Genomic DNA, 57671 nt, shown 5'->3' on the forward strand with positions numbered 1-57671 from the left:
GGCAACCCCCGAAGGGGGCACATGTGAACCCCCAGACGGGTTTGCAGAACACACAGGTTGAGATCAGTGTTGTGCCAGAAACAACACAACCCCCGAATCTCCCTCTGGTGAGCATCACCAGAAACTACTTCTTCCAGATTGGCTGTGGCGCCGGGTTGACCAAAACCCGGGCGACGCAGCAACCCGTCAAAGCCTGATGACCATAGCGAGTCGGTCCCACCCCTTCCCATCCCGAACAGGACCGTGAAACGACTCCACGCCGATGATAGTGCGGATTACCCGTGTGAAAGTAGGTCATCGTCAGGCTCCCCCTGCAGTATCAGAAACCCCACCCCCAAAAGGTGGGGTTTCTGCGTTTACATACCCAAAAAATACTGCATCACTTCTCCAACTGATGCATTACCTTCAGGGTAACGGGTCCCCAACGCCGACACTGCAGCCATACCGAGACGGGACAAGCGGCGGCAAATAAATCACCGCCTCAAGCCTCCACCAAGGAATTCTAGTTTCCTTGGGCAAGAAATCGCTGCGCCAACTGCACCCAGTACGTCGAGCCGATCGGCAATAAATCGTCGTTAAAGTCATAACTTGCGTTATGCAGCATGCACGGTCCTGCTCCGTGGCCGGCGTCCCGGTGACCACCCTCACCGTTGCCCAGAAATGCGTAACAACCGGGCTTTGCCAGAAGCATGAATGAGAAGTCCTCCGCGCCCATTGTCGGCTCGACCGCATCGTCGACATTTTCTGCGCCGACTAACTCCTTCATGACCTCGACGGCAAACCGCGTCTCTTCACTACTGTTGATCGTCGGCGGATAGTTTCGGTGGAAATGGATATGGACGGAGCAATCGTAGGCGTCGGCGGTGCTCTCGGCGATCTTACGCATGCGTGATTCGATCAGATCGAGCGTTTCGGTGGTAAATGTGCGCACCGTGCCCGCGATCCATGCATCGTTCGGCACGACATTGACCGCGTCGCCGGCGTGAATTTCGGTGATGGACAACACCGCGGTGTCGAGTGGCTTCTTGTTCCGGGTGATGATGCTTTGCAGTCCATTCGCGATCTGCACCGCGGTAAAGACGGGATCGCGGCCGTTATGCGGCATCGCCGCATGCGCGCCTACACCCTTGATTTCAATGCGAAACTCGTTGCTTGATGCCATGATCGGGCCTTCAGTCACGCCGAAGTGACCCGCCGGCATGCCTGGCCAATTGTGAATGCCGAACACCGCATCGACTGGAAACTTCACAAACAGGCCGTCGTCGATCATTGCCTGTGCGCCGGCGCCACCCTCTTCGGCGGGCTGGAAGATGAACACAATCGTGCCGTCAAAGTCGCCATGTTTAACCAAGTGCTGCGCAGCGCCGAGAAGCATCGCGGTATGCCCATCATGGCCACACGCGTGCATTTTGCCGTCGTTTTTCGAACGGTGATCGAAGCTATTCAGCTCCTGAATCGGCAGTGCGTCCATGTCGGCCCGCAGGCCAATGGAGCTTGAACTGTTACCGCGTTTCAGTACACCGACGACCCCCGTTTTGCCCAATCCGCGATGAGTTTCGATGCCCCAGGACTCGAGGGTTCGTGCCACCAGATCTGCCGTTGCAGTCTCTTCGTAACGCAGTTCCGGGTGGGCGTGGATTGTTCGTCGAAGGGCTTGGATTTCGCCGCGAGCGGCCTGGATTTCGGGGATCAGTTTCATGATGGAGTGATGATGCGCTTGTGCTTTGACTTGCGTGGGATCGCTCGGGGCAACATTGGCCCGGGCACGGTTGATAACTGATTCTACGCCGAAGCCCTATTTGGCGGCACCATGAGGCCAACGGGCAACGGGCGTAATAAAATCTCCCATTGCTCACACAGCCAACCGCCGCCCTGGACGGACCGCCGATGAATGCCCCGACTGATTTCGCTCGCGCCGTATGCCCGCACGATTGCCCCGACACTTGCGCGATGCGCGTGACCGTCCAGGCAGGACGGGCGATCAAGGTCGTCGCGGACCCCGAGCATCCTCCAACCCAAGGTGCGCTGTGCACCAAGGTCAGCCGCTATGCAGAACGCGTTCATCACCCACACCGGCTGACAACGCCGATGAAGCGAGTCGGCCGCAAAGGCGCGGGCAGCTTTGAGCCGATCAGTTGGGACGAGGCGTTCCAGCTCGCTGCAAGCCGTCTATCGGAGATTACACTCCGCACGCCGGAAGCGATCGTCCCATACAGCTACGCTGGCACGATGGGTTTGATTCAGGGTGACAGCATCGCGCAGCGATTCTTTCACAAGCTCGGCGCCTCGCAACTGGATCGTACGATCTGCGCGGCAGCCGGCGCGGCCGGATTGAAATACACCTACGGCGCGGGCCTCGGCATGCTTACGGAGTTCTTTGAGGAGAGCGAGCTCATCATTATCTGGGGCTCGAATCCCATCGCGTCTAACCTGCATTTCTGGACCCGTGCCCAGCAGGCCAAGCGAAACGGTGCGCGTCTTATCGCGATCGACCCTTATCGGTCGCTAACCGCGGAGAAATGCCATCAGCACATTGCATTGAAACCCGGCACCGATGGCGCCTTGGCGCTCGGCATGATGAATGTTCTGATCACGGAAAACCTGCTGGATCATACCTACATCGAAGCCCATACACTGGGCTTTGACGAGTTGAAGACTCGTGCGCTCAGTTATCCGCCTTCTCGCGTCGCTGAAATTTGCGGCATTGAAGAACAGGTGATCGTCGATCTCGCGCGGCTTTACGGCAGCACGAAAAAGGCCGCTATCCGGATGAATTACGGTCTGCAACGCGTGCGTGGCGGTGGCAATGCCGTGCGCGCAATTGCCTGCCTGCCATCACTGACCGGCGCGTGGCGCGAGAGAGCCGGAGGCGTACTGCTATCGTCCGGGGGCTGGGCGCCGGTCGACTCGCATGCGTTGCAGCGTCCCGATTTGATGCCCGGATGGCCGTCCAAACCTACTCGCGTCATCAATATGAACGCGATCGGCGACGCGCTTCTGCACAAAGGTGACGCAGTGTTCGGTCCCAAAGTGGAAGCCATCGTCGTGTACAACTCTAATCCGGTCGCCGTCGCACCTGATTCGGAACGAGTCGCGGCAGGTTTCGCGCGTGAAGATCTGTTCACGATCGTATTGGAACATTTCCAGACCGACACCGCGGACTACGCCGATCTACTCCTGCCTGCGACGACCCAGCTCGAACACCTGGACGTACACAAGTCATACGGCCACACGGACGTTATGGTCAACTTGCCGGCCATCGCCCCGGTCGGAGACGCGCGTCCGAACACGGAGATTTTTCGCGGCATCGCACGCCACATGGGGCTCGATGAACCGGCACTATTCGAGAGCGACGAAACCGTCGCGCAGTCCGCGTTCCGCTGGCAAGACAAAGCACTTGAAGGCGTGGACTGGACGACGCTGAAACAGAGGGGTTGGGCCAAGTTGAACATTCCCGAGGCACCGTTCGCCGAAGGTGGTTTCCGAACGCCGTCCGGCAAATGCGAGTTCTACAGCGAGCGCCTCGCGCAACAGGGCCTCGACCCGCTCCCAGACTATCTGCCGCCCTACGAATCCGCCGACGGCGCACCCGAATTAGCTGCCCGTTATCCGCTCGCGATGATCTCGCCCCCCGCCCGCAACTTTCTGAACAGCACGTTCGTGAACGTCGAAAGCCTGCGTTCGACGGAAGGGGAGCCGCATCTGGACATTCATCCGGCTGACGCGCAGCCGCGAAACATCGCCGACGGTGACCAGGTGCGTATCTTCAACGATCGCGGCTCAATGCAGGCGCGCGCCCGGGTGACCGACAAAGCGCGCGAAGGGCTGGTCGTGGGTCTGTCGATCTGGTGGAAAAAGCTGGCGCCCGATGGCAGGAACGCCAATCAGGTCACCAGCCAGGCGCTCACCGACCTTGGGGGATCGGCGACCTTCTATGACTGCCTCGTCGAAGTCGAGCGCGCCTGAAACTGGTAAAAAATCCCGCCGCGCTCCTTCGCGGTAGGTTGGAGGCTGCAGTCTAACCTAGCCGCTTTTCGCGAATTGCACCGGGGTGCCCATGCTACGATGCGTTTTTAGCACGACCATTCGAAAATAAAGGAGGAGACGCTGCATGGACAAAATCTGGCTGAAATCTTATCCGCCCGGCGTTCCCGCAGAGATCGACCCGACGCGCTATTCGTCGGTCGCCGACCTGCTCGACGAAGCCTTTCGCGAGCATCGAACCAAACCGGCGTTCGTCTGCATGGGCAAAGAGATCAGCTACGGCGAGCTCGACGTGCTTTCGCGCAAGCTCGCCGCATGGTTCCAGGCGAAAGGGCTGGCGCGTGGCGCGCGCATCGCGATCATGATGCCAAACGTGCTGCAATATCCGGTGGCGATTGCGGCCATTCTGCGCGCGGGCTATGTGGTCGTGAACGTGAATCCGCTTTATACCCCGCGTGAGCTCGAGCACCAGCTCAAGGACAGCGGCGCGGAAGCTATCATCCTGCTCGAGAATTTCGCGGTCACCTTGCAGGCGATCGTACGCAACACGTCGATCAAGCATGTCATCGTCGCGGCGATGGGTGACCTGATGGGCGTCAAGGGCGCGCTCGTGAACTTCGTCGTGCGCAAGATGAAGAAGATGGTGCCCGCGTGGAGCCTGCCGGGGCACGTCAAATTCAACACGGCGATCGCCGAAGGTGGGCGTTACAGTTTCAAACCGGTCCAGCAAGGTCCCGACGATGTCGCATTTCTCCAGTACACCGGCGGAACGACAGGCGTGGCCAAAGGCGCGACGCTGCTGCATCGGAACCTGATCGCCAACGTGCTGCAGTCGGAAATCTGGCTGAATCCGGTCCGCACGAACCGCGCGGATATCGATCAGTTCGTCACGGTTGTTGCGTTGCCGCTGTATCACGTGTTTGCCCTGACTGTTTGCGGTTTGTTGACGATCCGTACCGGCGGCCTCGGCGTTCTGATTCCGAACCCGCGCGATATTCCTGGCATGATCAAGGCGCTGGAAGGCTATCCGATCACCACGATCCCGGCCGTCAACACGCTGTACAACGCACTGTTGAATAGCCCGGACTTTCACAAACTCGACTTTTCCAAGCTGATTGCTGCAAACGGCGGCGGTATGGCCGTGCAGGAGGCCGTCGCCAAGCGCTGGTACGAGCAAACCCGTACGCCGATTATCGAAGGATATGGGTTGTCGGAGACGTCACCGTGTGTGACCTGTAATCCGGTTACCGTCACCGAATACAGTGGGACGATCGGTTTGCCGCTGCCGTCGACCGAAATCTCGATTCGCGATGACGAAGGCAACGAAGTGCCGCTGGGTCAGCCGGGGGAAATCTGCATCCGTGGTCCGCAGGTGATGGCGGGCTACTGGAAGCGGCCGGATGAAACGGCGAAAGTGATGACCGCGGATGGCTTCTTCAAATCAGGCGATGTCGGTCTGATGAACGAACGCGGTTTCGTCAAGATCGTGGATCGCAAAAAGGACATGATTCTCGTTTCCGGTTTCAACGTTTATCCGAACGAAATCGAAGACGTAGTCGCCAAATTGCCGGGCGTATTCGAAGTCGCCGCGGTCGGCGTGCCGGACCAGCACTCGGGCGAAGCGGTAAAGCTGTTCGTTGTGAAGAAGGACCAGTCCCTCACCGATGCCGACATCTTTGCGTATTGCAAGGAGCAATTGACCGGCTACAAGCGGCCGAAGATCGTGGAATTCCGCACGGAACTGCCTAAGAGCAATGTCGGCAAGATCTTGCGCCGGGAATTGCGCGACGGCCGCGTATAAGAGTGGTTCGGATGATGATCGAGCACGAAGCCGGCACGAAGTAGTGTGTAGCGGAAAATTGCAAAGAGTGTGTAGCGGAAAAATGGCAAAGGCCCGGCGGATGAAAGTCTGCCGGGCCTTTGCCTTTCTTATTGAGCAATCGCAGTTGCTAACGCCAGCCCCGCAGACAGGCGCCGCAGCTTGCCATAAAAAAAGGCGCCCGAAGGCGCCTTTGAGGCAAACTGCTTTTTTACGACTTATTAGAACTTGTGACGGATACCGATGCGAGCCGTGAACTGGTTCTGGTTCGCCGACGGGGTGATGCTGGCGATAGATGCCGTTGCATCAACCACCTTGCCTGCCGCATTCAGCGTCTCGCCCAGAGCGTGTTGGTACACACCCGTCACGTACACGTCGGTACGCTTGGACAGGAAGTAATCCACGCCAACTGCACCTTGGTGGTACTGAGCACGCGACGAGCCGTTGATTTCCGCGCCACGCGTGTAGTCATACGCTGCGCCGACCAGCAACGCCGGGGTCAACTGATACTTGAAGTTCAGTTCCGCGTTATTGAACGTAGCCGATTGGCCTGCGAACGGCGATGCGTACGTAGCACCCAGGTTGCCGAAGCGGATGTTCGAGTACGTAGCACCGATCGTTGCTGCGCCGAACGTGTATGCACCGCCTGCGCCGATGACCTGGTACGTGTTAGCCGAAGCGAAGCCCGTGTACACGCCCGACGTCACAGCTGCATTTGCCGCGCTCGGAGCGGACGGCGTATTGAACAGGCCGCCTGCATTTGCCGGGGTACGCGCGTTCAAGTAGCCAACGCCGAGAACGAGAGGACCGTTGTTGTAGCCAGCGCCCAACGACCAGATCTGGTTCTGCGAGAAGTTGCCGGCTTGGCCGCCGAAGCTGTACGTGCCGCCGAACGTCAGGCCGCCGTAGTTTGCGCTCGTGTACTTGACCGTGTTGTTGGTACGGAACGAGTTGTTGAAGTTGTCGAGGTCGCTCGGGTGAGCAGCGATCGAACCGCCCCATTGATCGCCTGCTTCCAGCGGACCGACGTAGTCAACGACGGAGTCGTACTGACGACCCAGCGTGACCGTGCCGAACTGGCTCGACAGACCGACGTAAGCTTGACGACCGAACATCAGGCCGCCTTGACCCAGCTTGCCGGTGTTCACGTCAAAGCCGTTTTCCAACACGAAGATGGCCTTCAGACCGCCGCCCAGATCTTCCGTGCCACGCAGGCCGAAACGCGAACCTTGCAGAACGCCGCTGGACAGGTTGTACAGGTGCTTGCCACCCGCGTTGGTGTTGATGTTGAAGCCTTCGTCAATGATACCGTACAGGGTCACGCTGCTCTGTGCATGAGCGACACCTGCAAATGCGCCCAGTGCTGCGAGAGCGAGAAGCGACTTTTTCATCGAATGATCTCCAAGGAATACGAATCTTTTGTACAAGGCGAAATTTTTGTCTAGCGTTGAGGCCTTGCTTGTCCAACTTCGCGAGAAGTTGCACGTAATGTAACAAAAGGCATACATGGCACAAAGAAAAAGGAGAGGGCCGGAGCCTCTCCTGTTTCGTTTACGCAACATGGTCTAAAATCAAAAGCTGGTCGCCTATTTCATGCGGATTGGTGGTTCCCGCCAGGCAGGTTTGACGCCACAAATCCTTATAGCGCGGGCCTGCCAGATCGGTGAGGCGGTTGTTGAGTCAGGGAGTGCTTAATGTTTCTGGACGAGTTGATTAGCGAGTTTGATCGGGGTTTACGCTCAATGACCGGGGTGTCGCGGATGAGTCGTCCATTGCCGGTTCCGCAAGAATCGGCGGTGATGGGCGAGGCGCCCGAGCTCTCACCGGCTGAACGTGCACACGCGGCGGGCTTGATGCGCGTGAACCACGTCGGCGAGGTGTGCGCGCAGGCGTTGTATCAGGCCCAGAAACTCGCCACCCGTTCGCCCGCGTTGCAGGCCGTGTTCAACCACGCGGCAATCGAGGAAGAGGATCATCTGGCGTGGACCGCCAAACGTCTCGAGGCCCTCGATTCGCGTCCCAGTCTGCTGAACCCGCTTTGGTATGCCGGCTCACTGGCAATCGGTCTGGCGGCCGGGCGCATGGGGGACCGTGTCAGTCTCGGCTTCATGGCCGAAACCGAGCGCCAGGTGGAGCAGCATCTGGATAGCCATCTCGATCAGTTGCCGGCTGCGGACCGCGAGTCGCGCGCGATCGTCGAGCAGATGCGCGTGGATGAGGCGGAGCACGGCAAATCGGCTATGGACGCAGGTGGCGTCGAGTTGCCATTTCCCGCGCGCGCACTGATGCGCGCGGTGTCGAAAGTCATGACGCGCACGGCCTATTACATCTAAAATTCGAGGCCCTTGTTCAAGCACCGCCCGAAAGTGGGACGGCGCCTCGCGCGCCGTCCAGCCGAAATACCCGGAACGCCAGCAAACCCCTCCCAATCCCGCTTCACGATCTCTTACATTCCACGCGTTTCCCTCGCACTTTTCACGTATCACCTTCACAAGTTGCACTAGCTCATTCATTTATAACGGTTTTCCGTTTTATGTCTGACATGAAAGAGTCGAGCTAAGTCCTTGTTCTAACAAACAAAATTCGCTCAAAAAGCGTGTCTCTCCCTTGACCCCTGTTTAGCGTTCCTCTAAAGTGGGAGACAGTGTGAGAAAGTGTATTTTTGTGTGATCTCACAGGCGGTTTCCGGTAGATTTTCACAAATTGGACAGCCGGCGCAAAAGCGCCGCGGGAGAGAGCGAAGTGTTCCAGGGGGCGTCGGCGCTAACACTCGATGCGAAAGGGCGGATGTCGATCCCCTCTCGCTATCGGGATGCGCTGCAAACACAGGCAGAGGGCCGGGTGACGATCACCAAGCACCCGGACGGCTGCCTGTTGCTTTTTCCGCGCCCGGAATGGGAGATCTTCCGCGACAAGGTCGACAAGCTGCCAATGAACGCAGCCTGGTGGAAGCGCATATTTCTTGGCAATGCAATGGACGTCGATATGGACGGCGCGGGCCGCGTCCTCGTGTCGCCGGAATTGCGCGCGGCCGGCTCGCTGGAAAAGGAAGTGACCTTGCTGGGCATGGGGCGCCACTTCGAGTTGTGGGACGCGCAAATTTACGCCGCGAAGGAACAGGCGGCGATCGCCGAGGGCATGCCCGAAGCATTAAAGAATTTCACGTTCTGATCGCGGCATACATACATATATGGCACCTGCGATGGGAAACGAATTGCAGCATCGCACGGTGCTGCTGGAAGAAGCGGTTCAAGCGCTGGTTACGCGTGCGGACGGCGTGTATGTGGACGGTACGTTCGGGCGGGGCGGGCACAGCCGCCTGGTGTTGGACAAGCTGAGCGAGTCGGGGCGTCTGATCGCGTTCGACAAAGACCCGCTTGCCATTGCCACGGCGCAGCAGATCGCGGATCCGCGGTTTGGCATCGTGCACGAGAGTTTTGCTTCACTGCGCACCGCGATTGCGGAACGCGGGGTTGGGCGGGTGTCGGGCGTTTTACTGGATCTGGGCGTGTCGTCGCCGCAAGTCGACGATCCACAGCGGGGCTTCAGCTTCCGCGCCGATGGCCCGCTCGACATGCGGATGGACCCGACGCGCGGCGAGTCTGCCGCTGACTGGCTGGCGCGGGCCACGGTGCAGGAATTGACGGAGGTGATACGAGATTATGGGGAAGAACGGTTTGCTTTTCAGATTGCAAAGGCGCTTGTTGCTCGCCGGGCAGAGTCCGACCGTCTTGGGCCTCTCGTCAGCACGGGCGAGCTTGCCCAAATCGTGGCTAACGTCGTCAAAACCCGTGAGAAGGGCAAGGATCCGGCAACCCGCACCTTTCAAGCTATACGGATTCACGTCAATCAAGAGCTTGCGGAGCTGCAAGTCGTTTTAGAAGCAGCGTTGTCGCTGTTGGAGCAAGGGGGGCGGCTGGTGGTCATCAGCTTTCATTCGCTCGAGGACCGGATCGTCAAGCGATTCATGCAGGCGCACGCAAGTACGCCCGCGGTCGATCGCCGCCTGCCGATTCGCGCAGTCGATCTGCCGAGCCCTCCGCTCAAAATCATCGGCCGCGTATTCGCGAGCGACGCTGAAGTCGCCGCGAACCCGCGCGCCCGTTCTGCCGTGATGCGCGTGGCGGAGCGGATTGCACCATGAACCGCCTCAATATCTTCCTGCTGATCATCGTGATGGGCTGCGCCTTGTCTGTCGTCAACGCGACCAATCAGCAACGTCAGATATTCATTCAGTTGCAGCGCGCTCAATCGCAGGAGCGTCAGCTGCAGCAAGACTATTCGCAGCTTCAATATCAGCAGAGTGCGCTGTCGAAAACCTCGCGCATCGAACAGATCGCCACGGATTCGCTGAAGATGCAATCGGTCACGACCGGACGCACCCAGTACCTGACGCTCGATGCCGGCGCGGCGAAAGCTGAAGACGCGCCGATTCCGACTTCCGGCCCGGCCTCGGCGCCGGTGGCGACCCGCCGCGGAGGCGTGCGATGAAAAAATCGTCGGCTCGCAAGAGCGTTGCCTTTTCGGCCAACCCGATCCTGTCAGTGCGCCTGCCGATGTGGCGCTCCAAGCTCGTGGTGTTTCTGCTATTCATGGCGTTCGTCGCGCTCGCGGGGCGCGCTTTCTGGATCCAGGGCCCGGGCAACGCGTTCTATCAGAAGCAGGGTGAAATCCGTTATCAGCGCCGGCTCGAATTGCCGGCCACGCGCGGCAAGATTCTCGACCGCAATGGCCTCGTGCTCGCCACGAGCTTGCCGGTGCGCGCGATTTGGGCCATTCCCGAATCGGTGCCGGATGACCTCGGCGCGGACAAGCTGGCTTCGCTCGGCAAGCTGCTAGGCATGACCAATAAGGAACTGCGCGCCAAACTGTCGGAAGACAAGACCTTTGTCTACGTGAAGCGCCAGGTGCCGGTGGATGTCGCCGCCCAAGTCACCGCGCTGGATATCCCCGGCATTTACGTGCGTGACGAGTACAAGCGCTTCTACCCGGAAGGCGAGATCACGGCTCACCTGATCGGCTTTACCAACGTCGAAGACGAAGGCCAGGAAGGCGTCGAACTCGGCGACCAGAAGATGCTCGCCGGCGTGTCGGGCAGCCGCCGCGTGATCAAGGACCGCATGGGCCACATCATCGAGGACGTGGACGAGCAGGTTGTGCCGCACAACGGCCAGGACGTCGATCTCTCGATTGACAGCAAGATTCAGTACATCGCCTATGCGAACCTGAAGGCGGCCGTCGAGAAATTCAAGGCGAAGGCCGGCGCGGCGATGGTGATCGATGTGCGCACCGGTGAAGTGCTGGCGCTAGTTAACTACCCGACGTACAACCCGAATGACCGTTCACACCTGACCGGCGACCAGTTGCGCAACCGCATCCTGACCGACACGTTCGAGCCGGGCTCGATCATGAAGCCGTTCACGGTCTCGCTCGCGCTTGATTTGCACCGCGTCACGCCGACTACACTGGTTGATACGGGCGGTGGCCGCTTCGTGCTCGACGGCGCACCGATCACCGACGACAGCGCATTCGGCGTTTTGACGGTGGGCGGCGTGATCCAGAAGTCGAGCAATATCGGCGCGACGAAGATCGCCATGCAGCTCAAGCCTGAAGAGATGTGGAATATGTATACCAGCATCGGTCTCGGTCAGGCCCCGAAGGTCGGCTTCCCGGGGGCGGCGGCAGGGCGTCTGCGTCCGTGGAAGAGCTGGCGCCGCATCGAGCAGGCGACCATGTCGTACGGCTACGGTCTCTCGGTTTCGCTGTTCCAGTTGGGCCGTGCCTATACCGCGATCGCGCATGACGGCGAGATCATGCCGGTGTCGATTTTCCGCACGCCTGGCGATCAACCGGCCACCGGGCCGCAAATCTTCTCGCCGACCACCGCTCGCGAAGTGCGCGCCATGCTCGAGACCGTGACTGCTCCGGGCGGCACGTCGCCGGATGCGGCCGTGCCCGGTTATCGCGTCGGCGGCAAGAGCGGTACCGCGTACAAGCACGGCGCTCACGGTTACGACCACTCGAAATATCGTGCTTCGTTTGTCGGCATGGCGCCTATGCCGAATCCGCGCATCGTCGTGGCCGTGTCGGTCGACGAGCCGACGGCGGGCAGCCACTTCGGCGGCCAGGTATCGGGTCCGGTGTTCTCGGGCATCGTCGGCGACACGCTGCGCTCGCTAAATGTCCCGCCGGATATGCCGGTCAAGCAAATGGTGGTGTCGGACGATTCGGCGCCGGCCGCGCCGAGTGCGCCCGCCACGCCCACAACGGTCAAGAAACTCTCGACTAGCGCCGGCGCGAAGAAGATGACGATTTCCGCGAACGCAACGAGCCACCCCGGAGTTGTGCGATGAGCGCGCTGCGTAACAAGCATCCCGCGCACCGGCAGATCGCCGACGCCCTGACCTGGCTGCACGCCCACGTGCAGCCAGGCGCGCATCTGCACGCCGACACGCGCTCGCTCGCGGCGGGCGACGCGTTTTTTGCCTATGCGGTGGATGGCGCGGACAACCGGCCGTTTATCGACAGTGCGATCGAACGTGGCGCCGCCGCCGTGCTGGTTCAACCGGAAGGCTTTAACGGTGAGATCGATCCGGCCAGCATGCTGGCCGTGCCGGCGTTGAACGAACTCGCCGGTTCGATTGCGAGCGCCTGGTACGGCGATCCGAGCGACGCCATGCTGGCAGTTGGCATTACCGGTACGAACGGAAAAACTTCGTGCAGCCAGTGGATCTCGGCGGCATTGACGGCGCTCGGCACGCGTTGCGCGATCATCGGCACGCTCGGCACGGGCATGCCGGGCCAGCTTGTGCACACCGGCTTTACGACGCCGGACGCGCCGCAGCTGCAACGCAGTCTCGCGCAGCTGCGCGACGCGGGCGCGCAGGCGGTGGCGATGGAAGTGTCGTCGCATGCGCTGCATCAGGGGCGTGTGAACGGCACTGCGTTCGACATCGCCGTGTTCACGAATCTCACACAGGACCATCTCGACTATCACGGCACCTTCGAAGCGTACGAAGCGGCCAAGGCGCGTCTGTTTGCCTGGCCGGAACTGCGCGCGGCGGTGATCAATCGCGACGATGCCGCCGGCCGCCGTCTGCTTGCCAGCACGCAAGGCCATGCGCGCACGATCGCCTACGGGCTCGACGCGACGATGCAAGGCGCGCCGCAGGCCGACGCGTTGCTGCTCGCCTCGAACGTGCGCGCCACGGCTACGGGCACGGCTTTCCACTTGAGCACCTCGGACTGGGGCGATGCCGAAGTCGAAGTGCAAACGCTCGGCGCGTTCAACGTCAGCAATCTGCTGGGCGTGCTCGGCGCGTTGCTCGCCGCCGACGTGCCGTTTAGCGCCGCGCTCGCCGAATTGGCGAAGCTCGAGCCGGTGAATGGCCGCATGCAGCGTTTGGGCGGCCGCTTGCAAAACGACGAGCCGCTCGTCGTGATCGACTACGCGCACACGCCGGACGCATTGGAAAAGACGCTGGACGCGTTGCGCCCAATGGCGGCCGCGCGCGGCGGCGAACTGATCTGCATGTTCGGCTGCGGCGGCGACCGCGACGCCACCAAGCGCCCGCTAATGGGCGCGATTGCCGAGAAGATCGCCGATTGCGTCGTCGTGACCAGCGACAACCCGCGCAGCGAAGATCCGCAATCGATCATCGAGCAGATCACGGCGGGCATGCAGGACGCGTCGAAGGCGCGCCGTATCGAAGACCGCGCAAGCGCGATCCTGCAAGCGATCCGCAGCGCCGCGCGGGAAGACGTCATCGTGCTGGCCGGCAAGGGGCACGAAGCAACACAGGAAATCATGGGCAAGAAACGCGCTTTCTCCGATCAGGACCACGCACGCCTCGCGCTCGCCGCGCGTGCCACGCAAGTACGCGGAGGTGGCGAATGAGCATGTTCTCGCTGCGTGAAGCTGCTGCGCTGATCCCCGGCGCGACCGTGCTCGGCGACGCTGACGTCGCCTTCGAGCGCGTCTCGACCGACAGCCGCAGCGCCGGCCCCGGTGATCTGTTCATCGCGATCAAGGGCGATCGTTTCGACGCGCACGACTTCCTGCCGGAGGTCGCCAAGCGCAATGTCACGGCCGCGCTCGTTGCACGCGTGCCGGACGGCTGGAATGTGCCGTCCGTCCGCGTGACCGATACGCGCGTCGCGCTCGGCGCGCTCGCGCGCGGCTGGCGCCGCAAGTTCAGCATGCCGCTCGTCGCGGTGACGGGCAGCAACGGCAAGACCACGGTCAAGGAAATGATCGCGTCGATCTTTGCCGCCGCGGTCGGTGTGGACGCGCGTCTCGCGACCGCGGGTAACTTCAACAACGACATCGGCTTGCCGCTCACGCTGTTCCGTCTGCACGCCGCGCATCAGCTGGCGGTGGTCGAGCTTGGTATGAACCACCCGGGCGAAACGTCATTACTCGCGAAAATCGCCGAGCCGACTGTCGCCGTGGTGAACAACGCGCAGCGCGAGCATCAGGAATTCATGGCGACCGTCGAAGCCGTCGCGCTCGAACACGCCAGCGTGATCCACGCGCTCGCGCCGGAAGGCGTCGCCGTTTTCCCCGCCGACGACGCCTACGCAAGCATCTGGCGCGTGGCCGCAACCGGCAATCGGATCGTCGATTTCGCACTGAACTCCGCTGACCGCACGACGCAAGCCGCGGTAACGGGCACGTTCGCAGGCAACCGTCTGAGTATCGACACGCCGCAAGGCCAGATAGACGTGACGCTGCAAGTGCTCGGCAACCACAACGCGCACAACGCACTGGCGGCAACGTCAGCTGCATTGGCCGCAGGTGTTTCGCTCGAGGCGATCAAGCGCGGCCTCGAATCGTTCGGCGCGGTGAAGGGCCGCCTGCAAGTGAAGCAGGCCGCACTCGGCACGCTCGCCGGCGCGACCGTGATCGACGACACCTACAACGCGAACCCCGACTCGATGCGTGCCGCGATCGACGTGCTCGCCTCGCGGGCCGCGCCGCGCGTGCTGGTGATGGGCGACATGGGCGAAGTTGGCGACAACGGTCCGGAGTTTCACCGCGAAATTGGCGCCTACGCCAAAGAACGCGGCATCGACGCGCTATACGCCATGGGCGACGCCTCGCGCGACGCCTGCAGCGCGTATGGCGCGGGCGCGCATCACGTGGCCGACGTCGGCACGCTGGTCGCGCAATTGCAGCAGGCCGGTTTCGGTCCTGCCGCAACGCTTCTCGTGAAAGGTTCGCGCTTCATGCAAATGGAGCGCGTGGTGGACGCCGTTACGAGTCCACAACCCAACGCAGCGGGCAGTGCGCCCGCCGCACATTGAAATAGAAGGACCGAAGCATGCTACTGGCGCTGGCGCAATGGCTGCAGAATGACGCAAGCTTCTTGCGCGTGTTCAGTTATCTGACTTTCCGTGCGGTGATGGCGACCATCACCGCATTGCTGATCGGGCTCGTCTGTGGCCCGGCGGTGATTCGCAAGCTGACCGCGATGAAGGTCGGTCAGGCCGTCCGCAAAGACGGTCCGCAAACTCACCTCGTCAAATCCGGCACGCCGACCATGGGCGGCGTGCTGATTCTGCTCGGCATTGCCGTGGCTACGTTGCTGTGGGCCGATCTGACCAATCGCTTCATCTGGATCGTGATGCTCGTGACGTTCGGTTTCGGCGTGATTGGCTGGGTCGACGACTATCGCAAGGTGGTCTACAAGGACCCGCGCGGCATGTCGTCGCGCGAAAAGTATTTCTGGCAATCGTTGATCGGCCTGTTCGCAGCGGTGTATCTGGCCTTCAGCGTGTCCGAAGCGAGCAATGTGCGCGTGTTCGACCTGTTCATGGCGTGGGTGAGGAGCGGCCTGTCGATGGGCCTGCCGGCGCGCGCCGACCTGATGCTGCCGTTCGTCAAATCGATCAGCTACCCGCTTGGCGTGTGGGGTTTCATCGTGCTGACCTATCTGGTGATCGTGGGCGCGAGCAACGCGGTCAATCTGACCGACGGCCTCGACGGTCTGGTGATCATGCCGGTCGTGCTGGTCGGCGCGTCGCTCGGCGTGTTCGCCTACGTGATGGGCAGCTCGGTCTACTCGAAATACCTGCTGTTTCCGCATATCGCCGGCGCGGGCGAACTGCTGATTTTCTGTTCGGCAATGGGCGGCGCGGGGCTTGCGTTTCTCTGGTTCAACACGCACCCGGCGCAGATGTTCATGGGCGACGTCGGCGCGCTCGCGCTCGGCGGCGCGCTCGGCACGGTGGCGGTGATCGTGCGTCAGGAAATCGTGCTCTTCATCATGGGCGGCATTTTCGTCGCGGAGACGCTTTCCGTGATGCTGCAGGTCACGTGGTTCAAGTTCACCAAGCGCCGATACGGTGAAGGGCGGCGTCTCTTCAAAATGGCACCGCTGCATCATCACTTTGAATTGTCTGGGTGGAAGGAAACGCAGGTGGTGGTGCGCTTCTGGATCATCACGTTGATGTTGTGTCTGTTCGGTTTGTCCACGCTCAAGTTGCGTTAAGCAGGTATTAGGGGAAGCAGGCGATGTTCGGCGAGAAGTTTCGGGATCGGCAAAAGCCGATGGTGCTCGTGCTGGGACTGGGTGAATCCGGTCTCGCGATGGCGCGCTGGTGCGCGCGGCACGGCTGTCGGCTGCGCGTGGCCGATACGCGCGAAGTGCCGCCGAACCTGACCGCGCTGGAAGCGCATCGCGTCGACGCACAGTTCGTCGGCGGCCCGTTTTCGCCGGCGTTGCTCGAAGGCGTCGAACTCGTCGCGATCAGCCCAGGCCTGTCGCCGCTGGCCGCCGATCTGCTGCCGCTGATCTCGGCCGCGCGCGAGCAGGGCATCCCCGTGTGGGGCGAACTCGAACTCTTTGCGCAAGCGCTGAAGACGCTCGGCGAAAGCGGCTACGCGCCGAAGGTGATTGCCATCACCGGCACCAACGGCAAGACTACGACGACGAGCCTGACCGGCCTGCTGTGCGAACGGGCCGGCAGGAAGGTCGCGGTGGCGGGCAATATCAGCCCGTCCTTGCTCGACAAACTCACCGAAGCAATCGACGCCACCGCGTTGCCGGATGTGTGGGTGCTGGAACTGTCGAGCTTTCAGCTCGAAACCTCGCACACGTTCACACCGGACGCAGCGGCTATCCTGAACATCACGCAAGATCACCTGGATTGGCACGGCGGGCTCGACGCATACGCCGCCGCGAAAGGGCGCATTTTCGGTACACAAACCGTGCGCGTGCTGAATCGTGACGACTCGCGCGTCATGGCGCTCGCGCCCTCTGCGGAGAGCGACGCGGAGATGGTCACCTTCGGCGTAACCGAGCCGAAGAACGATGGCGATTACGGTCTGCTGCGCGAGAACGGCATGATCTGGCTCGTCCAGGCGCACGACCGCGACCCAAGCGACGAGCCTGTGCCGAAGCGCCGCCGCAAGAACGAAACGGTCACACCGCCCGACATTGCATTGAAGCGCCTGATGCCCGCCGACGCCTTGCGCATCCGCGGTCTGCACAACGCCGCCAATGCGTTGGCCGCCTACGCGCTCGCACGTGCAGTCGGCTTGCCGGGCGCGCCGCTGCTGCACGGCCTGCGCGAATATCGCGGCGAGCCGCATCGCGTGGAACTGATCGCGTCGATCGACGGCATTGATTACGTGGACGACAGCAAGGGCACCAACGTCGGCGCAACGGTAGCCGCGCTCGACGGGCTGGCGCAGCGCGTGGTGCTGATCGCCGGCGGCGACGGCAAGGGCCAGGATTTCGATCCGCTCAGCGCGCCGGTCATGCGCTGGTGCCGCGCCGTCATGCTGATCGGCCGCGATGCGCCGCAGATCCGCGCCGCGCTGGAAGACACCGGTATCGCGATGACTGACCACGCCACGCTCGAAGAAGCGACGCGCGCCGCCACCGCGCTGGCTGAGCCCGGCGATGCTGTGCTGCTGTCGCCGGCTTGCGCGAGCTTCGACATGTTCAAGGGTTACGCGCATCGTGCCGCGGTGTTCCGCAGCACCGTGGAAGACATCGCGGCCGAACGGGGGACGATGATATGAGCTGGTCGGAACGATTCGGTTCGCGTCAGGCGGCCGCCGGCGAAGCTGGCGGTGCGGGCGGCACGGCTCGCGCCTCCGGCCGCACGGGCGGCAGCGGTCTCGCGAGCGCCGTCAACGGCGTGCGTCCGCTGCGCTCGCGCATGCTCGACTACGATCACTCGCTGTTGTGGGTCGTGGTCGCGCTGCTCGGCCTCGGCGTCGTGATGGTGTATTCGGCGTCGATCGCCATGCCCGATTCGCCGAAGTATGCGTCGTACCGCGACTACGCGTTCCTTGTGCGTCAGATCATCTTCGTAGTCATGGGCTCGGTGATTGGCGTAGCGTCGTTCCGCATTCCGATCGGAACGTGGGAAAAGTACGCGCCGAAGCTCTTTCTGATTTCGCTGGCTGCGCTGGTGATCGTGCTGATTCCGCACGTCGGCAAAGGCGTGAACGGCGCGCGCCGCTGGATTCCGCTCGGCATCACGAACATGCAGCCGTCGGAAATCATGAAGCTCGCGGTGACGATTTACGCGGCGAGCTACACCGTGCGCAAGCAGGAATACATGCACAGCTTTGCCAAGGGCTTTTTGCCGATGGCGGTTGCGGTCGGCTTCGTCGGCGCGTTGCTGCTGCTCGAGCCGGACATGGGTGCGTTCATGGTGATCGCGGCGATCGCAATGGGTGTGCTGTTTCTCGGTGGCGTGAACGGCAAGCTGTTCGGCGGGCTGGTGGCCACCGCGGTCGGCACGTTCACGCTGCTGGTGTGGGCTTCGCCGTGGCGCCGCGAGCGGATTTTCGCGTACCTCGATCCGTGGGACGACCGCTATGCCCAGGGCAAGGCGTATCAATTGACGCACTCGCTGATCGCGTTCGGCCGCGGCGAGTGGTTCGGCGTGGGTCTCGGCGGCAGTGTCGAGAAGCTCAACTATCTGCCGGAAGCGCATACCGACTTCATTCTCGCGGTGATCGGCGAGGAACTGGGTTTTGTCGGCGTGCTGGTCGTCATCCTGATGTTCTACTGGATCGTGCGCCGCTCGTTCGAGATCGGCCGCCAGGCACTCGCGCTCGATCGCACGTTCGCTGGACTCGTCGCGAAGGGTGTCGGTATCTGGTTTGGCGCGCAGACCTTCATCAACATGGGCGTGAACCTCGGCCTGCTGCCGACCAAGGGTCTCACGCTGCCGCTCGTGAGCTACGGCGGTTCGGGCATTTTGCTGAACTGCGTGGCGGTGGCTGTGCTTATGCGCGTGGACTATGAGAACCGGGTGCTGATGCGCGGGGGGAAGGTATGACGGCTCTGCCGCAACGCACGCTGATGGTGATGGCCGGCGGCACCGGGGGACACGTGTTCCCGGGGCTCGCGGTCGCTCATCTGATGCAGGCGTGGGGCTGGAAGGTCGTCTGGCTCGGCAACCCGGCGGGCATGGAAGCGACGCTCGTGCCCAAGCACGGCATCCCGATGGAATATGTGCGCTTTGGCGGGTTGCGCGGCAAGGGCCTGAAAACCAAGCTGATGCTGCCGCTGAATCTGCTGCGCGCCTGCACGCAAAGCCTGAGCGTGCTGCGTCGCGTGAAGCCGGACGTCGTGCTTGGCATGGGCGGCTACATCACGTTTCCGGCCGGCCTGATGACCGCGTTGAGCGGACGGCCGCTGGTATTGCATGAACAGAATTCGATTGCGGGCCTCGCGAACAAAGTGCTCGCGAAAGTCGCCAAACGCGTGCTGGTTGCGTTCCCGGATGCACTGCCGGATAGCGAATGGACCGGAAATCCGATTCGTGCGGAACTTGCGCGCGCCGCGGCACCCAAAGCACGCTACGCGCAACGCAGTGGTCCGCTGAATGTGCTGGTCGTGGGCGGTAGTCTGGGCGCGGCGGCGTTGAATGAAGTGGTGCCGCGCGCGGTGGCTTTGCTCGCGCCGGGCGAACGGCCGCGCATCGTGCATCAGGCAGGCGCCAAACATATCGACGCGCTGCGCGAGAACTACGCGGCAGCGGGTCTGCAAACCGGCGCCGATGTCGAACTCGTGCCGTTCATCGACGACATGACGAGTGCCTACGCGAACGCGGATCTGGTGATTTGCCGCTCGGGAGCGATGACGGTATCGGAGATTTCAGCGGTAGGGGTGGCGGCGTACTTCGTGCCGTTCCCGTATGCCGTAGACGATCATCAAACTACTAATGCAGCGTTTCTCGCCGGCAACGGCGCGGCGCTGGTCGTGCAGCAACGCGACTTGTCGGCGCAAACCCTCGCCGACTGGTTGCGCAGCCAGACGCGGGAGACCCTCGCGGAGATGGCGGAGCGTTCGCGCTCGCTCGCGAAACCCGACGCCACGGAACAGGTCGCACAGATCTGCGCGGCCGTGGCGGGTTCGATTTCGGGCGCGAGCCCAGAAGGAAAGCAATGAAACACATCGTCAAACACATTCACTTTGTCGGCATCGGCGGTGTCGGTATGAGCGGCATCGCCGAGGTGCTGGTCAATCTCGGCTATCAGGTGAGCGGCTCGGATCTGTCGAGCAACGCGATTACCGACCGCCTCGCCGCACTCGGCGCGCGGATCTCGATCGGTCACGCGGCGGAGAACATCGAAGGCGCGAACGCGGTCGTCGTCTCGACAGCAGTGCGCAGCGACAACCCGGAAGTGCTGGCCGCGCGTCATCGCCGCATTCCGATCGTGCCGCGCGCGGTGATGCTCGCGGAATTGATGCGGCTGAAGCAGGGCATTGCGATTGCCGGCACGCACGGCAAGACCACGACCACCTCGCTGGTGGCGAGCGTGCTGGCGGCGGGCGGTCTTGATCCGACTTTCGTGATCGGCGGCCGGCTGATCAGCGCGGGCGCGAATGCGCGCCTGGGCACGGGCGACTTTATCGTCGCCGAGGCGGACGAGTCGGATGCGTCGTTCCTGAATCTGTTCCCGGTGATCGAAGTCATCACGAACATCGACGCCGATCATATGGACACCTACGGCCACGATTTTGCGCGGCTCAAGCAGGCGTTCATCGAATTCACGCACCGTCTGCCGTTCTACGGTATCGCGGTGCTGTGCGTGGACGATCCGAACGTGAAGGAGATCCTGCCGTTCGTGTCGAAGCCGATCATCCGCTACGGTTTCGCGCCGGATGCGCAGGTGCGCGCGGTCAACGTTCAAGCGCACGAAGGCAAGATGCATTTCACGGCAATGCGCGAAGACGCGGCGCCGCTCGACATCGTGCTGAACCTGCCGGGCGAGCACAACGTGCAGAACGCCCTGGCCGCAATTGCAATTGCGACTGAACTTGAAGTGAAAGATGCCGATATCCAGCGAGCGCTGGCGGATTTCAACGGAGTAGGCCGGCGCTTTCAGCGTTACGGCGAAGTGCCTGTGATCGCAGAAGGCAAAGCGGCGGGCACGTACACGCTGGTTGACGACTACGGCCATCACCCGGTCGAAATGGCCGCCACGGTGGCGGCCGCGAGAGGCGCATTTCCTGGCCGCCGCCTGGTGCTGGCGTTCCAGCCGCACCGTTTCACGCGTACGCGTGACTGCTTCGAAGATTTTGTGAAAGTGCTGTCGACCGTCGACGCGCTCGTGCTGACCGAAGTCTATTCGGCAGGCGAAGCGCCGATCGTCGCCGCGGACGGCCGTGCTCTCGCGCGCGCATTGCGCGTGGCGGGCAAGGTCGAGCCGGTGTTTGTCGATACGGTGGATGAAGTGCCGGACGCGCTCTCAGCAGTGGTGCGCGACGGCGATGTGGTGATCACGATGGGCGCGGGTTCGATCGGCGGTGTGCCGGGTCGCCTTGCGCAGGAAACGAAGGTGTGACATGAGCAGCACAAAAACGGATCAACGCGCTAAACAATTCGGCAAGGTGGCGGTGCTGCTCGGCGGCAATTCCGCCGAGCGCGAGGTGTCGCTCAATTCCGGGCGCCTGGTATTGCAAGGTCTGCGCGACGCCGGCGTCGACGCGCATCCGTTCGATCCGGCGGAACGTCCGCTCGCCGCGTTGAAGGAAGAAGGTTTCGTGCGTGCGTTCAATGCGCTGCATGGCGGCTACGGCGAGAACGGCCAGATCCAGGGCGCGCTCGACTTCTACGGCATCCGTTACACGGGTAGCGGCGTGCTGGGCTCGGCGCCGGGGCTGGATAAATTCCGCACCAAGCTCGTGTGGCAGCAGCTCGGTATTCCGACACCGTCGTTCGAAGCGGTGCTGCGCGGCGACGATTACGAAGCGCGCGCCAAGGACATCGTCGCGAAGCTCGGCTTGCCGCTTTTCGTGAAGCCGGCGAGCGAAGGGTCGAGCGTTGCGGTGATCAAGGTGAAGAGTGCCGACGCGCTGCCCGCGGCGCTGCTCGAAGCGGTCAAGTACGACAAGATCGTGGTGGTGGAAAAGAGCATCGAAGGCGGTGGCGAATACACCGCGTGCATCGCCGGCGATCTTGATCTGCCGGTGATCCGCATCGTGCCGGCCGGCGAGTTCTACGACTACCACGCGAAGTACATCGCGAACGACACGCAATACCTGATCCCGTGCGGTCTGGCGGCAGACGTTGAAGCACGCCTGAAAGTGCTGGCGCGCCGTGCCTTCGACGTGCTCGGCTGTACCGACTGGGGCCGCGCCGATTTCATGCTCGACGCGGACGGCAACCCGTATTTCCTCGAAGTGAACACGGCGCCTGGCATGACCGATCACTCGCTGCCGCCGAAAGCGGCGCGCGCGGTCGGCATCAGCTATCAGGAACTGGTGGTCGGCGTCCTGGCGCTGACGCTGAAGGATTAACGGCAGGACTAACCGGGGCGACCCGAAAGCAACACCATGTGGAACAACGTTCGCCAGCTCAATTTCGCCGCCAACGCATTGCATGCGTTGCTGGTGCTCGTGCTGCTGGCGGCGGGCGGTTACTGGCTGATCCAGCGCCCGAATTTCGCGCTGCGCGAAATCCAGATCGACGGCGACACCGAGCACATCAATTCGCCGACGGTGCGTGCCGGCGTAGTGGGACGGTTGAAAGGCAACTTTTTCACGGTGGACCTCGACGTCGCGCGCCAGGCGTTCGAGCAGATGCCGTGGGTGCGGCATGCCAGCGTGCGGCGAGTCTGGCCGAATGCACTGGCTGTCACGCTCGAGGAGTACAAACCGCTGGGAACGTGGGGCAGCGATCAGCTGGTGAGCGTCGACGGCGAGCTGTTCACGGCGAATCAGGGCGAGCTCGAAGAGGATCTGCCCGCGTTCGACGGCCCCGACGGTACGGCAAAAGAGGTGGTCGCGCGTTATCACGACTTCCAGAAATGGTTTGCGCCGTTGGGCGCGACGCCCGAAGAAGTGACGCTGTCGCCGCGGTATGCGTGGACAGTGAAGCTCTCGAACGGCACGCAGGTGGAACTTGGGCGCGAACGCAATCAGGACACGCTGCTCGATCGGAGCAAGCGTCTGACCGCGGCGTGGAACGCAGTGACGCAACGATGGGGAAAGGATATCGAGAATGCGGACTTGCGCTATCCGAACGGTTTCGCGATTCGGGCCGCTGGCATGCGCTTTATCAGCGAGCCCGACAAAGGCAAGAAGTAAACGGACATCACACGCAATGAGCACGCTATGAGTAAAGACTATAAAGATCTGCTGGTCGCCCTCGACATCGGGACGTCGAAGGTCGTGGCCATCGTCGCTGAGTTGAAGGGCGAGGGTCACTACGAGGTGATCGGCCTCGGCCAGAGCGAATCGAAGGGGCTCAAGAAAGGCGTGGTGGTGAACATCGAAGCCACCGTGCAGTCCATTCAGCGCGCGCTCGAGGAAGCCGAGCTGATGGCCGACTGCAAGATCACCAACGTATTTACCGGGATCGCCGGCAGCCATATCCGCAGCTTCAATTCGAGCGGCATGGTGGCGATCAAGGAAAAAGAAGTTACGCAGACGGACGTGGCGCGCGTGATCGAAACGGCGAAGGCGATCAACATCCCGACCGATCAGCAGGTGCTGCACATCCTGACGCAGGAATTCATCATCGACGGTCAGGAAGATGTGCGCGAGCCGATCGGCATGAGCGGCATTCGTCTGGAAGTGAAGGTGCATATCGTCACGGGCGCGGTCAGCGCGGCGCAGAACATCGTCAAGTGCGTGCGCCGTTGCGGGCTCGAAGTGAACGATCTGATCCTGCAGCCGCTGGCGTCGTCGCTGGCGGTGCTGACGGAAGACGAAAAAGAACTCGGCGTCGTGCTGGTCGACATCGGCGGTGGCACGACGGACATTGCGATTTTCAGCGAAGGCGCGATCCGTCACACGGCGGTGATTCCGATCGCCGGCGACCAGATCACGAGCGACATCGCCATGGCGCTGAGCACGCCGACGCCGGACGCGGAAGACATCAAGGTGGACTACGGCATCGCCAAGCAGGCGCTCGCCGATCCGGACGAAATGATCGAAGTGCCGGGGCTGGGCGAGCGCGGTCCGCGCACGCTGTCGCGCCAGGCGCTGGCGGCGGTGGTCGAGCCGCGTGTCGAAGAACTGTTTTCGCTCGTGCAGCAGGTGGTGCGCGAGTCGGGTTACGAGGAGCTGCTGAGCTCCGGCGTGGTGCTGACCGGCGGCGCGTCGATGATGCTCGGCATGGTCGAACTGGGTGAAGACATTTTCCTGAAGCCGGTGCGCATCGGCGTGCCGGAATACGCGGGCGGTCTCGCCGATGTGGTGCGCAATCCGCGCTACTCGACGGCGATGGGGCTGCTCGTCGAAGGACGTTCGCAACGCATGCGCGGCCGCAAGGTCGCCGTGCAGTCGGGGTCGATGGGACAGGTCTTCACGCGCATGAAGGACTGGTTCCTCGGCAACTTCTAACGGTTTCGAAAAATACGCGCTGGTGCCGGCGGCTGGCGCGCGACAGGGGGTTGCCCGATCTCCTGCCGAATAACGGCCGAGTGGCTGTAATTTTTTATCTTGACGGAGGCAACATGGAATTCCAGATGCTGGAAACCGAAACGAACGGCACCATCATCAAGGTGGTCGGAGTAGGTGGCGCTGGCGGCAATGCCGTCCAGCACATGATCAACAAAGGCGTGCAAGGCGTCGACTTCATCGTGATGAACACGGATGCGCAGGCTCTGTCGCGTTCGCGCGCCACCGCGGTGATCCAGCTCGGCAACACGGGTCTGGGCGCCGGTGCCAAGCCGGAAATGGGTCGAGCCGCCGCGGAAGAAGCACGTGAGCGCATTGCCGACGCACTGCTCGGCGCCCACATGGTCTTCATCACGGCCGGCATGGGCGGCGGCACGGGCACGGGCGCAGCGCCGGTGGTCGCGCAGATCGCCAAGGAAATGGGTATCTTGACCGTTGGCGTGGTCAGCAAGCCGTTCGAATTCGAAGGCGGCAAGCGCATGCGCGTGGCGGAAGCAGGTTCGCAGCAACTGGAGGATCACGTCGACTCGCTGATCGTCGTTCTGAACGACAAGCTGTTCGAGGTGATGGGCGATGACGCCGAGATGGACAAGTGCTTCCAGTGCGCAGACGACGTTCTGAACAACGCAGTTGCCGGCATCGCGGAAATCATCAATGTCGACGGTCTGGTGAACGTCGACTTCGAAGACGTGAAGACGGTGATGGGCGAGCAGGGCAAGGCAATGATGGGCACGGCGACGGTTGCCGGCGTCGATCGCGCGCGTCTGGCTGCCGAGCAGGCTGTCGCCAGCCCGCTGCTGGAAGGCGTGGATCTGTCGGGTGCGCGCGGCGTGCTGGTCAACATCACGTCGAGCCGTTCGCTGCGTCTGTCGGAAACGCGCGAAGTGATGAACACCATCAAGAGCTACGCTGCTGAAGACGCGACCGTGATTTTCGGCGCGGTGTACGACGATGCAATGGGGGACGCGCTGCGCGTGACGGTCGTGGCAACGGGTCTGGGCCGCGCGGCGAAGAAGCAGCAATCGGCACCGATGACGCTGCTGCGCACCGGCACCGACAATCAGCCGATCAGCACGATGCAGCACGCTGCCTACGCGCCGTCGCACGCCAGCACCGCCGACTACGGCGCGCTGGACACGCCGGCTGTGTGGCGCACGTCGCGCGATACGGCGGCTTCGCACGTGCAGGCGCTGCAGGAAAAGGGCGTCGATACGTACGACATTCCGGCATTCCTGCGCAAGCAGGCGGACTGAGCGCACGAGCAGGCTTTCGCTGCCGCGCTGTTTTTTAGGCGCTGGCGGACGAATGCACGAGCGTGGCGGGTGAACGGCAAACAAGTCGCGTATCGTCTGATTCGCGGCAAGGACAACTGCCCTCTTCGGAAACGCGAAGCGGATTGGGCAACTGTCGCCGGACGGTGGAGCTGTTATTAAGCTCACGCCGAATTTCACTGCGACACGACGACGTGCGAGCGTGCTTCGCATCGATGCAAAGGACTGAGCATGATTCAGGCAGGTGACAAGCTGCCCGACGCAACGCTCTTCGAGTTGATCGAAGACGAGCGGGCGGGCTGCACGATCGGGCCAAACGGCTTCGACGTGCGCGAGCAGACGGCGGGCAAGCGCGTGGTGATCTTCGGATTGCCGGGCGCGTTCACGCCGACCTGTTCGGCCAAACATGTACCGGGTTATGTCGAGCATGCCGACGCGTTGCGCGCGCTTGGCATCGACGAGATCTGGTGCGTGTCCGTCAACGACGCGTTCGTAATGGGCGCGTGGGGACGCGATCAGCACGCCTCGGGCAAGGTGCGCATGATGGCGGACGGCAGTGCGGCTTTCACGCGAGCGCTCGGTCTCGAGCAGGATTTGTCGGCGCGCGGCATGGGGATCCGTTCCCAGCGCTACGCGATGGTGGTCGACGACGGCGTGGTCAAGACGTTGAACGTCGAGGCTGCCGGCAAATTCGAAGTCAGCGATGCAAGGAGTATCCTCGCTACGTTGAGCTAGTCACATTCGCGTCGTAACCTTCGCATCGGGCATTCATGCGGCACGCGTTGTGCCCGGGCAACGGTCAATAAGACGCTTTTGTGACAGGCCGTTACGCGGGCCGATGACCGGAAACGCCTCCGTTCCGGGGCATCGGCCCGTCACGCTTTCCCTGACGGGCGCCCAGAGGTAATGCAGCGAAACAGATTGATACGTTCCGTGCAACAACGCTCCCCAGGGTATTGGAGTATAATTCGCGCTATGGAATAAAAAGTCCCGATTGGGATTTTCAATCGAATAGAAGATCACCATGTTGAAGCAGCGCACTATTAAGCAAATCGTCAAGACAGTCGGCATCGGCCTGCACTCCGGCCGTAAAGTCGAACTGACGCTCCGTCCGGCCGGGCCGGATACGGGCATCGTGTTTTCGCGCGTGGACTTAGCCACGCCGGTGGACATTCCTGCGTCGGCGATGGCGATTGGCGATACGCGTCTGGCTTCCGTGTTGCAGAAAGACGGCGCGCGCGTTTCGACTATCGAGCATCTGATGTCCGCCTGCGCCGGTCTTGGCATCGACAACCTGTATGTCGACGTCACCGCTGAAGAAATCCCGATCATGGACGGCAGCGCCGGTTCATTCGTGTTTCTGATTCAATCGGCGGGGATCGAAGAGCAGAACGCAGCAAAGAAGTTCATCAAGGTCACCAAGCCGGTCGAAATTCGCGACGGCGACAAGTTCGCCCGTCTCGATCCGTACTTCGGCTTCAAGCTCAAATTCACGATCGACTTCCGCCACCCGGCGGTGGACAAGACCGGCCAGGCGCTGGAAGTGGATTTCGCCAATACGTCGTACGTGCGTGAAATCGCGCGTGCGCGCACCTTCGGTTTCGCGCACGAAGTGGAAATGATGCGTGAACTGGGTCTGGCGCGCGGCGGCAGCATGGACAACGCGATCGTGCTCGACGAATACCGCATTCTGAATAACGACGGCCTGCGCTACGACGACGAGTTCGTGAAGCACAAGATGCTGGACGCCATTGGCGACCTGTATGTGGTCGGCCATCCGTTGCTGGCTTCGTACACCGCGTACAAGTCGGGCCACGGCCTGAACAACGCGCTGCTGCGCGAATTGCTGGCGCACGAAGACTCGTACGAAATCGTCACCTTCGACGACACGCAGAAGGCGCCGCGCGGCTTCGCATTCGACACGCAGACGGCTTTTGCCTAACGCTTTGGGTGAGACTTCCCCAAGAAGCATGTGAAAAACGGCCCATCAGGGCCGTTTTTTTTCGTTCAGCGATTTCTCCGGTGCCGGGCGGCCATTTTCGCCAACGCTTCCTGCAACGGCGACGGCGCGAGCGATTCGCTCAGCGCATGGAGCGCGTCTGCGCCGGCCGGCGTCATGCGGGCCTGCTTGACGGGCGGTGGCGCTTTGGCGGGCTGAGGCCGCACGCGGATTCGCAGCGCGTTGACCGGCCAGCCGCGCTGCTGCAGATCCGCCAGCAAGCGCGGCTCGAGATGCCGCAGCCGTGCCGCCAGCGCATTGTGGCCGGCAAACAGCGCGAGCACGCCCTCCTTGATGAAGCCAGGCTCCACGCTGGTTGCCAGATAGTCGGGCAGCAGCACCCGCAGATCCTTCTCCAGCGCCGCAATCTGCTCGACACCCGCGCGCAGGGCCGCGTACGCGTCCGTGCGATTGAGCACTTCGGCGACGGGTTGCGGGCGGCGCGCCTTGAACTGCTGGGGCGGCCTTGAAAAGGAAGAAAAACGGCTCATGTTCGCTGGTAACGGCGCGATCGCACACCATGCGCGTTCACGCCGGGATTGTACCGCGCGGGATGCACGCGGGCGCGCCCCAATGCGGCTTGCCAAACGGCACCGGGGCGGCCTTCCGCTGCACTGCCGCCGTCGCGCCTCTGACACAGGCGCGGTCGGGGGCGCGTGCTAAAATGCGCGATTCGAATTCACTCTTGGACTAAGCCGCCGAGGCTCTTCTGACCCCGGAGCGCACGTGCACGAAACTGCACGCCGCGACCCAGCCGAAGCCGCGACGCAGACACCGATCCGATGACCACCGGTTTTCTACAGAAGATTTTTGGCAGCCGCAACCAGCGGCTAGTCAAGCAATATCAAAAGACCGTCGCGGCGATCAATGCGCTCGAGCCGCAGATCGAGCAATTGACGGACGATCAACTGCGCGCCAAAACGGGTGAATTCCGCCAGCGCGTCGCGAGCGGCGAGTCACTCGACAAGCTCCTGCCCGAAGCCTTCGCGGTGTGCCGCGAGGCCAGCAAGCGAACGCTGAAAATGCGCCACTTCGACGTGCAGCTGATCGGCGGCATGGTTCTGCACTACGGCAAGATCGGCGAAATGCGCACCGGCGAAGGCAAGACGCTCGTCGCCACGCTGCCGGTGTACCTGAACGCGTTGTCGGGGCGCGGCGTGCACGTGGTCACGGTCAACGACTACTTGGCCCAGCGCGACGCCGAATGGATGGCGCGCCTGTACAACTTCCTCGGTCTGTCGGTCGGCATCAATCTCTCGCAGATGGACCACGGTGCCAAGCAGGAAGCGTACGCCGCTGACATCACGTACGGCACCAATAACGAATTCGGCTTCGATTACCTGCGCGACAACATGGTCTACGAGACCGACGCGCGCGTGCAGCGGGCACTCAATTTCGCGGTGGTCGACGAGGTCGACTCGATCCTGATCGACGAAGCCCGTACGCCGCTGATCATCTCCGGACAGGCCGAAGATCACACCGAACTGTACGTGCGCATGAATGCGTTGCCGCCGCTGCTCGAACGCCAGATTGGCGAAGAGAAAGCCGACGGCACCGGCGTCGAGAAGCCGGGTGACTACACGCTAGACGAAAAAGGCCGCCAGGTGTTCCTGACGGAATCGGGCCACGAAAAGGCCGAGCGCCTGCTCGGCGAATGGGGCCTGATCGGCGAGGGCGAAAGCCTGTACGCGCCGCAGAACATCACGTTGATGCACCACGTGTACGCTGCGCTGCGCGCACACACGCTGTTCTTCAAGGATCAGCACTACGTCGTGCAGAACGGCGAGGTGATCATCGTTGACGAATTTACGGGCCGTCTGATGTCGGGCCGCCGCTGGTCGGACGGGCTGCATCAGGCCGTCGAGGCGAAGGAACACGTCAAGATCCAGAGCGAGAACCAGACCCTCGCGTCGATCACGTTCCAGAACTATTTCCGCATGTACGCCAAGCTGGCCGGCATGACCGGCACGGCGGATACGGAAGCGTACGAGTTCAACGAGATTTACGGGCTCGAGACGGTCGTGATTCCGACCAACCGTCCGCCCAAGCGGATCGACAAGCAGGATCAGATCTACAAGACCGCGAAAGAGCGTTACGACGCGGTGATCCGCGACATTCGCGAGTGCTACGAACGCAGTCAGCCGGTGCTGGTCGGCACCACGTCGATCGAGAACTCCGAGTTGCTGTCGCATCTGCTGAAGCAGGCCGGTTTGCCGCACGAAGTGCTGAACGCCAAGCAGCACGCGCGTGAAGCCGCGATCGTCGCCGAAGCGGGCCGCCCGCAGCGCATCACGATCGCCACCAACATGGCAGGCCGCGGCACCGACATCGTGCTCGGCGGCAACGCGGAAAAGCAGGCGTCGTTCATCGAGCAGGACGAGCTGCTCGCGGACGACGAGAAGCAACGCCGCATTCAGAAGCTGCATGACGAATGGCAGGCGCTGCACGATCAGGTCAAGGCCGCGGGCGGGTTGCATATCATCGGCACCGAGCGCCACGAATCGCGCCGGATCGACAATCAGCTGCGTGGCCGTGCAGGCCGCCAGGGTGACCCGGGCTCGTCGCGTTTCTATCTGTCGCTGGAAGATCCGCTGCTGCGCATTTTCGCGGGTGACCGCGTGCGCGCGATCATGGACCGCCTGAAGATGCCGGAAGGCGAAGCGATCGAAGCGGGCATCGTGTCGCGCTCGATCGAATCGGCGCAGCGCAAGGTCGAAGCGCGCAACTTCGACGTTCGTAAGCAATTGCTCGAATACGACGATGTGTCGAACGATCAGCGCAAGGTGATCTACCAGCAGCGCAATGAATTGCTCGAAGCCAACGACATTACCGAAACCATCGGCGCAATGCGCAAGGGTGTGATCGGCGATATCGTGCACCCGTTCGTGCCGGCCGGCAGCATCGAAGAGCAGTGGGACGTGCCCGAGCTGGAGGAAGTGCTGCGCAACGAATGGCAGCTCGACCTCGCGATCCAGGAAATGATCAACGAGTCGAACTCGATCAACGCGGACGAGATTCTCGAAGCGGTCGAAGCCGCTGCTGACGAAGCCTACGAGGCGAAAGTCGAACTGGTCGGCCGCGAGTCGTTCAGCGCGTTCGAGCGCTCGATCATGCTGCAAACGCTGGACCGTAGCTGGCGCGAACATCTGGCTGCGCTCGATCATCTGCGGCAGGGCATCCATCTGCGCGGCTATGCGCAGAAAAATCCGAAACAGGAATACAAGCGCGAGGCGTTCGAACTCTTCGCCGCGATGCTCGACGCCGTGAAGCTCGAAGTCACCCGCGTGGTGATGAACGTGCAGATCCAGTCGCCGGAACAGCTGGAGCAGGCCGCCGAACAGCTGGAAGAGCAGGGCAGCCACCTTGAAAACGTCGAGTTCCGCCACGCCGAATTCGCCGAGGCCGCAGCGCCCGTTGCCGCGGAAGTGGCCACCGCTGCCATGATCGGCGACGCCATGAGCCACGCGCATGCGGCGTCCCCGAACGTGAACGCGGACAACGTGCCGAAGGTCGGCCGTAACGATCCGTGCCCGTGCGGCAGCGGCAAGAAGTACAAGCAGTGTCACGGAAAAATTGTGTAATGCCGAAGGCGGCGCGCTTTCCGGTGCGCCGCCTTGGTATTGCGTAACACGTTGCTTTGATTTCGCGGTGGCTCGGCAATTCGCCTGAGCCGCCAGTTTCCGTCTCCCTCAATGCCGGCGCCTGCCGGCATTTTCTTCGACAGGTCGCGACCATGGCTGTCAATTTCCCTTCCATCGATCCCGCTCAACTCCACCCCGTCGCCGGCGTTTCGCTCGGCTGGGCAGAGGCGAATATCCGCAAGCCGAACCGCAAGGACGTGCTCGTCATTTCCGTGGGCGAAGGCGCCACCGTCGGCGGCGTGTTCACGCAGAACCGTTTTTGCGCGGCGCCCGTCACCGTATGCCGTGAGAACCTGGAGCGCGTGCGCGCAGGCGGCAAGCCGATTCGCGCGCTGGTGATCAACACCGGCAACGCGAATGCGGGCACGGGCGAATCGGGCCTCGCGCATGCGCGCGAAACCTGCGCCGAACTCGCGCGTCTGGTTGACATCGCGCCGGAACAGGTGTTGCCGTTTTCGACGGGCGTGATTCTGGAGCCGCTGCCAGTCGACCGTCTGAAAGCCGGCTTGCCGGCCGCGTTGGCGAACCGCAAGGAAGCCCACTGGTACGACGCCGCGCAGGCGATTATGACCACCGACACGCTGCCCAAGGCAGCCTCGCGCCAGGTCACGATCGACGGCCACACGGTCACGCTCACCGGTATCAGCAAGGGTGCGGGCATGATCAAGCCGAACATGGCGACCATGCTTGGCTTCCTCGCGTTCGACGCCGCGCTTGCCCAGCCGGTGCTCGACGCGCTGGTCCGGCACGTGGCGGATCGCTCGTTCAACTGCATCACGATCGACGGCGATACGTCGACCAATGATTCGTTCATCCTGATCGCGTCGGGCAAATCGAGCCTGCCGGCGATCACGTCCACCGATTCGCCCGCTTATGCAGCGCTGCGCGACGCGGTGACGGACGTCGCCCAGACCCTCGCGCAACTGATCGTGCGCGACGGCGAAGGCGCGACCAAATTCATGACCGTGCAGGTCGAAGGCGGATCGAGCGTCGGCGAATGCCGCCAGATCGCGTATGCGATCGGCCACTCGCCGCTCGTGAAGACCGCCTTCTATGCATCGGACCCGAATCTCGGCCGCATTCTGGCGGCCATCGGCTATGCCGGCGTGGACGATCTCGACGTCGGCAAGATCGATCTGTATCTGGACGACGTGCTGGTCGCCGTTTCCGGCGGCCGCAATCCGGCCTACCGTGAAGAAGACGGCCAGCGCGTCATGAAAAAGAGCGAGATCGGCATTCGTGTCGTACTCGGGCGCGGCGATGCGCAAGCCACGATCTGGACTTGCGATCTGTCGCACGACTACGTGAGCATCAACGCCGACTATCGTTCGTAACCAGGTTCCCTACGCGGCCTTTGGCCGCTTACCTCATAACCATGGACAAACTCGAACAGTTTCTGACCCGGGCCGAAGCCGTGCTCGTCCGCCTGGAGGCGATGCTTCCGCCCGCGTCACCGGACATCGACTGGTCGGCTGCGGTCGCTTTCCGCTGGCGCAAACGCCAGGGCCGCGGCTACCTGCAGCCGGTGCCGGCTATTTCGGTGATCACGCTCGACGACCTGCAGAACATCGATCGGCAGAAAGGGTTGATCGAGCAGAACACGCGCCAGTTCGTGCACAAGCAGCCGGCCAACAACGTGCTGCTGACCGGCGCGCGCGGTACGGGCAAATCGTCGCTGATCAAGGCTTGCCTGAACGCGTACGCGAAAGACGGCCTGCGTCTGATCGAGGTGGACAAGGACGATCTGCACGACCTGGGCGATATCGTCGACCTGATCGCGCAGCGGCCGGAGCGCTTCGTGGTGTTCTGCGACGACCTGTCGTTCGAGGAAGGCGAGTCGGGCTACAAGGCGCTGAAGGTTGCGCTCGACGGCTCGGTCGCCGCGCAATCCGACAACGTGGTGATTTACGCGACGTCGAACCGCCGCCATCTGTTGCCCGAATACATGAGCGACAACGAGACATACAAGCACACGGCGGACGGCGAGATTCACCCCGGCGAACTGGTCGAGGAGAAAATCTCGCTGTCCGAGCGCTTTGGGCTGTGGGTCAGTTTCTACCCGTTCAAGCAGGACGATTACCTGTCGATCATTGCCCATTGGCTGCGGCATTTTGGTTGCGATGACGCCGAAGTCGAAGCGGCACGCGGCGATGCGTTGGTGTGGGCGCTCGAGCGTGGGTCGCGGTCGGGCCGGGTTGCGTGGCAGTTCGCGCGCGACTGGTCCGGCCGTAAGACTTCAGCGTGAGCGACGGCATGAACCAAGGCACGAACGATACCCAGGTGAACGCCGCCGGCCGCAAGGTGACGGAAGTCGCTGTCGGCGTGCTGGTTCAGCCGGATGGGCGCTATCTGCTGGCGCAGCGCCCGGCGGGCAAGCCGTACGAGGGCTACTGGGAGTTTCCGGGCGGCAAGCTGGAAGCCGGGGAGTCAGTCGAGGCGGCGCTCGCGCGTGAGTTGCACGAGGAGCTGGGTATCGACGTCGAAGCGTGCCACCTCTGGCATACGCTCGAACACGACTATCCGCACGCCTATGTGCGGCTCTTTTTCTGCAAGGTGACGCAGTGGTCCGGCGAGCCGCACGGCCGTGAAGGTCAGGCCTTTGTCTGGCAGACGCTGCCCGCGGATGTCGAGCCGCTTCTGCCGGCAACCATCCCCGTGCTGGAATGGCTCGCGGCAGAAAAGAACTGAAGGGCGGATGGAAGGGCGCTCGGGAGTGGGCGCTGCGCTAGCAGCGCCGGCCCGTGCGGCCCCCAGGTAGCCCACGCCGCGGGCTTCGCTCAATGTGGGTTGTAGTCCCCACCGGGCGCTTCGTCCGACGACGCTTCCTGATCGGTCCCGCCGATCTTGTACTTCTCAGCGGCCCAGGCGCCGAGATCGATCTGCTTGCAGCGGTCTGAGCAGAAAGGGCGGAAACGGTTTTCAGGGGTCCAGCGGACGTCCTTTCCGCAAGTGGGGCATTTGACGACGGTAGGCATACGGTCAGACAGTCAATCGCAAACGGAACAAGTAACGAATATAGGGGCATTTTTCGCCCTGTTAAAGGCGAGCCTCTTCGATTCAGCTTAACCAGGTGAATGCTGCAGACTTGCTTACAGGCTGCAAAGCGTGAGCTGGAATGGTACGTCGACATCCACGGCACGCGGGCGCAGATCGCCGTCCTGAACCGTGAAGCGCACCCAGAGCATGTACTTGTTAGCGCTAGCCTCGGGAATTACGCGCAATTCGGGTGCCACCCGTACCTGCATCAATTGATACGAACGGCCGGACAGCATCTGCTGATAGCTGCCTTGCATGGCCATGACCTTGGACGCCTGACCGGATTCGCGCGCGAGCCGCAGAACGATGGTGGCCGCGTCGCGCAGCGGCAGCAGCGGCGTCACCCACTTGGCAATATCCTGGCGGCGCTGATCGGGGTGAATCTGCTGCCAGGCATAGTAGGAAGGCAAATCGAACTTGCAGGTGCCACCGGGGATGATCGCGCGGCTGCGGATGCTGGCAAGCCACTCGTTGTCCGCGAGATGCTGACCGGTTTTGCCCTGCATCTGCGAAAGCCCGGCCAGCGTTTGCTCGATCTCGCCGAGTACCGCTTCGAGAGCGTTCTGCTCGATTCCGGGATTGCCGCGAAACGGCGCCAGCGTTTGCCGTTGGCGCTCGAGCTCCTTCATCAGATCCGACTTCAGATCCGCGCGACCCGCCACCTCGGAGATTTCGAACAACGTGGTCAGTGCGACGTGATGTTCCCTGGGGTCTTCCTGAGTCAGAAAGAACGTGAAGCGCTCGAACAGATCTTCGAGGCGCAGTAGCGTCCGGATTCGCTCGTTGAAGGGATACTCGTAAAGGATCAAGCGGGCTCGCCTCGGGCGTGGTCGGTGACGGGAATGCAGAACATTCTAATGCCGTGGGACTACCCTAGCAATCACGCACTTTTTCCGCACGGCTTTGCAACTTTTTTCGCGTGTTTCGGGCAGTTTTCAACGCGCTTTGGCAGACGCATCACCGCGAAGTTCAACCGGGATTTCCCGGGGTGTCACGGCGGCGTCACGCGCCGGCGAGCGACAGGTACACGCGGTGCTGCGCGTCCACTTGAGCCTTGAGCGTGTCGAGCGGCGCATTGTCGTTGTCGATCACGTCGTCGGCCGCGGCGAGGCGCGCTTCGCGGGTGGCCTGGCGGGCAATGATCGCCAGCACCTGATCGCGGCTGAAGCTGTTGCGGCTCATCACGCGCGAGATCTGCGTCTCGACGCTGCAATCGACTGTCAGCACCCGGCTCACGCGGGTTTTCCAACTGCCGGACTCGACCAGCAGCGGCACCACCACAATCACATAAGGGCCTTGCGCCTCGCGTTGCTCCCGTTCGGTCTCCGCACGAATCAATGGATGCGTAATGCCTTCGAGACGCTTGCGCGCACGCTCGTCGCTGAAGACGAGGGTGCGCATGCGGGCGCGGTCGAGCGAGCCGTCAGGCGCGACGAATTCCTCGCCGAACTCGGCGGCGATCTGCGGCATTGCTATGCCACCGGGCGCGGTGATGCGGTGCGCGATCACGTCGGTGTCGACGAGTGGCACGCCATGCCCGGCGAACAGGTTGGCGACGGTCGATTTGCCGCTGCCGATGCCGCCGGTCAGCCCAACAACAAACATGCGTCAGCCTCCCAGAGCGAGGTAAAGCGGTGTGCCGAGAAAGAGGGTGATTGCCCCGCCGGCAGCAAGAAACGGCCCGAACGGCAACGGTTCTTCAAAGCGCATGCGGCCACGCCATGTTGCCAGCAAACCGATTACCGCGCCGGCTACCGCCCCGATCAGCACGATCTGCGGCAGCGCTGCCCAGCCGAGCCACGCGCCAAGTGCGGCAAGCAGTTTGAAATCACCGTAGCCCATGCCTTCCACACCGCGCACGAGGCGAAACAGCCAATGTACCGCCCACAGCACCAGATAGCCGAAGATCGCGCCGAGCACCGCGTCGTGCAGGTTCGTGAACATGCCGTTGAAGTTGACGATAATGCCCGCCCACAGCAGAGGCAGCGTCATCGAGTCGGGTAGCAGGTGAGTGTCGATGTCGATCGCGCTCATTGCAAGCAATGCCGCACACAGGCCAAAGGCCGCGAGCGCCATCAGGGTCGGTCCGAACAGCGCGAGCGTGCCGACGGCGAACGCCGCGCTGGCAATCTCGAGCAGCGGATAGCGCAGGCTCACGCGTGTCTTGCACGCGGAGCAACGCCCTCGCAGCAGCAGGTAGCTCAGTACTGGCAGATTCTCCCACGCGCTCAGCACGTGGCCGCAGTGAGGACAGGCGCTGCGCGGCACCCACAGGTTGTAGCGCGCCGGGAGGCCGTCTTCTTGCACGGGTTCGTCGGCGGACTCGCTGATTTCCGCGCGCCACGCACGGTCGAGCATGATCGGCAGCCGATGCACGACCACGTTCAGAAAGCTGCCGATCACGAGCCCGAACACGATGGCGAACGTGATCCGCAGGCCCGCCGGCAAGCTGTTGACTGCCATGCCGAGACCGGTTGCGAAGTGGTCGATACGGTCGGGCAATAAGGCCGACAGCAGGCTGGAAGATGTTTCTGGCACGAGTGGATTAGTCGCCTGCATAGTTAAAGGGGGATTCGGCTGCGATCCTACACCACGTTGCCGAGTTGAATGATGGGAAGATACATCGCGATCACGAGGCCGCCGACCAGCGCTCCCAGCACCATGATGACGAGAGGTTCGCACAGGCTCGAGAGCGTGCCGATCTTTTCGTCTACCTGACGATCGGCGAGCGACGCGACGTCGATCAGCATGGTGTCGAGCGCGCCGGACTCCTCGGCAACCGCGATGGGCTGCACCACCGCGGGAGGAAAGCAGCGCGCAGCGCGCATGGCCGCGGCGAGCCGTTCGCCGCGCCGCAGCCGCGCGGCGATGTCCACCGTGGCATGGTCGAAGAAGGCGTTGCCGGTGGCGTGCGAGAGCGAATCGAACGCGTCGGCCAAAGGTGTGCCGGCCGACAGCAATGTGCCGAGCGCGCGGCTCCAGCGCGCCGCACACAGCGTTCGCAACAACGGGCCGGCGACCGGCATTTTCAGCGATAGTCGTGCGAACCGGAGACGTGCGGCTTCGGAACGTCGAAGCAGAAACGTCATAGCCGAGCTAGCCGCGAAGATCATGGCAATGGCCGGCACGCTCCATCGCGCCGCGCCGGACGACAATGCCAGCACGAACAGCGTCGGTGCGGGCAGCCGCGCGCCGAAGCCGTCGAAGATCTGTTTGAAAGTCGGCACGACCCACACTAGCAATGCCGCGGTAATGGCCACTGCGAGCACAAGGATCGCGATTGGATAGGTCAACGCTGCGCGCACTTTGGCACGCTGCGCGGCGGCGCGTTCGCGGTCATCGGCGATGCGGGCGAGGACGGCCGGCAGGGCTCCGGCTGCTTCGCCGACTTCGACGAGTTGGCAATACAACTCGCTGAATTGTGCCGGGTGGCGCTGCAGCGCCGCCGAAAAACGCAGGCCGCCAGTGATATCGCGCGCGAGTGCGCTCACGATTCGCGGCATCCCCTGGCGCGGCGACGTTTGTGCTTGCGCCAACAGCTCCAGGGCGGGCGCGAGCGGCAGCCCGGCGCGCAACAGGCTGGCGAGTTGCCGCGTGAACAGCGTGACCTCCGTGGCACTGGCGCTCGGTCGCGGCGCGGGTCCATGTGCCGTGAGTTCGACGACGAACACGTTGTCGCGTTTAAGCACCGCGCGCGCGATGGCAGCGTCCGGCGCAATGAGTGCGCCGTTTTTCCGCACGCCGTTGGCGTCGACACCGCGCCATTTGAAGCGCAGGTCGGAGGCCGGCGGCCGATGGAGCATGGCCGTGCTCATGCGACCTCGGTGGCGGCCAGCGCTTCGACGAGACTGGTGGTGCCGTCGCGCACCCGCGCCAACGCAGCGTCGCGCAAAGTCGCCACCTGCTCAGTCTGTGCGAGCCGTGCGAGTTCGTGGGTCCCGGCGTTCGCCACGATCAGCTCTCGCATGGCATCGGACACGGGCATCACCTGATGAACGCCGACGCGGCCCCGGTAGCCGATGCCGTGGCACGCCGGACAGCCGGTCGCGGTATAGGGCTGCCAGCCGTCGAGCTGAGACTCGGTAAAACCCGCTGCTCGTAGCGAGGCCACCGACTGTGGCGCAGGTGCCCGGCATGCGACGCACAGGCGACGCACCAGCCGCTGCGCAGTCACCATCCTCAGTGCGGCGGCGAGGTTGTATGGCTCGACGCCGATATCGATCAGACGGGCAACTGCCGCCGGCGCGTCGTTCGTATGCAGGGTCGACAAAACGAGGTGGCCGGTTTGCGCCGCTTTGACGGCGACGTCGGCGGTCTCCTCATCGCGGATTTCGCCCACCATGATTACGTCGGGGTCCTGACGGAGAAAGGCGCGCAACGCCACCGCGAAGGTCAGGCCAGCTTTTTCGCGCACGCTGACCTGGTTGATGCCGGCCAACTGGATCTCCGCCGGATCTTCCACCGAGCAAAGATTGCGCGCCTCGCCGTTCAGCATGTTCAGGAAGCAGTAAAGCGACAAGGTCTTGCCGCTGCCGGTCGGTCCGGTGACTAGCATGAGACCGTGCGGCGCGCGAATCGCGGCATCGACCGTCTCGCGCTGGCGCGGATCGAGGCCGAGCGAGTCGAGTGACAGATTGGCAGGTAGCGCGTCGAGTCGCCGCAGCACGAGCTTTTCGCCGAATAGCGTAGGCAGCGAGTTGACGCGATAGTCTTCGACCTGACCTGGCGAAGTGGCAATGCGCAGCCGCCCGTCCTGCGGCACCCTGCGCTCGGCGATGTCCATGCGTGCGAGAACCTTGACGCGCGTAATGAACGCGTCGCGCAGATGCGCCGGCGGCGGCGCGATCTCATGCAACACGCCGTCGATTCGCAAGCGCACACGCCAGCCGTGTTCAGCCGGTTCGATGTGCAGGTCCGACGCGTTGCGGCGGGTCGCTTCCTGCAACGTCTCAGTCAGCAGACGCACGGCGGGCGCATTGTCGGGATCGGCGAGACTAGCTGTGCTCGCGTCCGCGGCCAATGAGTTGGGCTTAGCCCTCGCTGGGAATTCCTGGTGATGCGCAATGGGGCGCGGCGTTGACGCCGCAGCTTGAGAAGACGCTTGCATGAGAAACCGGTGATGAGCCGCCTGTAGAACACGATGGCCTTATCTTCCGGGACGGCAGCGGGCGCCGCTACTCAGCCAATCGGCTAATGGCGCCCCCCGCATTCATGTGCGATGCTCCGTCTAGCCGCGCAGTGCTTTGCCGGCCTTCGCCCGTGACGGCGGTTTGAACAGCTTGACGGTCCGGATCGCCTGATCGTCGCTGCGCATCACTTCGAGTTTGACCTCGCCGATCTGCACGCACACGTCGCCGTCGGGAATGTCTTCGAGAATTTCGAGGATCAGACCGTTGAGGGTTTTCGGTCCGTCGGTCGGCAGTGCGAGTTGCAGCCAGCGGTTCAGCTCGCGCAGCGGCATGCTGCCCGCCACGATGCATTCGCCGCTCTCGTTCCAGCCGCCGCGGGAATTAGCGCCGCGCGGAATCGACGTGGTGAACTCGCCGATCAGCTCTTCGATGATGTCTTCCGGCGTGACGAGGCCTTGTAACTCGCCGTACTCGTTGACGACCAGCGCCGTCCGATGGCGGCTCTCCTGGAAGTACTGCAGTTGCTGAAACACCGGCGTGCCGGTGGGCACGAAATACGGCTCGGCCAGCAACTCGCGCAACGTCTCGCGCTCCAGCTCCTGGTTGTGCAGCGCGGCCAGCGTCTTGCGCACGTGCAGGACGCCGAGCACGCGGTCGATGTCGCCTTGATAGACGATCAGCTTGTTGTGATAGCAGGTTTCCAGCTGATGCAGGATCTGTTCGAACGGCGCGTCGAAGTCGAGCGCCTCGATGCGGCGGCGCGGGATCATCACGTCGTCCACGGAAATATTTTCGAGGTCGAACAGGTTCAGCAGAATGCTGCGGTGCTTGGTCGGCATGAAGCTGCCCGACTCGAGCACGATAGTGCGCAGTTCTTCGGTGGAGAGGCGCTGTTCATGAGCGCCTTTCGTGTTGATGCGCAGCACGCGCAAGATAGCGTTCGCGAACAGATTGACGAACCAGACGAGCGGCTTGGCGACACGCATCATCGGCGCGATCAACAGGCTGGCCGGCAGCGCAATTTTCTCAGGGAATGTTGCGCCGACGATTTTCGGCGTGATCTCCGCGAACACGATAATCAGAAACGCGACGATGCCGGTTGCGATCGACAGTACCAGGTTGTTGCGGCCGAACGTATGCAACGCGATCGAGGTGGTGAGCACCGGAATGATCGTATTGAACAGATTGTTGCCGATCAGCACGACGCTCAGCAGTTGATCGGTGCGCGCGAGAAGGCCCTGAGTGGTCTTCGCACCGAGCGCGTTCTGATTGGCGAGATGTTTCAGGCGATGGCGGTTGAGCGCCATCATCGCCGTTTCGGAAATCGAGAAAAAACTGGAGCAGATAAGCAGCAGAAAGACGGCGCCAATCTGCGCCCATAAGGGAAGTTGTTCCACGCGTCGTGAAGGATAGGGGGAAGGATGGAGAGAATATAGCAGAGGGGGATGGGCGAGCCGTTCCGCTGTGTGGGCCGGAAGCCAACGGTACGTTCGTTCCGGGCACTCGGGACTACAAAAACCGCGACCCAAAACAAAAAACCGCCGAGCAAGCTGGGCGGTTTTTCTAGCCTTGAACTAACAAGGAAAATCTGGTCGGGGTGAGAGGATTCGAACCTCCGGCCTCTACGTCCCGAACGTAGCGCTCTACCAGGCTAAGCTACACCCCGATTTGTACTGCAGACTCGATTCAGACTAAGCCAGCGTTTCAGTCTCGTTCAAGACTGTCTTGCCGTCGAGTAAGAACATAATTCTAGCAGGCTATCTTTGAAAATGGAATCGGGAAATGAAGAAATTGCTGCTGCGGCTGCCTGCGCTTCCTGTTTCGCGCACTCCAGCGTGTGATCCAGCGCGCCGGAACGCGTGATGGCCTCGAAAATGGTGTCGAAACGGTCCGTGCCCCCGTGCTCGATCACTTCCCGCGCGAGCGTCGATTGCTCCGGCGTGCCGCGCTCGATCAGATAGATGAGCGGGAGCGTGGGCTTGCCTTCGCGCAGGTCGTCGCCGGCGTTTTTGCCCATGGATTCGGCCGTGCCGGTGTAATCGAGCCAGTCGTCCATGATCTGGAAGGCCGTGCCGATGCGCCGGCCGAATTCCGCCGCGGCCGCCTCGGTCTTCGCGTCCGCGCCGGCCAGCACCGCGCCGAGCTGGGCGGCGGCTTCGAACAGCTTGGCGGTCTTGTAGCGGATCACCTGCATATATCGGGCTTCGTCGACGTCGGCGTCGTGCATGTTGAGCAGTTGCAGCACTTCGCCTTCGGAGATGATGTTGGTCGCCTCCGACAGAATTTCCATGACGCGCATCTTGCCCACGCCGACCATCATCTGGAACGAGCGCGAGTACAGGAAATCGCCCACCAGCACGCTCGCCGCGTTGCCGAACAGGGCGTTGGCGGTCTGGCGGCCGCGCCGCAGGTCGGATTCGTCGACTACGTCGTCGTGCAGCAGCGTGGCCGTATGGATGAATTCGACGACCGCGGCCAGCTCATGCCGGTGCCCCGTGGTCTCGCCCAGCGCGCCGGCCACCAGCAACAGCAGCGCGGGCCGCAGCCGCTTGCCGCCGGCGCTGATGATGTACTCGGAAATCTGATTGATCAGCATCACGTCGGACGCGAGACGGTGCCGTATGACGCGATTGACCTGCTGCATGTCTTCGGCGATCGGAGCGAGCAGGCTGGCGGCGTTGGAGGAGGGGATGGCGGTCGACGACATGATGGCTGAATTGGGTAGTGCCGCGAATTATAAGGCGAAGGCGGCAGTTCCGGGTCGCGGGCTGTGGCGCGGCGTATCCGCGGCTGCTGCTGGCCCGCCCGCCGGGGCGGTTTGACAGCTGCCCGGCCTCGTGCGCGGCGGCGCTCAATGAGTTTTGACCGAGAAGCTAACTCTATGTATAATCACGGGTTTCCGCGCGCGGTGCGTGGGAAAAATGAACACAGAGTGAGGTTCTCAATGTACGCGGTCATAAAAACCGGTGGCAAGCAGTATAAAGTTGCCGTCGGCGAAAAACTTAAAGTAGAACAGATACCGGCAGACATTGACGCTGAAATCACGCTCGACCAGGTTCTCGCAGTGGGCGAAGGCGAATCGATTAAGTTCGGTACGCCGCTGGTCAGTGGGGCTTCCGTCAAGGCTACCGTCGTGTCGCAAGGTCGTCACGCAAAAGTGACCATCTTCAAGATGCGTCGCCGGAAGCACTACCAGAAGCATGGCGGCCACCGCCAGAACTATACCGAACTGCGCATCGACGCGATCAACGCGTAAGCGCAACGGTTAAGGAGCAAATCAAATGGCACACAAAAAGGCAGGCGGATCATCCCGCAACGGCCGCGACTCTGAATCGAAGCGTCTCGGCGTGAAGGTTTACGGCGGTCAGGCTATCAACGCCGGCGGCATCATCGTGCGTCAACGCGGCACGCGCATGCACCCGGGCGAAAACGTCGGTATCGGCAAGGATCACACCTTGTTCGCGCTGACGGACGGCCACGTCAATTTCTCGACGAAGGGCGCAGCGAAGAAGCACATGGTCAACGTCGTCCCGGCAGCAGTCTGAGTTTAATCAGGCACGGGCTTCAGGACCGGAAAAAGGCCCCGCGAAGTTCGCGGGGCTTTTTTTATTCTGGCGTTTTTCACCGGATGAACGGGCTCGAACGCGTTGTTCATACCGGCACGCCTATGCCGTCCGGTCGATTGCTCATCGCGCGGCGGGCGCGGCAAAATAGCAGTATCCATTTAGCAGCACTTTAGTTGCACCATCTGGCAGCACACCACGGGACGGAGTTACGCATGAAGTTCATTGACGAAGCGAGGATTGAAGTCATCGCCGGCGACGGAGGGGATGGCAGCGCGTCGATGCGCCGCGAGAAGTTCGTTCCCTTCGGCGGCCCGGATGGCGGCGACGGCGGCCGGGGCGGCAGCGTGATCGCGGTCGCGGACCGCAATATCAATACGCTGATCGACTATCGGTACGCGAAGAAACACCTGGCGCGCAACGGCGAAAACGGCCGTGGCGCCGACTGCTACGGCAAGGGCGGCGACGATATCACGCTGCGTATGCCGGTCGGCACGACGATTACCGACATGGAGACCGGCGAGCTGATCGCCGATCTGACCGAGCACAACCAGATCGTGCAGATTGCTCAGGGCGGGGCGGGCGGTCTTGGCAACCTGCATTTCAAATCCAGTACGAACCGCGCGCCGCGCCAGAAGACCGACGGCAAGCCGGGCGAACGCCGCATGGTGCGCCTCGAGTTGAAGGTACTGGCCGACGTTGGCCTGCTCGGCATGCCCAATGCCGGCAAGTCGACCTTCATCGCGTCTGTGTCGAACGCGAAGCCCAAGATCGCCGATTACCCGTTCACGACGCTCGCGCCGAATCTCGGCGTGGTGCGCGTCGGGCCGAGCCGCAGCTTTGTGATTGCCGACATTCCGGGGCTGATCGAAGGCGCGGCGGAAGGCGCCGGCCTCGGTCACCAGTTCCTGCGCCACCTGCAGCGCACGGGCCTGTTGCTGCATATCGTCGACATCGCACCGTTTAACGACGAGATCGATCCCGTCGCGGAAGCCAAGGCGATCGTCAACGAGCTGCGCAAATACGACGAGCTCCTGTACGAAAAGCCGCGCTGGCTGGTGCTGAACAAGCTCGACATGGTGCCCGAGGACGAGCGCGAAGCGCGCGTCGCGGCGTTCCTCGAAGGCTTTGGCTGGGACGGTCCGGTGTTCGAAATCTCGGCGCTGACTGGCCAAGGCTGTGAAAACCTCTGCTACGCGGTGTTCGACCACATTGCCGCGCATTCGGACGCTCAGCGTGCGGCTGAAGCCGAAGACCTCGCCGCCGACGTGCGTTTCCGCGACAAGCCGCAAGCATCGGCCGTGGGCGACGAATCCGGTATCGATCCGCAGGAATAACAAGTTCGAGCGCCGGTCGGTGCCTGAATGGACTGCCGGCATGCATCACGCGTCATCTTGGGAGACAGCGCACAATGCGTTCGGTCATCGCAGATTCACGGCGATTGGTAGTGAAAGTCGGTTCAAGCCTTGTCACGAATGACGGGCGCGGTCTCGATCATGCGGCTATCGGCCGCTGGGCCGCGCAGATTGCCGCCCTGCGCGCGCAAGGCAAGGAAGTGGTGCTGGTGAGTTCGGGCGCCATTGCCGAAGGCATGCAGCGGCTCGGTTGGACCAAACGGCCACGCGAGATCGACGAGCTACAGGCGGCCGCCGCCGTCGGTCAAATGGGCCTTGCGCAGGTTTACGAAAGCCGCTTTGCCGAGCATTCGATCCAGACCGCGCAGATCCTGCTCACCCATGCCGACCTAGCTGACCGCGAACGCTATCTGAACGCTCGCTCCACGCTGCTCACGCTGCTGCGTCTGGGTGTCGTGCCGATCATCAACGAGAACGACACGGTCGTTACCGACGAAATCAAGTTTGGCGACAACGACACGCTGGGCGCGCTCGTCGCGAATCTCATCGAAGGCGACGCGCTCATCATTCTGACCGATCAGCAGGGGCTCTTCACCGCCGACCCGCGCAAGGATGCGAGCGCCACGCTCGTCCAGCAGGCCGATGCCGGTGCGCCGGAGCTCGAAGCAATGGCAGGCGGCGCGGGCTCGAGCCTTGGCCGCGGCGGCATGCTGACCAAGATTCTCGCGGCCAAGCGTGCGGCCCATAGCGGCGCTAACACGGTAATCGCAAGCGGCCGCGAGGCGGACGTCCTATCGCGTCTGGCCTCGGGCGAGGCGATCGGCACGCAGTTGATCGCGCGCACCGCACGCATGGCGGCGCGCAAGCAATGGATGGCGGACCATCTTCAGGTGCGCGGCCATGTGGTGATCGACGACGGCGCCGTTGAAAAGCTGACCGAAGGCGGCAAGAGTCTGCTGCCCATTGGCGTCGTCGGCGTGCAGGGCGCGTTCGCGCGTGGTGAGGTAATTGCTTGCCTGAGCGCCGCCGGCAAGGAAGTGGCGCGTGGGCTGACCAACTACAGCAGCGCCGAAACCAAGCTGATTCAACGGCGTCCGAGTGGTGAGATCGAATCAGTGCTCGGCTACATGCTGGAGCCGGAGTTGATCCATCGGGACAATCTGGTGCTGGTCTGATTCACGGACCATCAAGCGCGTGTGGCCAAAGAAAAAGCCGTTCCAGCGGAAGCTGGAACGGCTTTTTTGTCGTTGATGCGCCTGGCCCGAGAAGACCTCAGTGGATCAAGGAACTCGCTGTGCGCTTGTAGCGGATGTTCTCGAGGATGGCGCTCGCCTTGCCCGTGGGCATCTTGTTCGCGCACATATAGTCCTGATACAGCGCCGACTGATAAGCGTTCAACGTGCCGTTCTCAATGCGCGCGAAATCGGTCGCGACCGATTTGTCCCAGCCGTCGTGATCGGCATTCAGGCCCGCGTACTGGCGCCATTCATAGGTGTCGCAGCGAATCCCTTCATAAATCACGTTGCGGGCGCCGCTCGGGCTCGTCACGACCACCGTAAAGCGAACTACGCCGTCCGTGCCGACGGTGAGCGAATTGCGATCGACCGCGAAATGCAGCGGCGTATTGCCGGAGACCTCGAAAGGCAGCAGATTCGCGTCTTGCGGCAGCGGCGGCAGGGTGTCCACAGGGTTTTCAACCCAGTTGCTCTGCCGGTCCAGCAGATAGGTAAACGCGCTGTCGTCTTTATTGGTAGGTTTGCCGGCGCTCGAGCAGCCAGCCAGCAGGGCGCCGGTGGCGACGCACGCCACGACGAGAGCAAGTGCTTTCAATATGATTTCCTCGAAACACTGGCGCGGCTCGAGGAGCCGCGCCAGCAGAGGCGGCGTGGACAGCCGCACAGCGTTGTTAATTGCGCACGCCCGGGCGGAACAGCGAGCCGGCCGTTTCGTCTGCCGATTCGTCGTCGTGCTCCAGCGCGGCGCCTGTCTTGGCCGCCGACCCGGAACCCGGACCGCAATCGGACGCGATCGTTGCGTGAACCGATGTTTCGATGCTGACGGATGTCACCGAAGTCACGGTGGTCATCGTCATTACCGTGGAATCCGGCGGACTTTCCATTGACGACGCTATCCGGGGATAGCGCGGCCCATGATGCCCGCCAGGTTTTTCCGCACGCGGCGCAGCCCGGCGCATGAAACGGGATAGCTCCGTCAGCGCCAACTGATACACATCCCGCTTGAACTCGATCACACAGTCGAGCGGCACCCAGTACTCATTCCAGCGCCACGCATCGAACTCAGGGTGGTCGGTCGCACGCAAACAGATGTCGCAGTCGCGTCCAACCATCCGGAGCAAAAACCAGATTTGCTTCTGGCCGCGGTAATGACCGCGTACTTCGCGCTTGATGAACTTGTCAGGCACCTCGTAACGCAACCAGTCGCGTGTGCGACCGATCACCTTGACGTGCTCAGGAAGCAGCCCGGTTTCTTCGTGTAACTCCCGATACATCGCTTGCACGGGGGTCTCACCATACTTGATGCCCCCTTGCGGAAACTGCCAGGAATGTTCACGGAGCCGTTTGCCCCAAAACACCTCGTTGTGCGCGTTCAAGAGGATGATGCCGACGTTCGGGCGAAAGCCTTCACGATCCAGCATACAACCACCTTCGAATCCTTTAAAATTGCTTTGATTATAAACAGATAACGGGCCCGACGCACCGATTCGCCCCAGAATGGAGCGATTCGCCGCAAAAGGCCCATGTTTGCGGTAGCCTGTCAGTCTTTCCGTGCCTTATCCCTTGTGCAAAGGCCTGGCGCGGCGGCTTCGGCGCCGCGCGCGGGCAGTGCTGTGCCAAGTGCCCGGTATCAGGCGAACCGTACCGGCTCAGGGCCGGATCTGAATCGATTTCCCCACCGTTTTCACCTTTCGGGCGGTCCCTCCGGCGCCGCCGCTTTTGGATAATCTGAATGAAAGCTTCCCGTTTCTTTATCGGTACCCTGAAAGAAGCTCCCGCCGACGCAGAGATCGTCAGCCACAAGCTCATGGTGCGCGCAGGCATGATCCGCCGCGTTGCCGGCGGTATCTATAACTATCTGCCGGTCGGCCTGCGCTCGATCCGCAAGGTAGAAGCCATCGTGCGCGAGGAAATGAACCGGGCAGGCGCGATCGAACTGTTGATGCCGGCGGTGCAGCCGGCCGAGCTGTGGCAGGAATCGGGCCGTTGGGTCAAGTACGGCCCCGAGCTGCTGCGCTTCAAGGACCGCAGGCAGTCCGACTTCGTGATCGGACCGACCCACGAAGAAGTGGTGACGGATATCGCGCGCAACCAGATCAAGAGCTATCGCCAGTTGCCGGTGAACTTCTACCAGATCCAGACGAAGTTCCGCGACGAGATCCGTCCGCGTTTCGGCGTGATGCGCGGCCGCGAGTTCATCATGAAAGACGCGTACTCGTTCGACAAGGACGCGGAAGGCCTGCGCGAGTCGTACCGCAAGATGTACGAAGCGTACGTGCGTATCTTCACGCGCCTTGGCCTGGATTTCCGCGCGGTGGCGGCGGACAACGGGTCGATCGGCGGCAGCGGTTCGCACGAGTTCCACGTGATCGCCGACACTGGTGAAGATGCGATTGCCTATTGCCCGACCTCGGACTTCGCGGCGAACGTCGAAGCCGCTGAAGCGCTGCCGCTCTACGCGCAACGCGCGGCACCGGCCGAGGAGATGAAAAAGACGTCCACGCCGGGCAAGGCGAAGTGCGAGGCCGTCGCGGAATTGCTGAACATTCCGCTCGAGCGCACGATCAAGTCGATCGTCCTCGCCACTGAAAACGAAGGCGCCGAGCCGACCATCTGGTTGCTGATGCTGCGCGGCGATCACGACCTGAACGAGATCAAGGCGAGCAAGCAGCCGGGTCTGGCCGACTTCCGCATGGCGACCGAAGCCGAGATTATCGAAACCTTCGGCACGCCGCCGGGCTACCTCGGGCCGATCAACACGAAGAAGCCGGTCAAGGTCGTCGCGGACAACACGGTCGCGAACATGAGCGACTTCGTGGTCGGCTCGAACGAGGTGGATTACCACACCACGGGCGTGAACTGGGGCCGCGATCTGCCGGAACCGGTCGTGGCCGATATTCGCAACGTGAAGAAGGGCGATCCGTCGCCGGACGGCAAAGGCGTGCTCGACATCTGCCGCGGCATCGAAGTGGGTCACGTGTTCCAGCTCGGCACCAAGTATTCCGAAGCAATGAACGCGACCTGCCTCGACGAGACCGGCAAGCCGCAGCCGATGGAAATGGGCTGCTACGGTATCGGCATCACGCGTATCCTTGGCGCCGCGATCGAACAGAATTTCGACGACAAGGGCATCATCTGGCCCGAGTCGATCGCACCGTTCGAAGTGGTGCTGTGCCCGATGGGCTATGACCGCAGCGAAGCCGTGCGCGAGCAGGCCGACAAGCTGTACGCGGCACTGGTCGAAGCCGGCGTCGACGTGATTCTGGACGACCGTGGCGAGCGCCCGGGTGTGATGTTCGCCGACTGGGAGCTGATCGGTGTGCCGCACCGTCTGGTGATCGGCGATCGCGGCCTGAAGGACGGCAAGCTGGAATATCAGGGTCGGCGCGATGCCGAGGCGACGCTGCTGCCGGTCGAAGACGCCGCGCAAACGGTGATTGCGAAGGTCCGCGCGGCGTTGGCGCGCTAAGCGGAACGGGCCGTGGAATACACGTTCCTGTCCGCGACCGTTCTGCTGATTCTGATCACCGATCCGCTCGGCAACATTCCGCTCTTTATCAGTTGTCTGCGTGGAGTGTCGCCGAAGCGGCGCACGATCGTCATTCTGCGCGAGGTGGCGATCGCCTTCGCGATCCTGCTGATCTTCATGGTGGTCGGCGACGGCTTTTTACGCATGATGAGCCTGACCGACCAGTCGCTGCGCATCGGCGGCGGGATCGTGCTGTTCCTCATCGCGCTGCGCATGGTGTTCCCGCACCCGGACGGCCCGTTCGGTGGCGACACGCGCGGTGGCGAGCCGCTCATCGTGCCGCTCGCCATTCCGGCGCTGGCCGGACCTTCCGCGCTGGCAACCGTGATGCTGCTGACCTCGCAGGCGCCCGGCAAGATGTTCGAATGGATCGGTGCGCTCACCGTCACGATGATCGTCTGCGCGATCGTGCTGATGCTGGCGGAGCGCATTCAGGCCTGGCTCGGGGAGCGCGCCATGATGGCCTTCGAACGGTTGATGGGTCTGGTGCTGGTGGCTATCTCGGTCGAGATGATGCTCGGAGGGATCCGGGCTTTCGTGCATCAGCTGTGATGCTTGATCCGGTGGGGCATTCATCCCCGTGGCAATCCATAAGTTGCCAACAAAAAAGCGGCCTACGGGCCGCTTTTTTTATACCTGTCCGCCTCGTGAAAGGCGATTGGCCGCTTCCGGGAACCGTCACGCCCCGTCGGTCAGCGCGCGGATCGTGGGCAGGTTGCGCCAGTAACCCTTCGCGTCCATCCCGCAGCCGAACACATAGCGGTCCGGCACTTCGAAGCCGCAGTAGTCCGGGCGCAGCGGCTTGGCCTTCGGAATGATCTTCTCGCACAGCACCGCGCTCAGGAAACGCTTCGCGCCCATTGCGAGAATACGGTCGCGGATCGCGGCCATGGTCTCGCCTTCGTCGAGAATGTCGTCGAGCACCAGCACGACGCGATCCTTCACCGACTCGGCCGGCGCCACGCGCCACTGCATCTCGTTGCCGCCCTTGGTGGTGTTGCGGTAACGGGTCAGGTGGATGTAATCGAATTCGAGCGGGAAATCGAGGTGCGGCAACAGCATGCCGGTGAACACCGCTGCGCCACCCATGACCGACAGTACAAGCGGGAAATCCTCGCTCATTTCGCTGCGGATGGCGGCCGCCATGCCGCTGATCGACGCATTGACGTCTTTGGCCGAAACGATTTCTTCGGAGTGGCTATAGATGTGGAGGGCTTCTTCGCGGTTCATGACGTCTGACGGGCGGTAACTGTATACATAGTGTGGGTGAGAACGGCGGCGCGCGGTACAGAATAAACCCGCACAATTCCGGAGTCAGCCGCGCGTTCCGTGGTTCGTGCGCGGAACGCGGCGCCCGCCGTCTTGGTAAAGCTTAGCGCATGCCGGGCAACATGCCCTTCATGCCGCGCATCATCTTTTGCAGATTGCCGCCCTTGAGCTTTTTCATCATGGTGCGCATCTGGTCGTACTGATTCAGCATGCGGTTGACTTCCTGCACCTGCACGCCCGCGCCCGCGGCAATCCGGCGCTTGCGCGTGGCCTTGATCAGTTCCGGCTTGGCGCGCTCGAGCGGCGTCATGGAATTGATGATGCCTTCCATGCGGCGCATCTGCTTTTCGGCCTGGCCCATGTCGGCACCGGATGCGGCCTGCTGGAACTGCGCGGGCAGTTTGTCCATCAGCGACGACAGGCCGCCCATGCCCTTCATCTGCGTCAGTTGCGCGCGGAAATCGTTGAGGTCGAAGTCGCCGCCTTTCTTGACCTTGTCGGCGAGCTTCTGCGCGGCCTGTACGTCGACGCCCTTCTGCGCTTCTTCGACGAAGGCGAGAATGTCGCCCATGCCGAGAATCCGGTTCGCCATGCGATCCGGGTAGAAAATTTCGAGGCCGTCGAGTTTTTCGGCGACGCCGACGAACTTGATCGGCTTGCCCGTCACGTGGCGCACGGAGAGCGCCGCGCCACCGCGCGAATCGCCGTCGAGCTTGGTGAGGACCACGCCGGTGAGCGGCAGCGCGTCGCTAAAGGCCTTGGCGGTGTTCACCGCGTCCTGGCCGAGCATCGCGTCGACCACGAACAGCGTTTCGGCCGGCTTCAGCGTGCTGTGCAGCGCGGTGATTTCCTGCATCATCGCTTCGTCGATACCGAGACGGCCGGCCGTGTCGACCAGCAGCACGTCGTGATAGTGGCGCTTGGCCCAATCCACGGCGGCGCGTGCGATGTCGACCGGCTTCTGATCCGGTTCCGACGGGAAGAAATCCGCGCCGACCTGCTCGGTCACCGTCTTCAACTGCGCGATAGCCGCGGGGCGGTAGACGTCGCACGAAACGGTCAGCACCTTTTTCTTGTACTTCTCGCGCAGCAGCTTGGCGAGCTTGCCGACCGTGGTGGTTTTACCGGCGCCCTGCAGACCCGCCATCAGGATGACGGCGGGCGGCGTGACGGCGAGATTCAGCTCGACCGCCTTGCCTTCGTAGTCGCCGCCGATGATCGCGGTCAGCTCGCGCTGCACCACGCCCACCAGCGCCTGACCCGGCGACAGGCTGCCGATGACTTCCTCGCCGAGCGCCTTTTCCTTCACCTTGGCGACGAACTCGCGCACGACGGGCAGCGCCACGTCGGCCTCGAGCAGCGCAAGGCGCACTTCGCGCAGCATTTCCTGGGTGTTCGCCTCGGTGAGCCGGGCTTCGCCGCGCAGCGTCTTGACGACGCGCGCCATCCGTTGAGTCAGATTGTCGAGCATGGGGAGCGATGAACAGTGCGGCCCGGGCGGCACACGAAGCGGAAGACGTCGCGGAGCAGGGGCCTAGTGTAAACTTCGAATATGGATATTGTACTGTATGCCCTCACTGCGCTCCTCTACGGCGGTTTAGCCGTGGCCGGCTGGCGCTCGCACCGGCACGCGGCCGTGCGCCCCATGCTAGAGAGTGTGCCGCCGGTGCCCGCCGTCGCCGGCGCGTCGGCCGCATCAGCTGCTTCGGGCATGACCACGTCGGGGCGTGCGCTGCTGTTCGTCGCGCTGCTCGCCCATGGCGTGCTGCTGCACACCACGATCTTCCCGCAGAACGCGATGGTGTTCGGGTTCGCGTTCGCGCTGTCGGCCATGTTCTGGCTCGGCGCCGGCATCTACTGGATCGAGAGCTTTTTCTTTCCGCTCGACGGCCTGCGCCTCTTGGTGCTGCCGCTCGCCGGCATCGCTTCTTTAATGCCGCTGGCGTTCAACGGCGTGCGCGTGCTGCCGTATTCGGCCGCGCCCCTGTTCAAGCTGCACTTCGTGATCGCCAATATTGCGTACGGCCTGTTTGCGATCGCGGCGCTGCACGCCGTGCTGATGCTGCTGGTCGAGCGCCGGTTGCACGCCATGCGTGGCGGCATCGCGCAGCGTCATTCGGCCGCGGCCGGCAACGGCTGGCTGTCGGGCTGGCTCGATACGCTGCCGCCGCTTCTGACACTGGAGACGTTGCTGTTCCGCATGATCGGCGCGGGTTTCGTGCTGCTCACGCTGACGCTGGTATCGGGCATCCTGTTCAGCGAGCAACTGGTCAACCGCGCATTGCAGCTCGATCACAAGACTGTCTTCGCGATTCTTTCCTGGGTGATGTTCGGCGCGCTGCTGACCGCGCGCAAGGTATCCGGCTGGCGCGGCCGTGCGGCATTGCGCTGGGTGCTGGCATCGTTCGTCGCGTTGTTGCTGGCGTACGTCGGCAGCCGCTTTGTTTTCGAGGTGCTGTTGCACCGCGCTGTAGTGTGAGTGTGTCCCATGCGACAAATATTTCTGCTGATCCTGTTGTTCATCGTCGGCCAGTGGCTGGTGAAGGCGCTGCGGCGCCATGACGCGCAAACGTCCAATCGCACCGGCGCCGGTGCGAACAGCAACGCCGGAGCAAGAGGTGCGAATGGCGCGAATGGTGCCAACGGCGCCGCACGTGGCGCCGAGGCGGCGCAACTCGCCGAGCCCATGATCCGTTGCGTCGAATGCGGCGTGCACGCGCCGAAGAGCGACTCCGTGGTGGTAGCGGGGCAGCCGTTCTGCTGCGCCGCCCACGCGCAGCGTCATAGCGCGCGACCCACGGGGCGCGACGCCCGATGAGCGTCGAGTTCGCCGTCGATGCAGACGGCTGGGTCGCCGCCGCACGCAAACTGCCATCGCCTAATTTCGAAGCGCGACCCGCCGGGGCCGTGCCGACGCTGATCGTGGTTCATAACATCAGCCTGCCGCCCAACGAATTTGGCGGCCCAGCGATCGCCGAACTGTTCCTCAATACGCTCGACTGCGACGCCCACCCCTACTACGACTCGCACCTGCGCGGCGTACGGGTGTCGGCGCACTTCGTGATTCATCGTGACGGCGCGCTCGAACAATTCGTGTCGTGCAACGAGCGCGCGTGGCACGCCGGGCCGTCGAATTTTTTCGGCCGCGAGCGCTGCAATGATTTTTCGATCGGCATCGAACTGGAGGGCAGTGACACCACCGCATTCGAAGCGTCGCAATATCTCACGCTCGGCGCTCTCGTGAGCGCACTCAAGGCTCGCTATCCCATCGAGGCGCTCGCCGGTCACTCGGACATCGCGCCGGGCCGCAAGACCGATCCAGGGCCGCATTTCGAGTGGCAGCGTCTGCAGCGCGACACCGCGCTGGCCGCTCGGTATTTCCCCTATCTCAAGTTTTCCGAAACCCCGTAACGACCCTTCGCGCGACTGCGCGTGAAGCGAGGAGAACAAGGCGCTGCCTTGTTCTCCGGGGAGTCGGCTTCGCGCCGCGCGATGCCTTGTCAACCCTTTCTCGACAAAATAAATCGATTTGACCTGTCTCGAATCTCCACTATACTTGGTGCCACAAATCCAGTTGTGCACTACATCTTGTGGTGCTCTGTGTATAACCATGTGAATAACCGGGTGCACAACTGGGTGGATAAGTCAGCGGCGTCCGCTCTTCGAGCATGGCGCCGCAAGCATTTCAGGCAGCGAAAAAAAATTCCTGTGGCGCAGCCGGAAAGACCGCCGGCGGCATCCAGAAACATTCAGGAAAGGGGCTTAGCCAGTGATCGCGACACGCACGATGAAGACCGTTTTCAATTCGAACCAGGCTTCGTCGCAGTCGCATCCCGCCACCCGGCACAGCCGGTCCCTTTCCTGCCCCCCATCGCTTGCGCACGCGGCGGCGCAGCGTTCGTTTTAATCCGCGGATTACCCGCAACATTTCCAGGACCAGGAGCTTTGCACATGCAAACCACCGACAACGTGACGACCCGGTACGAGGGCTCACCGACTGGCCAGGCCTTCGGCCAGGCACAAGGCGCACAAGCGCTCGCGCCGAATGCGAGCTACGCCGACTACAAGGTGATTCGCCGCAATGGCAGCGTGGTGTCGTTCGAACCGTCGAAAATCGCCATCGCCGTGACGAAGGCATTCCTGGCCGTCAACGGTGGTCAAGGCGCGGCGTCGGCGCGCGTGCGCGAACTGGTCGAGCAACTGACGCATAACGTGGTGCGCGCGCTGGTGCGCAGCCGCCCGAACGGCGGCACGTTCCACATTGAAGACATCCAGGATCAGGTCGAACTCGCGCTGATGCGCGGTGGCGAGCACAACGTCGCGCGTGCGTACGTGCTGTATCGCGAGAAGCGCACCCAGGCGCGCGGTCACGACGAGCAGATCGTCGCCAGCACCCCGGGTCTGAATGTCACGGACAACGGCGTGACGCGTCCGCTCGACATGGCTGCGCTGCGCGGCATCATCGAACTGGCTTGCTCGAACCTGGGCGACGCTGTGAATGCCGATCCGATCATCGCGGAAACGGTGAAGAATCTGTACGACGGCGTGCCGATGGGCCAGGTCTACGACTCGGCGATTCTGGCTGCCCGCACGATGATCGAAAAGGACCCGGCATACAGCCAGGTCACCGCACGCATCCTGCTGCACACGATCCGCCGCGAGATCCTCGAAGAGGAAGTCACGCAAACGGAAATGGCCGACCGCTATGCCGAGTACTTCCCGCAGTTCATCAAGCGCGGCATCGGCGCCGGCCTGCTCGACGACAAGCTTCAGCAGTTCGACCTGAAGCGCCTCGGCGCCGCGCTCGACAACAGCCGCGACCTGCAGTTCGGCTACCTCGGTCTGCAAACGCTGTATGACCGCTACTTCCTGCATCACGACGGCGTGCGCATCGAAATGCCGCAGGCATTCTTTATGCGTGTAGCAATGGGCCTGTCGCTGAACGAGATCGACCGCGAAGCGCGCGCCATCGAGTTCTACAACATCCTGTCGAGCTTCGACTTCATGTCGTCCACGCCGACGCTGTTCAATTCGGGCACGCATCGCTCGCAACTGTCGTCGTGCTACCTGACCACGGTCGACGACGACCTCGACGGCATCTACGAAGCGCTGAAGGAAAACGCGCTGCTGTCCAAGTTCGCCGGCGGTCTGGGCAACGACTGGACGCGCGTGCGCGCGCTCGGTTCGCACATCAAGGGCACCAACGGCAAGTCGCAAGGCGTCGTGCCGTTCCTGAAGGTCGTCAACGACACGGCTGTCGCCGTGAACCAGGGCGGCAAGCGCAAGGGCGCGGTGTGCGCGTACCTGGAATCGTGGCACCTGGACATCGAAGAATTCCTCGAGCTGCGTAAGAACACCGGCGACGACCGCCGCCGTACCCACGACATGAACACGGCGAACTGGATTCCCGACCTGTTCATGAAGCGCGTGATGGAAGGCGGCGACTGGACGCTGTTCTCGCCGTCCACCTGCCCGGACCTGCACGACAAGTTCGGCGCCGAGTTCGAAACGGCTTACACGGCTTACGAAGACAAGGTCGCGCGCGGCGAGATCAAGCTGTTCAAGAAGATCCCGGCGGCGCAACTGTGGCGCAAGATGCTGGGCATGCTGTTCGAAACCGGCCACCCGTGGATCACGTTCAAGGATCCGTGCAATGTGCGCTCGCCGCAACAGCACGTCGGCGTCGTCCACTCGTCGAACCTGTGCACGGAAATCACGCTGAACACGAGCGACACCGAAATCGCCGTCTGCAACCTGGGCTCGGTGAACCTCGTCGCGCACCTGAAGGAACAGGCCGACGGCACGCTGGTGCTCGACCACGACAAGCTCAAGCGCACCGTCAGCGTGGCGATGCGCATGCTCGACAACGTGATCGACATCAACTACTACGCGGTTGCCAAGGCGCGTAACTCGAACCTGAAGCACCGCCCGGTCGGCATGGGCATCATGGGCTTCCAGGACTGCCTGCATCTGCTGCGCACGCCGTACGCGTCGGAAGAGGCCGTCAAGTTTGCCGACACGTCGATGGAAGCGGTTTGCTACTACGCTTACTACGCGTCGACCGAACTGGCGCAGGAACGCGGCCGTTACTCGAGCTACCGCGGCTCGCTGTGGGATCGCGGCATCCTCCCGCAAGACTCGGTGAAGCTGCTCGAAGAGGCGCGTGGCGGCTATGTCGAAGTCGACTCGAGCGAGTCGATGGACTGGACCGAACTGCGTGCGCGCATCGCCACCCACGGCATGCGCAACTCGAACTGCATCGCGATCGCACCGACGGCGACGATCTCGAACATCATCGGCGTGTCGGCTTGCATCGAACCGACCTTCCAGAACCTGTATGTGAAGTCGAACCTGTCGGGCGAATTCACGGTGGTCAACGACTACCTGGTGCGCGACCTGAAGGCGCGCGGCCTGTGGGACGAAGTGATGGTCGCCGACCTGAAGTACTTCGACGGCACGCTCTCGCGCATCGACCGGATCCCGGCCGACCTGCGCGCGATCTACGCCACGGCGTTCGAAGTCGATCCGAAGTGGCTGGTCGAAGCGGCGTCGCGCCGTCAGAAGTGGATCGACCAGGCGCAGTCGCTGAACATCTACATGGGCGGCGCATCGGGTAAGAAGCTCGACGAGATCTACAAGCTCGCATGGGTGCGCGGTCTGAAGACGACCTACTACCTCCGCACGATGGCGGCGACCCACGTCGAGAAATCGACGGTGGCGCACGGCGCGCTGAACGCGGTGAGCTCGGGCGGTGGTGAAGGCTCGGGTGGCGCAGCGGGTGGCTTCGGGGTGGGCGGTGGTGTGGCGGGTGGTGCCGGCGGTATCCAGGCAGCCGCGGCAACGCCGGCAGCGGCAGTCGAAGCAGCGCCCGAAGCGGATGGTCCGGTGTGCATGATGCGTCCGGGCGATCCTGGCTTCGACGAGTGCGAGGCTTGCCAGTAACAAGCAGTGAAGCAAGCA

At 62.6% G+C, this 57671-nt stretch carries 50 protein-coding genes, 1 tRNA gene and 1 rRNA gene; 36 read left to right on the forward strand and 16 right to left on the reverse strand.

The genetic code is table 11. The annotated features are described in order from the left end of the window. Positions 1 to 197, forward strand: a 197-nt coding sequence (locus A6V37_RS41885) for a hypothetical protein (protein ID WP_208607891.1), incomplete at its 5' end; no start/stop codon positions are given. Then, a 5S ribosomal RNA gene (gene rrf, locus A6V37_RS21285) occupies positions 193 to 306 on the forward strand. The genes A6V37_RS41885 and rrf, both read left to right, overlap by 5 nt. A gap of 196 nt (positions 307 to 502) precedes the next feature. Here rrf and A6V37_RS21290 read toward each other — a convergent pair. Continuing rightward, positions 503 to 1699, reverse strand: a complete 1197-nt coding sequence (locus tag A6V37_RS21290; RefSeq protein ID WP_064269266.1) for a M20 aminoacylase family protein — start codon at positions 1697 to 1699, stop codon at positions 503 to 505. A gap of 188 nt (positions 1700 to 1887) precedes the next feature. On the opposite strand from A6V37_RS21290, the gene A6V37_RS21295 reads away from it, so the two are divergent. Both A6V37_RS21295 and A6V37_RS21300 read left to right on the forward strand, forming a co-directional pair. Further along, the gene (locus A6V37_RS21295; RefSeq protein ID WP_064286319.1) at positions 1888 to 3966 is read left to right on the forward strand and encodes a molybdopterin-containing oxidoreductase family protein; all 2079 of its coding nucleotides are present in this window, start codon (positions 1888 to 1890) and stop codon (positions 3964 to 3966) included. A 145-nt stretch (positions 3967 to 4111) separates the two neighbouring features. Continuing rightward, positions 4112 to 5785 carry a long-chain fatty acid--CoA ligase gene (locus A6V37_RS21300; RefSeq protein ID WP_064269264.1) on the forward strand — a complete coding sequence of 558 codons (1674 nt, stop codon included), beginning with the start codon at positions 4112 to 4114 and terminating at the stop codon, positions 5783 to 5785. Positions 5786 to 6024: 239 nt separating this feature from the next. Here the strand turns inward: A6V37_RS21300 and A6V37_RS21305 are convergent, their stop codons facing one another. After that, a complete protein-coding gene (locus A6V37_RS21305; protein WP_064269263.1) occupies positions 6025 to 7194 on the reverse strand; it encodes a porin in 1170 nt (389 codons plus the stop codon). 303 nt (positions 7195 to 7497) lie between these two features. On the opposite strand from A6V37_RS21305, the gene coq7 reads away from it, so the two are divergent. The 18 genes from coq7 (at position 7498) to lpxC (ending at position 27897) form a co-directional block, all read left to right on the forward strand. Continuing rightward, positions 7498 to 8136 carry a 2-polyprenyl-3-methyl-6-methoxy-1,4-benzoquinone monooxygenase gene (gene coq7, locus A6V37_RS21310; RefSeq protein WP_064269262.1) on the forward strand — a complete coding sequence of 213 codons (639 nt, stop codon included), beginning with the start codon at positions 7498 to 7500 and terminating at the stop codon, positions 8134 to 8136. Positions 8137 to 8545: 409 nt separating this feature from the next. Continuing rightward, complete coding sequence (gene mraZ, locus A6V37_RS21315; RefSeq protein WP_006053203.1) at positions 8546 to 8974, forward strand: division/cell wall cluster transcriptional repressor MraZ; 429 nt, start codon at positions 8546 to 8548, stop codon at positions 8972 to 8974. Positions 8975 to 8993: 19 nt separating this feature from the next. Beyond that, a complete protein-coding gene (gene rsmH / locus A6V37_RS21320; RefSeq protein WP_064269261.1) occupies positions 8994 to 9947 on the forward strand; it encodes a 16S rRNA (cytosine(1402)-N(4))-methyltransferase RsmH in 954 nt (317 codons plus the stop codon). Then, the gene (gene ftsL, locus A6V37_RS21325) at positions 9944 to 10294 is read left to right on the forward strand and encodes a cell division protein FtsL (protein WP_064269260.1); all 351 of its coding nucleotides are present in this window, start codon (positions 9944 to 9946) and stop codon (positions 10292 to 10294) included. The genes rsmH and ftsL overlap by 4 nt, the downstream gene beginning before the upstream one ends. Then, positions 10291 to 12156: a peptidoglycan D,D-transpeptidase FtsI family protein gene (locus A6V37_RS21330; protein WP_064269259.1), complete on the forward strand. Its 1866-nt coding sequence runs from the start codon at positions 10291 to 10293 to the stop codon at positions 12154 to 12156. Before ftsL ends, A6V37_RS21330 begins: the two co-directional genes overlap by 4 nt. Next, the gene (locus A6V37_RS21335; protein WP_064269258.1) at positions 12153 to 13700 is read left to right on the forward strand and encodes a UDP-N-acetylmuramoyl-L-alanyl-D-glutamate--2,6-diaminopimelate ligase; all 1548 of its coding nucleotides are present in this window, start codon (positions 12153 to 12155) and stop codon (positions 13698 to 13700) included. The genes A6V37_RS21330 and A6V37_RS21335 overlap by 4 nt, the downstream gene beginning before the upstream one ends. Continuing rightward, complete coding sequence (locus A6V37_RS21340) at positions 13697 to 15109, forward strand: UDP-N-acetylmuramoyl-tripeptide--D-alanyl-D-alanine ligase (protein ID WP_064286320.1); 1413 nt, start codon at positions 13697 to 13699, stop codon at positions 15107 to 15109. Before A6V37_RS21335 ends, A6V37_RS21340 begins: the two co-directional genes overlap by 4 nt. 17 nt (positions 15110 to 15126) lie before the next feature. Further along, positions 15127 to 16296: a phospho-N-acetylmuramoyl-pentapeptide-transferase gene (gene mraY, locus A6V37_RS21345; RefSeq protein WP_064269256.1), complete on the forward strand. Its 1170-nt coding sequence runs from the start codon at positions 15127 to 15129 to the stop codon at positions 16294 to 16296. Positions 16297 to 16319: 23 nt separating this feature from the next. Beyond that, a complete protein-coding gene (murD, locus tag A6V37_RS21350) occupies positions 16320 to 17834 on the forward strand; it encodes a UDP-N-acetylmuramoyl-L-alanine--D-glutamate ligase (protein WP_064286321.1) in 1515 nt (504 codons plus the stop codon). Then, the gene (gene ftsW / locus A6V37_RS21355) at positions 17831 to 19108 is read left to right on the forward strand and encodes a putative lipid II flippase FtsW (protein ID WP_064286322.1); all 1278 of its coding nucleotides are present in this window, start codon (positions 17831 to 17833) and stop codon (positions 19106 to 19108) included. Before murD ends, ftsW begins: the two co-directional genes overlap by 4 nt. Further along, complete coding sequence (gene murG / locus A6V37_RS21360) at positions 19105 to 20223, forward strand: undecaprenyldiphospho-muramoylpentapeptide beta-N-acetylglucosaminyltransferase (protein WP_064286323.1); 1119 nt, start codon at positions 19105 to 19107, stop codon at positions 20221 to 20223. Before ftsW ends, murG begins: the two co-directional genes overlap by 4 nt. Next, positions 20220 to 21623, forward strand: a complete 1404-nt coding sequence (gene murC / locus A6V37_RS21365; RefSeq protein ID WP_064269252.1) for a UDP-N-acetylmuramate--L-alanine ligase — start codon at positions 20220 to 20222, stop codon at positions 21621 to 21623. The genes murG and murC overlap by 4 nt, the downstream gene beginning before the upstream one ends. Position 21624: 1 nt before the next feature. After that, complete coding sequence (locus A6V37_RS21370; protein ID WP_064286324.1) at positions 21625 to 22578, forward strand: D-alanine--D-alanine ligase; 954 nt, start codon at positions 21625 to 21627, stop codon at positions 22576 to 22578. A 36-nt stretch (positions 22579 to 22614) separates the two neighbouring features. Next, positions 22615 to 23367, forward strand: a complete 753-nt coding sequence (locus tag A6V37_RS21375; protein WP_064269250.1) for a cell division protein FtsQ/DivIB — start codon at positions 22615 to 22617, stop codon at positions 23365 to 23367. A gap of 27 nt (positions 23368 to 23394) precedes the next feature. After that, on the forward strand, positions 23395 to 24627 hold the full coding sequence (ftsA, locus tag A6V37_RS21380) for a cell division protein FtsA (RefSeq protein WP_064286325.1): 1233 nt from the start codon (positions 23395 to 23397) through the stop codon (positions 24625 to 24627). 113 nt (positions 24628 to 24740) lie between these two features. Continuing rightward, complete coding sequence (ftsZ, locus tag A6V37_RS21385; protein ID WP_064269249.1) at positions 24741 to 25937, forward strand: cell division protein FtsZ; 1197 nt, start codon at positions 24741 to 24743, stop codon at positions 25935 to 25937. A gap of 249 nt (positions 25938 to 26186) precedes the next feature. Next, the gene (locus A6V37_RS21390) at positions 26187 to 26690 is read left to right on the forward strand and encodes a peroxiredoxin (RefSeq protein WP_064269248.1); all 504 of its coding nucleotides are present in this window, start codon (positions 26187 to 26189) and stop codon (positions 26688 to 26690) included. A gap of 289 nt (positions 26691 to 26979) precedes the next feature. Then, positions 26980 to 27897 (forward strand): UDP-3-O-acyl-N-acetylglucosamine deacetylase, encoded by a 918-nt coding sequence (lpxC, locus tag A6V37_RS21395; RefSeq protein WP_064269247.1) that lies wholly within the window; start codon positions 26980 to 26982, stop codon positions 27895 to 27897. A 65-nt stretch (positions 27898 to 27962) separates the two neighbouring features. On the opposite strand, the gene A6V37_RS21400 is transcribed toward lpxC, so the two are convergent. Then, positions 27963 to 28445: a DciA family protein gene (locus A6V37_RS21400; RefSeq protein ID WP_064269246.1), complete on the reverse strand. Its 483-nt coding sequence runs from the start codon at positions 28443 to 28445 to the stop codon at positions 27963 to 27965. Between the two features lie 291 nt (positions 28446 to 28736). Here A6V37_RS21400 and secA point away from each other — a divergent pair, with 291 nt between their 5' ends. The 4 genes from secA to A6V37_RS21420 all read left to right on the forward strand — a co-directional run bounded on the left by secA (position 28737) and on the right by A6V37_RS21420 (position 34283). Further along, entirely contained in the window at positions 28737 to 31535 is a 2799-nt protein-coding gene (gene secA / locus A6V37_RS21405; protein ID WP_064286326.1) for a preprotein translocase subunit SecA, read from the forward strand. Between the two features lie 152 nt (positions 31536 to 31687). After that, a complete protein-coding gene (gene argJ / locus A6V37_RS21410) occupies positions 31688 to 32929 on the forward strand; it encodes a bifunctional glutamate N-acetyltransferase/amino-acid acetyltransferase ArgJ (RefSeq protein ID WP_064269244.1) in 1242 nt (413 codons plus the stop codon). A 41-nt stretch (positions 32930 to 32970) separates the two neighbouring features. After that, positions 32971 to 33840, forward strand: coding sequence for an ATP-binding protein (locus A6V37_RS21415; RefSeq protein ID WP_064269243.1), 870 nt, complete (start codon positions 32971 to 32973; stop codon positions 33838 to 33840). Positions 33841 to 33848: 8 nt separating this feature from the next. After that, a complete protein-coding gene (locus A6V37_RS21420; protein WP_064269242.1) occupies positions 33849 to 34283 on the forward strand; it encodes an NUDIX domain-containing protein in 435 nt (144 codons plus the stop codon). A gap of 89 nt (positions 34284 to 34372) precedes the next feature. On the opposite strand, the gene yacG is transcribed toward A6V37_RS21420, so the two are convergent. The 9 genes from yacG to A6V37_RS21460 form a co-directional block, all read right to left on the reverse strand. After that, a complete protein-coding gene (gene yacG, locus A6V37_RS39370; protein ID WP_075643532.1) occupies positions 34373 to 34570 on the reverse strand; it encodes a DNA gyrase inhibitor YacG in 198 nt (65 codons plus the stop codon). A 114-nt stretch (positions 34571 to 34684) separates the two neighbouring features. Continuing rightward, positions 34685 to 35440, reverse strand: coding sequence for a cell division protein ZapD (zapD, locus tag A6V37_RS21425; RefSeq protein ID WP_064269241.1), 756 nt, complete (start codon positions 35438 to 35440; stop codon positions 34685 to 34687). A 193-nt stretch (positions 35441 to 35633) separates the two neighbouring features. Beyond that, the gene (gene coaE, locus A6V37_RS21430) at positions 35634 to 36236 is read right to left on the reverse strand and encodes a dephospho-CoA kinase (protein WP_064269240.1); all 603 of its coding nucleotides are present in this window, start codon (positions 36234 to 36236) and stop codon (positions 35634 to 35636) included. Positions 36237 to 36239: 3 nt separating this feature from the next. Further along, complete coding sequence (locus A6V37_RS21435) at positions 36240 to 37190, reverse strand: prepilin peptidase (protein ID WP_064286327.1); 951 nt, start codon at positions 37188 to 37190, stop codon at positions 36240 to 36242. Between the two features lie 26 nt (positions 37191 to 37216). Next, positions 37217 to 38446 (reverse strand): type II secretion system F family protein, encoded by a 1230-nt coding sequence (locus A6V37_RS21440; protein WP_064286328.1) that lies wholly within the window; start codon positions 38444 to 38446, stop codon positions 37217 to 37219. Then, a complete protein-coding gene (locus A6V37_RS21445) occupies positions 38443 to 39738 on the reverse strand; it encodes a GspE/PulE family protein (protein ID WP_064269237.1) in 1296 nt (431 codons plus the stop codon). Before A6V37_RS21445 ends, A6V37_RS21440 begins: the two co-directional genes overlap by 4 nt. A 120-nt stretch (positions 39739 to 39858) precedes the next feature. Further along, on the reverse strand, positions 39859 to 41157 hold the full coding sequence (locus A6V37_RS21450) for an HlyC/CorC family transporter (protein ID WP_064269236.1): 1299 nt from the start codon (positions 41155 to 41157) through the stop codon (positions 39859 to 39861). A 192-nt stretch (positions 41158 to 41349) separates the two neighbouring features. Next, positions 41350 to 41426: transfer RNA gene (locus A6V37_RS21455), tRNA-Pro, on the reverse strand. 48 nt (positions 41427 to 41474) lie between these two features. Beyond that, the gene (locus A6V37_RS21460; RefSeq protein WP_064269235.1) at positions 41475 to 42467 is read right to left on the reverse strand and encodes a polyprenyl synthetase family protein; all 993 of its coding nucleotides are present in this window, start codon (positions 42465 to 42467) and stop codon (positions 41475 to 41477) included. Between the two features lie 237 nt (positions 42468 to 42704). On the opposite strand from A6V37_RS21460, the gene rplU reads away from it, so the two are divergent. The 4 genes from rplU (at position 42705) to proB (ending at position 45853) form a co-directional block, all read left to right on the forward strand. Next, the gene (gene rplU / locus A6V37_RS21465) at positions 42705 to 43016 is read left to right on the forward strand and encodes a 50S ribosomal protein L21 (protein WP_007180329.1); all 312 of its coding nucleotides are present in this window, start codon (positions 42705 to 42707) and stop codon (positions 43014 to 43016) included. 25 nt (positions 43017 to 43041) lie between these two features. Then, positions 43042 to 43305, forward strand: a complete 264-nt coding sequence (gene rpmA, locus A6V37_RS21470) for a 50S ribosomal protein L27 (RefSeq protein ID WP_007180330.1) — start codon at positions 43042 to 43044, stop codon at positions 43303 to 43305. Positions 43306 to 43538: 233 nt separating this feature from the next. Further along, on the forward strand, positions 43539 to 44660 hold the full coding sequence (cgtA, locus tag A6V37_RS21475) for an Obg family GTPase CgtA (protein ID WP_064286329.1): 1122 nt from the start codon (positions 43539 to 43541) through the stop codon (positions 44658 to 44660). 74 nt (positions 44661 to 44734) lie between these two features. Beyond that, entirely contained in the window at positions 44735 to 45853 is a 1119-nt protein-coding gene (gene proB / locus A6V37_RS21480) for a glutamate 5-kinase (protein ID WP_064286330.1), read from the forward strand. A 97-nt stretch (positions 45854 to 45950) separates the two neighbouring features. Here proB and A6V37_RS21485 read toward each other — a convergent pair whose 3' ends face one another. Together A6V37_RS21485 and A6V37_RS21490 are read right to left on the reverse strand one after the other, a co-directional pair. After that, complete coding sequence (locus tag A6V37_RS21485; protein WP_064269267.1) at positions 45951 to 46508, reverse strand: CNP1-like family protein; 558 nt, start codon at positions 46506 to 46508, stop codon at positions 45951 to 45953. A 76-nt stretch (positions 46509 to 46584) separates the two neighbouring features. Next, positions 46585 to 47334 carry an RNA pyrophosphohydrolase gene (locus A6V37_RS21490; RefSeq protein WP_064269232.1) on the reverse strand — a complete coding sequence of 250 codons (750 nt, stop codon included), beginning with the start codon at positions 47332 to 47334 and terminating at the stop codon, positions 46585 to 46587. Between the two features lie 311 nt (positions 47335 to 47645). Here A6V37_RS21490 and A6V37_RS21495 point away from each other — a divergent pair, with 311 nt between their 5' ends. Both A6V37_RS21495 and A6V37_RS21500 read left to right on the forward strand, forming a co-directional pair. Further along, positions 47646 to 49382 (forward strand): proline--tRNA ligase, encoded by a 1737-nt coding sequence (locus A6V37_RS21495; protein WP_064269231.1) that lies wholly within the window; start codon positions 47646 to 47648, stop codon positions 49380 to 49382. A 12-nt stretch (positions 49383 to 49394) separates the two neighbouring features. Next, on the forward strand, positions 49395 to 49994 hold the full coding sequence (locus tag A6V37_RS21500) for a MarC family protein (RefSeq protein WP_064269230.1): 600 nt from the start codon (positions 49395 to 49397) through the stop codon (positions 49992 to 49994). A gap of 126 nt (positions 49995 to 50120) precedes the next feature. Here the strand turns inward: A6V37_RS21500 and A6V37_RS21505 are convergent, their stop codons facing one another. Then, complete coding sequence (locus tag A6V37_RS21505; protein ID WP_064269229.1) at positions 50121 to 50672, reverse strand: hypoxanthine-guanine phosphoribosyltransferase; 552 nt, start codon at positions 50670 to 50672, stop codon at positions 50121 to 50123. 142 nt (positions 50673 to 50814) lie between these two features. Next, complete coding sequence (ffh, locus tag A6V37_RS21510) at positions 50815 to 52182, reverse strand: signal recognition particle protein (RefSeq protein ID WP_064286331.1); 1368 nt, start codon at positions 52180 to 52182, stop codon at positions 50815 to 50817. Between the two features lie 81 nt (positions 52183 to 52263). Here ffh and A6V37_RS21515 point away from each other — a divergent pair, with 81 nt between their 5' ends. The 4 genes from A6V37_RS21515 (at position 52264) to A6V37_RS21530 (ending at position 57653) form a co-directional block, all read left to right on the forward strand. Then, entirely contained in the window at positions 52264 to 53190 is a 927-nt protein-coding gene (locus tag A6V37_RS21515; RefSeq protein WP_064269227.1) for a cytochrome C assembly family protein, read from the forward strand. Positions 53191 to 53199: 9 nt separating this feature from the next. Then, positions 53200 to 53529: a PP0621 family protein gene (locus tag A6V37_RS21520; protein ID WP_064269226.1), complete on the forward strand. Its 330-nt coding sequence runs from the start codon at positions 53200 to 53202 to the stop codon at positions 53527 to 53529. Next, positions 53526 to 54122 (forward strand): 1,6-anhydro-N-acetylmuramyl-L-alanine amidase AmpD, encoded by a 597-nt coding sequence (gene ampD / locus A6V37_RS21525; RefSeq protein WP_064269225.1) that lies wholly within the window; start codon positions 53526 to 53528, stop codon positions 54120 to 54122. The genes A6V37_RS21520 and ampD overlap by 4 nt, the downstream gene beginning before the upstream one ends. A gap of 540 nt (positions 54123 to 54662) precedes the next feature. Next, on the forward strand, positions 54663 to 57653 hold the full coding sequence (locus A6V37_RS21530) for a ribonucleoside-diphosphate reductase subunit alpha (protein WP_064269224.1): 2991 nt from the start codon (positions 54663 to 54665) through the stop codon (positions 57651 to 57653). The last annotated feature ends 18 nt before the right edge of the window (positions 57654 to 57671 follow it).

This window comes from Paraburkholderia ginsengiterrae (genome assembly GCF_001645125.1).
GTDB classification, from domain to species: domain Bacteria; phylum Pseudomonadota; class Gammaproteobacteria; order Burkholderiales; family Burkholderiaceae; genus Paraburkholderia; species Paraburkholderia ginsengiterrae.

Excerpts from the sequence above, each read along its gene's own strand:
- ampD (WP_064269225.1), top strand. The coding sequence starts at position 53,526 with ATGAGCGTCGAGTTCGCCGTCGATGCAGACGGCTGGGTCGCCGCCGCA.
- ftsL (WP_064269260.1), top strand. The coding sequence starts at position 9,944 with ATGAACCGCCTCAATATCTTCCTGCTGATCATCGTGATGGGCTGCGCC.
- A6V37_RS21305 (WP_064269263.1), bottom strand. The coding sequence starts at position 7,194 with ATGAAAAAGTCGCTTCTCGCTCTCGCAGCACTGGGCGCATTTGCAGGT.
- A6V37_RS21335 (WP_064269258.1), top strand. The coding sequence starts at position 12,153 with ATGAGCGCGCTGCGTAACAAGCATCCCGCGCACCGGCAGATCGCCGAC.
- A6V37_RS21330 (WP_064269259.1), top strand. The coding sequence starts at position 10,291 with ATGAAAAAATCGTCGGCTCGCAAGAGCGTTGCCTTTTCGGCCAACCCG.
- A6V37_RS21375 (WP_064269250.1), top strand. The coding sequence starts at position 22,615 with ATGTGGAACAACGTTCGCCAGCTCAATTTCGCCGCCAACGCATTGCAT.
- A6V37_RS21295 (WP_064286319.1), top strand. The coding sequence starts at position 1,888 with ATGAATGCCCCGACTGATTTCGCTCGCGCCGTATGCCCGCACGATTGC.
- cgtA (WP_064286329.1), top strand. The coding sequence starts at position 43,539 with ATGAAGTTCATTGACGAAGCGAGGATTGAAGTCATCGCCGGCGACGGA.
- coaE (WP_064269240.1), bottom strand. The coding sequence starts at position 36,236 with ATGTTTGTTGTTGGGCTGACCGGCGGCATCGGCAGCGGCAAATCGACC.
- A6V37_RS21390 (WP_064269248.1), top strand. The coding sequence starts at position 26,187 with ATGATTCAGGCAGGTGACAAGCTGCCCGACGCAACGCTCTTCGAGTTG.
- ftsW (WP_064286322.1), top strand. The coding sequence starts at position 17,831 with ATGAGCTGGTCGGAACGATTCGGTTCGCGTCAGGCGGCCGCCGGCGAA.
- A6V37_RS21370 (WP_064286324.1), top strand. The coding sequence starts at position 21,625 with ATGAGCAGCACAAAAACGGATCAACGCGCTAAACAATTCGGCAAGGTG.
- A6V37_RS21490 (WP_064269232.1), bottom strand. The coding sequence starts at position 47,334 with ATGCTGGATCGTGAAGGCTTTCGCCCGAACGTCGGCATCATCCTCTTG.
- A6V37_RS21460 (WP_064269235.1), bottom strand. The coding sequence starts at position 42,467 with ATGTCGTCGACCGCCATCCCCTCCTCCAACGCCGCCAGCCTGCTCGCT.
- A6V37_RS21415 (WP_064269243.1), top strand. The coding sequence starts at position 32,971 with ATGGACAAACTCGAACAGTTTCTGACCCGGGCCGAAGCCGTGCTCGTC.
- A6V37_RS21400 (WP_064269246.1), bottom strand. The coding sequence starts at position 28,445 with ATGAGCCGTTTTTCTTCCTTTTCAAGGCCGCCCCAGCAGTTCAAGGCG.
- A6V37_RS21515 (WP_064269227.1), top strand. The coding sequence starts at position 52,264 with ATGGATATTGTACTGTATGCCCTCACTGCGCTCCTCTACGGCGGTTTA.
- argJ (WP_064269244.1), top strand. The coding sequence starts at position 31,688 with ATGGCTGTCAATTTCCCTTCCATCGATCCCGCTCAACTCCACCCCGTC.
- proB (WP_064286330.1), top strand. The coding sequence starts at position 44,735 with ATGCGTTCGGTCATCGCAGATTCACGGCGATTGGTAGTGAAAGTCGGT.
- ffh (WP_064286331.1), bottom strand. The coding sequence starts at position 52,182 with ATGCTCGACAATCTGACTCAACGGATGGCGCGCGTCGTCAAGACGCTG.
- A6V37_RS21435 (WP_064286327.1), bottom strand. The coding sequence starts at position 37,190 with ATGCAGGCGACTAATCCACTCGTGCCAGAAACATCTTCCAGCCTGCTG.
- A6V37_RS21290 (WP_064269266.1), bottom strand. The coding sequence starts at position 1,699 with ATGAAACTGATCCCCGAAATCCAGGCCGCTCGCGGCGAAATCCAAGCC.
- yacG (WP_075643532.1), bottom strand. The coding sequence starts at position 34,570 with ATGCCTACCGTCGTCAAATGCCCCACTTGCGGAAAGGACGTCCGCTGG.
- A6V37_RS21340 (WP_064286320.1), top strand. The coding sequence starts at position 13,697 with ATGAGCATGTTCTCGCTGCGTGAAGCTGCTGCGCTGATCCCCGGCGCG.
- rsmH (WP_064269261.1), top strand. The coding sequence starts at position 8,994 with ATGGCACCTGCGATGGGAAACGAATTGCAGCATCGCACGGTGCTGCTG.
- A6V37_RS21505 (WP_064269229.1), bottom strand. The coding sequence starts at position 50,672 with ATGAACCGCGAAGAAGCCCTCCACATCTATAGCCACTCCGAAGAAATC.
- rpmA (WP_007180330.1), top strand. The coding sequence starts at position 43,042 with ATGGCACACAAAAAGGCAGGCGGATCATCCCGCAACGGCCGCGACTCT.
- ftsA (WP_064286325.1), top strand. The coding sequence starts at position 23,395 with ATGAGTAAAGACTATAAAGATCTGCTGGTCGCCCTCGACATCGGGACG.
- murG (WP_064286323.1), top strand. The coding sequence starts at position 19,105 with ATGACGGCTCTGCCGCAACGCACGCTGATGGTGATGGCCGGCGGCACC.
- A6V37_RS21300 (WP_064269264.1), top strand. The coding sequence starts at position 4,112 with ATGGACAAAATCTGGCTGAAATCTTATCCGCCCGGCGTTCCCGCAGAG.
- murD (WP_064286321.1), top strand. The coding sequence starts at position 16,320 with ATGTTCGGCGAGAAGTTTCGGGATCGGCAAAAGCCGATGGTGCTCGTG.
- A6V37_RS21520 (WP_064269226.1), top strand. The coding sequence starts at position 53,200 with ATGCGACAAATATTTCTGCTGATCCTGTTGTTCATCGTCGGCCAGTGG.
- A6V37_RS21445 (WP_064269237.1), bottom strand. The coding sequence starts at position 39,738 with ATGCAAGCGTCTTCTCAAGCTGCGGCGTCAACGCCGCGCCCCATTGCG.
- A6V37_RS21530 (WP_064269224.1), top strand. The coding sequence starts at position 54,663 with ATGCAAACCACCGACAACGTGACGACCCGGTACGAGGGCTCACCGACT.
- mraY (WP_064269256.1), top strand. The coding sequence starts at position 15,127 with ATGCTACTGGCGCTGGCGCAATGGCTGCAGAATGACGCAAGCTTCTTG.
- secA (WP_064286326.1), top strand. The coding sequence starts at position 28,737 with ATGACCACCGGTTTTCTACAGAAGATTTTTGGCAGCCGCAACCAGCGG.
- coq7 (WP_064269262.1), top strand. The coding sequence starts at position 7,498 with ATGTTTCTGGACGAGTTGATTAGCGAGTTTGATCGGGGTTTACGCTCA.
- murC (WP_064269252.1), top strand. The coding sequence starts at position 20,220 with ATGAAACACATCGTCAAACACATTCACTTTGTCGGCATCGGCGGTGTC.
- ftsZ (WP_064269249.1), top strand. The coding sequence starts at position 24,741 with ATGGAATTCCAGATGCTGGAAACCGAAACGAACGGCACCATCATCAAG.
- rplU (WP_007180329.1), top strand. The coding sequence starts at position 42,705 with ATGTACGCGGTCATAAAAACCGGTGGCAAGCAGTATAAAGTTGCCGTC.
- A6V37_RS21495 (WP_064269231.1), top strand. The coding sequence starts at position 47,646 with ATGAAAGCTTCCCGTTTCTTTATCGGTACCCTGAAAGAAGCTCCCGCC.
- lpxC (WP_064269247.1), top strand. The coding sequence starts at position 26,980 with ATGTTGAAGCAGCGCACTATTAAGCAAATCGTCAAGACAGTCGGCATC.
- A6V37_RS21440 (WP_064286328.1), bottom strand. The coding sequence starts at position 38,446 with ATGAGCACGGCCATGCTCCATCGGCCGCCGGCCTCCGACCTGCGCTTC.
- A6V37_RS21420 (WP_064269242.1), top strand. The coding sequence starts at position 33,849 with ATGAACCAAGGCACGAACGATACCCAGGTGAACGCCGCCGGCCGCAAG.